Consider the following 56,450-nt stretch of genomic DNA (forward strand, 5'->3'; position numbering starts at 1 on the left):
GTTAGAAATTGCTCCGTGAATAATTCAGGTTTGAGCAAAGTCTTTATGGAATCCATAATTTGTTCGTAAGTAATATCTTTCGCATAAGAAAACTGCTTGCGATACTTGTCCCACATTGTTTTGAGTTCCGGGCTTTCTTCGATGTTGTAAAGAATAGAAGGAACATCTGCAATCTGTTCTGTAGTGCCACGATGCTTGGCAGTTGCACTTAACGCATCAGCAAATACCGCATTATCGAATTTCTGCGTTGTGGTCAGTATATAGGTATCGTAAAAATCTCTGGGACGAGTATTGAACACGCCACGGCGTAAAATAGTTTCAACCTTTTCGGCCATGACGGTTTCAATGTTGTATGCCCACAGCTCATAAGATTTCTCATCATCGAAAATTTCAGAGAAGTTGTACTGCACCGCATGGGGTGTAATAGCATCACCGGTGGACACATCAATGCTAAGTGGAGTCAGCAGAGTATCAAACTTGGCGTTCAGCATGACACGGTATCCGCCGTAAATATCATCTTCACGGATGGGCGAAATTGTGCCAATCTCGAATACAACGCCGTCATCGAATGCGATGTCACAAACATCTTCCAACGCACTGCGAATTGCTTCCGGTGTAAGGGGCAGATTTTTAAGAGTAGTGTCCATATCCATGGTTGCGCGGTTGTCGAGTCCGACAATGGCGGCTACCAACATACCGCCCTTTAATACAAACTTCTCTTTGTATTCGGAAGCGGAAAGGCGGACAAGCAGACGCTCAAACATATAGTTCTGCAGAATGACCTGTGCAGGGATATTCTTCTGTTTTGCGATATTGCGAATTTTCGCCTTCAAACTCATTGCTTTACTCACAGAAGCACCTCCAAATATTGACGCAACACTTTTTCAACACGCATCTGTTTTGCATATGTATTCAGTTGGTTTAGGTTTTTCTTCGGGCTTGCGGCGTACATTTTAAGTGCCGCTAAAAATGTTTCAGTTCCCAATTTGTTGCGGCTGCGAATTACATCACAAATGGTGCGTTCAAGATCGTATGCAGGAACATCATTTCCAGCAGGTGTTCTCAGCGTTGTTTTGCCAAGTTCAAACAATTCAGGCTTGATATAATACACTTTGCATTCAGATTTAATTGCCGCAGAAGGAATACAACCAGACGGTGCAGTAACCGTATGCTCAAATGGAGTACGGTCAGAAATTCCGTGAAGGTAAAGAGCTGTTTCGTGAGAAAAAATGATTCTTTCTGAACGGTTACTGATTGCCAATAATTCATCCTGCATATCATCGGGAAGAATGTACTGGCCTTTTACAATACGATGGATTTTATCTTCTTTGCACAACTTATAAAGCATCGCCTTGGAGATGCCGCGTTGCGCTGCTATTTTCGTTTCAATAATTCCGCCATGCGTTTTTGCAATAGCGGTGAGTTCAGTCATGTAATCCATACACTCACCTCGGTTATAATAACTCAATAACATTATGCTCATAATTACGATTAAAGTCAATATCTTGTTGGAAACATTCAAAAAATATTTACAATTAAATTACGACTGAAGTAAACGACAATCTAAAGCAAGACATTTACCATACACCAAAAATCGAACAACAACAGAGGGAAACGGACAGACCGCCTATATAAAGCCGCAGAACTATGAGATTTCGAAAACCCGAAAATACAAAAAAGACATCAGCAGAAGAGAAAACATGGAGTATCACGCAGACAGAGACAGCTATATCTGTCGGAATGGAAGGGAACTGACTGTTACAAATGAACGCAGAAGTAAAACAGCCAGCGGATATGTCAGTGTAAAAACTTATTACAGAAGTCCAGACTGTACCGGCTGTCCTTATAAAACGGAATGTATCAAGGGAAACAACTGCAAAACACCTATGGAAAAACGTAATAAAGTGCTGATGGTCTCGAAGACGATGAGTCAAAAACGTGCAGAAGATCTGGAACGGATCACAAGTGAGTATGGAACGATGCTCCGTATGAATCGCAGTATTCAGGCAGAAGGTTCTTTTGCTGACGTAAAAGAGGACATGAATTTTCGAAGATATCTGTATCGTGGAAAGGCAAATGCACTGGCAGAGAGCATCCTTCTGGCGATGGGACGAAATATCAATAAGCTCCATTGCAAGATTCAGACCGGAAGAACGGGAAGTTATCTTTTTCCATTAAAAAGGGCATAGATTTTGATAGTTGAAAACAAAACAGCCTGAAATAAGGCATGCCGAAAGGGATGCCTGGGAATGAACTGCGTTTATAAAGAATGGCATCGAAAACGTGACCGATTTCGATGCCATTTGGGCATAAAGCAGGGCTGCCGCCCAGCAAAAAATATTTGCTAATGCGACAGCCCCTTCTTTTCGATGCTTTTCATTCAGCAGGCAATGAAATAGAACAGTGCCATAACGTAAGCATATGACTTAATAATTTTCTTCGCGAACTTCAAAGTAGCTCTGCGGATGGCTGCAGACCGGACATACCTGCGGTGCCTTTGTTCCGATCACGATATGCCCACAGTTGCGGCACTCCCATACCTTTACTTCACTCTTTTCGAATACAGAAGCTGTCTCCACATTTTTAAGAAGGGCACGGTAGCGCTCCTCATGGTGCTTCTCGATCTCGCCTACCATACGGAATTTTGCTGCGAGAGCATGGAAACCTTCCTCATCGGCGGTCTTCGCAAAATCCTCGTACATATCGGTCCACTCGTAGTTTTCACCGGCTGCAGCGGCTGCAAGATTCGCAGCGGTATCGCTGATTCCATCTAACTCCTTGAACCACATCTTCGCGTGCTCTTTCTCGTTGTCAGCTGTCTTTAAGAATAAAGCCGCGATCTGCTCGTATCCCTCCTTCTTTGCTACGGATGCAAAGTAGGTATATTTGTTTCTCGCCTGGGATTCACCGGAGAATGCTGCCTCGAGGTTCTTTTCTGTTTTTGTTCCTGCGTATCTGCTCATAGTGTTGAACTCCTTTCTGATTCTTGTTTTCTTATTGTTTTCCCTTCTTTTTGCAAAATGATTCTTTCTGTTCCTGTAATTTACCGTTTCTGTCTGACGGTCGTCTTTTTTGTTGTATATCGTCTTGTCTGTTGCGTATCGTCTTGTTTATGGTTGTATTCTAACATACTTTGTTTTAAATGTCAATAATAGTAATTATTATTGTTTTGCAGGATTTATTTACTTTTGCTCCAAACAGTTTTTCACGACCTTCTGTCAAAAACGCCAAAAATACGCCCGGCACATTTGGAGCTTCCATTGTAGAAAAAGAATGTGCCTGGCACATTCTTGCGCCTCGCGCGGTCGCGTGCGGCAATCTACATCTTCGCGCAAGTGAGCATCTTTAGCACGTTAATTCCTTTTATGTAGCAGGGAATTCCCCGGCATTTCCTGCTGCATAAAAAGACTGCTGATCCACATATCAACCGATATGAACCCGCAGTCTTTCTCATATATTTTTATCTGTTTTTTCTTCCCTTAGTCCGCGAATAACGGTGTGGAAAGGTATCTGTCGCCGGTATCCGGAAGCAGTGCCACGATCGTCTTTCCTGCGTTTTCCGGTCTCTTCGCAAGTTCGATCGCTGCCCAGATCGCCGCACCGGAGGAAATTCCCACGAGGACTCCTTCCTTCTTTCCAACTAACTTTCCTGCCGCGAACGCGTCATCATTCTCCACAGCGATGATCTCATCATAAACCTTTGTGTCGAGAACATCCGGAACAAATCCGGCTCCGATTCCCTGGATCTTGTGGGAGCCTGCCTTGCCCTGGCTCAGTACCGGGGAGCTTGCCGGTTCCACCGCAACGACCTTCACGTCCGGATTCTGCTTCTTTAAATATCTTCCGGTTCCGGTGATGGTTCCGCCGGTGCCGACACCAGCGACAAAAATATCAACCTTGCCGTCCGTATCTTCCCAGATCTCCGGCCCGGTTGTTCTCTCATGAACTTCCGGATTCGCCGGGTTTACAAACTGTCCCGGAATAAAGCTTCCCGGAATCTCCTCTGCGAGCTCCTCCGCCTTTGCGATCGCGCCCTTCATTCCCTTTGCGCCCTCAGTGAGCACAAGCTCCGCGCCGTAGGCTTTCATAAGCTGGCGCCTCTCCACACTCATGGTCTCAGGCATAACGATAATGATCCGGTAACCGCGGGCAGCCGCAACCGACGCAAGACCGATTCCTGTGTTTCCGGAAGTCGGCTCGATGATCGTAGAACCAGTCTTTAAGATTCCCTTCGCCTCAGCGTCATCGATCATCGCCTTCGCGATCCTGTCCTTTACCGATCCGGCCGGATTGAAATATTCCAGCTTCGCAAGGATCTTCGCGTTAAGTCCCTCGGATTTTTCAATCTGTGTAAGCTCTAAGAGCGGAGTCTTTCCGATCAGCTGGTCTGCGGATGTATATATGTTTGCCATAAGTTATTACCCACCTTTAATATATGTTAATAGGATTATATGGCGATATCATCTGTTTGTCAAGTCTCATTCCGGATATCATGTTAGAAAATTTCTATCATATATCACAACACCTTTATCCTTTTCACTGTCTTTATTTCCCTTAAACCTTGTATTATAATAGGAATAATGTTAAACTTACATTACGATCAAAAATATTCAGCAACACGCAGCAGCATGGGAGGATACAGATTATGATGGTTTCAACAAAAGGCCGCTACGCTCTCCGCGTCCTGATCGATCTTGCGGAGCACCAGACAGACGGCTATATTCCATTAAAAGATACAGCAGCGAGACAGGAAATCTCTGAAAAATACCTCGAGGGCATCATCAAAATCCTCGTAAAGGCAAAACTCTTAGAGGGGGTCCGCGGTAAAGGCGGCGGATATCGCCTCACAAAAGCACCGGAACAGTACACAGTCGGCAGCATTCTTCGCCTCACTGAAAACTCCATGGCTCCGGTAGCCTGCTTAGAGCCCGGCAGCACCGACTGTCCCAGAATGGGAAGCTGTAAAACTCTCCCTCTCTGGCAGGGTCTCGACAAAGTCGTCAACGAATACTTGGACGGCGTCACCATCGCCGACCTCGTGCAGAATGGTCAGCCCGGGGATGACTATGTAATATAAGAACTTTTCCTTCGCACAGCCACGACCAGCTGCCGGTCTGCCTCCAGGCTCAGACCGGCAGCGTACTCTCTCCAAAATCGCCGCTCCCGTCCCAAAAACAAAGGACAGCCTTGCGGCTGCCCTTCATCCATTTCCATATCCAATTCCATTCCCGGAAATATCGTCCCTAATTCCAGAAGTCCACCTTCTCCTTCAGTCCAATATGCTCCGCCTTAAACACCGGATTCTTTCCGGCCTTTTTCTGCTCTGTATAATCCTCAAGACACCGCAGGACCGGCTTCAGGAGAATAACGATCACCGGCACATTGATCAGCGCCATGAAGCCCATCAGCACATCCGCTGTATCCCAGACAATACCAAGCTTCATCGTAGCGCCGACGCACACAACCACCGCAGCAACGATCCTCATGCACCACTTTGCCCCATTAGATGGAGTCATGCCGCAAAGATACGCAAGCCCTGTCTCCGCATAATAGAAGTTTCCAAGCAGAGTCGTAAATGCAAACAGGAACAGGGAAACTGTAATAAACACAACACCAAACTTGCCGAGTGTGCTGTTCATAGCCGCCTGCACATAGGCCATTCCGGCCATATCCGCATCCGGCTCCACACCGGAGCAGAGCAGCAGCATCGCAGTCGCTGTACAGATCATACAGGTATCAAGGAATACAGAAAGCACCTGAACAAGTCCCTGCTTTACCGGATGGGAAACACCCGCGGAACCAGCCGCACACGCAGCAGCGCCGACACCGGCTTCGTTAGAGAAAAGACCTCTCTTGATACCAAGCATGACCGCAGACCCCGTAAATCCGCCGAAAATTGCTTTCACATCAAACGCGTTGCGGAAGATCTCTGCGAACACTCCTGGGAGAAGTGTGATATGGGTCACGATCACGAACACAGCAACCGCAATGTAGAAGAATCCCATGAACGGAACGATCTTTTCCGTGATCCCTGCGATCTGTTTTCCACCGCCGCTGATGCAGACGAAGAATAACACTGCAAGCACGCCGCCGATGATCCATTTTGCAAGGTTTTCATTCTGGGAGTATGCCGGAATGACACGGAATGCATCTGCGATATTGAAGGATGCAACCAGATTGAAGCCGACCATGTAGGTCAGGATCATGAACACTGCAAACAGGATTCCGAGCCAGTGTTTTCCAGTTGCCTGATCGATGTAGTAGGACGGACCGCCGTAGCAGCCGCCGTCATCGGAACGGCGCTTGTAGATCTGAGCCAGAGTTCCCTCCACGAAAGCAGTAGACATTCCCAGAAGCGCTGTAAGCCACATCCAGAATAATGATCCGAGACCGCCGAGACAGATTGCTGTGGATACGCCTGCGATGTTTCCGGTTCCCACACGGGATGCCGTCGAAACCATGAGTGCCTGAAAAGACGAGATCGCCTTGTCATCCTCACTCGGTGCGAGAACGACCCGCAAAGATTCCTTTAAATAGCGGAACTGAACAAACTTTGTGCGGACCGTAAAGTAGATTCCGCCTGCAACAAGTAAAATGATCAGGATGTATGTGTAAAGATAATTACTGAGATTCCCGATCAGTGCCCCATACAAATCGTACATGTGTTGTTACCCCTCTTTTTTCTTTTTTTGTTACCCCAAAATTTTACTGTAAGTTACCCGTATTTACAATCATTTTTCCAGAAAATTTTGCTATGACCGCTTATTTCATTATACCTCCCCTTCCTAATTTTTTTTCTAAAGAAGAAAGTTTCCGTCTGCCCTTTTTCCTCTGGGTTCCCGTATCACTTTCATACTTTCATCGTAACCTGATGAACTGTTACCCTTCATCAAAAAACTGCTCAGTCCTTCTTCGCAAAAATATGCAATTTCATCTGTGAGGAAAGGAACTGCAGGATTTTTCTCCCAGCAATGCTGTTTCCCTTTGCGTCCAGGGACGGACCATAGATTCCGATCCCCATCTTTCCGTCAACAACAGAGAGCAGCCCGCCGCCGACACCGCTCTTCGACGGGATCCCCACGCGGACCGCAAATTCCCCGGACCCGTCATACATGCCGCAGGTCAGCATGATCGTCTTCACGACTCTCACGGTATCGGAATTCAGCAGCCGCTTTCCGGATGGATCCACTCCGTCATTCGCGAGCAGAAGTCCCAATCCCGCAAGGCTTTCCGCCGTGACGCTCAGCGAGCACATTTTCACATAGAAATCCAGCGCTTCCTCCACATTTCCATTGATCACGCCCTTGCTCTCTAAAAGATAGGCGATGGCGCGGTTTCTCGCCACCGTTGACATCTCTGAACCGTAGACTTTCTCATCCAGAACGATCCCGTCATCCTGACAGAAACATCTCGCCAGCTTCAGCATCTCCTCAAACGATACCTTCGGCTCAATAAAGCTCGCCACTGCGATTGCTCCAGAATTGATCATCGGATTGTATGGATGGCTGTTAGATCCCTCAAGCTTGATCAGGGAGTTGAAGGCGTCCCCCGACGGTTCCATCCCCACATTCTCAAACACCATGTCAAACCCGCAGACCTCAAGGGCTACCGCAAGGCTGATAACCTTCGAAATACTCTGGATGCTGAACCGATCCTTCGTGTCCCCGCAGGAGAACCGGCTTCCATCCCGGCAGAAGATGCTGATTCCGAGCTTATTCTTGTCCGCTCTTCCAAGCTCCGGAATGTACGTCGCAACCTCCCCCTCTTTGATGTATGGGCGTCCCGTTTCCAGCGCCTCATTGATCAGATCCTGAAACATAACTTTTGTTTACTCCTTTCCTATATGACCTTTCACTCCTGCTGCCGCACTTTCCATACTTCGCAGGAAACTCCTGTCAGCACATTTTCCGTGCTTTTTTCTTATTTTAAACGTCCTGTCCCCTCTCAAGCCGCTCTCTTACTTCCTTCAAAAACTCTTCCCCGATCCCGGAGATCGGCACATCCGCAAGTGTCACATACCCGAATTCCAGCTTCACCTCGCACCCCGGAATCGGCACGGAAACTGCCCGGAAATCCGACAGCTGCTTGTCGAAGTCATGGATTCCGATGCTGTAAAAATCCGTCTGTGAGATCAGGTTCATGAGCGTCGCACGCCCTGTCACATAAATCTCCTTCTTCTTTCCCGTACTTCCCCCATCCTCATTTGGTCCGAGGATATTGGAGAGAATATCGTCATACAGCCCCATATAGCGGATAAATCCGTAATTCGCAAGATTCTCCCTCGTCATCGGCTTCTTCTCCCGGACGAGCGGATGATCCTTTGAGATCACGATCTGCGGTTCCACATAGGAGAGGAACCGATATGTAAGACCTTTTGCCGCCGCCATCACCTGGATCTCCTCATGTCTCTGGCTGTCGAAATGGAAAATTCCGATGTCGGCCCGCCCGGAGACCACATCCTCGATGACATCCTCCAACTGCCCCTCATACAGGCGGTGGGTGAATTCCGGCTGATCCTGGTAACGTCTCACGATAGTGATAAAACTCTCCATCACATGGGAGAACTTTGTCATGGACACCGCCAGGGGCTCTGTCTTCTCCATCTCTTTTAAAGGCCGCAGGTGCATTTCTTCCATTTCCTTTAAGATCCGCACCGACCGCTCCAAAAACTCATTTCCTTCGGGAGTCAGCGTCACGCCCTGACGGCTCCTGTTTAAGAGCGGCGCTCCAACGGTCTCCTCCAGGTCATGAATGATCTTTCCAAGATGGGATTGGGAAACATAGAGCATCTGGGCCGCCTTGTTGATGGAACCAAGTCTCGCCACCTTGATGAAGTATTCCAGATGTTTCAGATTGATATCATAGCTCATGTTCTTCCCTCCCTCATTTTTCTATCTCTCTTCCCACGCATCACTGCTGAAAAGAATTTCTGAAAGCCGCACATTCCCGCGGCTTTTCTTGTATATAATGTATCATTTTTTGCCATATCTTTCCACTTCTTTGTTATTCTTTATCAAACTAAGGTTATTTCTCACAGAAAAAACCTTATACATCAAAAGCGGAGTGCCGTCACCTGGACAACACTCCGAAACCATACTTTCATATCTTAATTCACACGGGATGACAGACCTCAGCTCCCGATCATAATGCTGATGATCTCATCATTCGTCTCCTTCATTCCCTCTTTTGCGAGACGTCCCACGTTGCGGATCGTCGCCTCGATCCCGGCCGTCACGATTCCGTCACCGTCATCAAAGTTCTGACCACGCTTTGCCATATAGTAGCCGATGATCCCCGCGTCCACCGCCTCAGCGATCTTTGCCGCGCAGGACGCTTTCGCGCCGTCACAGACCATACCGGAGATAATGGCTACCGCATTGATCACGGTGTGGACCACCTCATCATAGGACGCTCCGGAGAGATACGCGATCCCCGCTCCGGACCCCGCACCCGCGCTGACTGCACCGCAGTAGGCGGAAAGTCTTCCGATGGGCGTCTTCTGGTGGATCGTCGTGAGATCTGAGAGTGCCATCGCCCGGTACATGGTATCTTCATCGACTCCCAGCTCCGTTGCGTATACGATGACCGGAACAGAAGCCGTGATTCCCTGATTTCCACTGCCGGAGTTGATGATAACCGGAAGCTCACATCCGTTCATTCGTGCGTCGGATCCGGCTGCCGCCATGGCTCTCGCCCGTGTACGGACATCATTTCCGTTCATATCGAGAAGAAGTGCGCCGATGTTGGATCCATACTGCCCACGCATTCCCTCTCTGGCGATTGCCATATTGTAAGTTTTCTGGCGCTCCAGAACCTCTCTGATATCGTTCACATCCACTGTATGGATAAAGTCCCAGATATGCTCCATATCGAGCAGTGAGCGGTCCGTAAGACCTTCCTCCTCCTCACCATTCACCGGAGTATCCCTGATGACTTCTCCGTTCTTTTCAATATGTACCACATTCGTGTGATAATTTGCGATGCGGACCATGCTGGTATCTGTTCCGCGTGTCAGTGTCACAATGATATCAAAGGTGATTCCGTTATCAATGTGCTCCACTTCCACCGGGGTCGTCTGAAGGAATTCCTTCATCGCCGTGATCTGCTCTTTTGTGACAGACGCTATGACCTCAAGTTCCTTTTTCGGATCACCTGCAACGATTCCTGCCGCCGCCGCCGCCGGAATTCCCTTTAAATGATCCGTATTCGGGACGATCACGGATTTTACGTTCTTGATCATGCTGCCGCTGGCTCCTACCTTCACCTTCTCCGGGAGTCCGCCGAGCACTTCCCTCGCGACTGCCGCGCAGTAAGCGATGGCGATCGGCTCCGTACATCCCATCGCCGGCTTCAGTTCCTCTTCCAGAATACTCACATATGCCTGATATCTGATATCGCTTTTCTCCATTGTATCCGTCCTTTCTCCGTTCTTTTCTGCCGATCGGATCACTTTTTCCGCCTGCCATTCATGACTCCGAGTCTCACATCCTGAAAATTCGCATTCTATCCTGCTATTTTCTTGCAATTTCTATATTCTTAGCGTATCATAAGAAGTGCTAAAAGTAAAATTGAACGTTTTAAACAGATCGTTTATAAATTTTTATAGGGCAGAAAGGAATCCGCCATGGAACTTCGAGAGATCCGCACGTTTCTACAGATCGCGCAAAAGCAAAGTTTTTCAAAAGCCGCCGAGGCGTTAGGTTATTCCCAGGCCGCCGTCACGGTCCAGATCAAGCAGTTAGAGGAGGAACTCGGCATCCATCTCTTTGACCGTCTCGGAAAAAAGACGGTTCTGACTCATCACGGGGAGATCTTTTACCGCTATGCCGTGACGATCCTTGGCACCGTCGCCGACGCGAAAAACGCGGTCTCCGCCTCCACAGAGCTCTCCGGTGACCTCACTATCGGAACCATTGAATCCATCTGTGAGTCCATCTTTCCGGATCTTTTAAAGAAATTCCATCAGCTTTACCCGAACGTCTCCGTGAGCATCGTTCTGGACTCCCCGGATGTTCTTTTGGACCGCATGAACAAGAACTCTATCGATTTGGTCTATCTCCTCGACCAGCCCATTGACGACAAGCGTTTTATAAAAGTTCTGGAAGCGCCGGAAAATATCTCCTTTGTCTCTTCCTCCGTCCACACGCTGGCAAAAAATGATCCCACAGACCTTGCCTCGGTCATCAGCCACCCGTTCCTCCTGACCGAAAAAAATGCCAGCTACCGGTTCGTTCTTGACCGGTGTCTGGCATCTCTCGGAAAGGAGATCAAGCCTTTCCTGGAAATAGGAAACACTGAATTCATTATCAATATGTTGAAGCAGAACGCCGGGATCTCATTTCTCCCGGAGTTTGCCGTAAGGCATGAAGTGGAATCCGGCATCCTCTCGATCCTGCCGGTAAAGGATTTTCACATGGAACTCTACCGGCAGGTCCTCTATCACAAAGACAAATGGCACACCGGTGAGATGGACGCCTTTATCGAGCTTGCGAAGGAGACTTTCCGGACTTCGCCCGGTTCAGACGAACACCCTCAAGAATGATAAGGAAGGTTAACATAACAAGCATCGCCGCGCTCACTCCGATGGTCAGCCTGTAATCTCCCGTTATATCATAAAAGGTTCCAAACCACATGTTGAAGGGCGCTCCCAGAAGCGTTCCCACCATGGTGGAGTAGGCGTACGCCGTGCTGTATGTCTCGCCCTTCCAGAAGATCCTGCAGAATAATGGCATCATGACCGAGGAAAGCGGCAATGTCACACCGAAGAACAGGGAACCCGCCATCACAGTCTTCGGGGAGCCCAGGAACAGCAGCACATGACCAAAGAACGCCAGCGCAATGGAAAATTCGAAGGTCTTTATGATCCCAAGGCTGTCGCTGACCTTTCCGAGGATCAGCTTGCTGGACATGTTTCCGAGAAGGGATATACTCGTCATCATGGCCGCCGCCTGCAGCGTCAGGCCGGCTGCGATCCCACAGGGCGTCAGGAAGGAATTCAGGTACGCGCACGACACACTGGTCCAGTATGCACCCACGGCAATATAAAATTCCGGCTGACGCAGCAATTCTTTTAACGTAATCCCGTTTTCCCCGGATGCAGGCGCTGATACGTCTGATACTGCCCTTTGCTCCACATCCTCTGCCCCGTAAGGCAGAAGTCCCATCTCTTCCGGCTTGTAGCGGAGAATGAACAGGGAGATCGGGAGGACAAGCGCGGTACTGACGATTCCAACCGCCACATAGCTCACCCTCCATCCGAATGCCGGGATCGCCATTCCAAGAAAGCTGCTGCCGATCATGCCGACGAGACCGGAGAACGCCGCGGAGATTCCCACCGCCATTCCGGTCTTTTTCTTAAACCAGTTTCCAAGAATGATCGGCGCCGGGATCATGCAGACGAAGGACGAGGCAATTCCCTGAATGATGCCTGTCAAATGCCACTGCCACAGTTCATGGAAGGTACCCATGAGGGCCGCGCAGCCTCCGTATATGACAGCTGCAATGCTGATCACGATCCGCACATCATGTTTCCGAAAGCTTGTCGCCACAAATGGCAGCGCCAAAGCAGAACTGATGCAGTAGAGCATCCGGTACATCGTAAGTTTTCCCAGCTCAAATCCCAGCTCTTTGCAGATCGGGGAGTAAAAGACACCGGCACAGTTGTTGATGAGTCCCAGAGTCGCCCCCTGCAGGATGCAGCAGCCCGCAAGGATGAACCAGGCATAGTGCAGTCTGTTTTTCTTTTGTTCCATTGTTATTTCTGCCTTTCCCCAGCTTTTTTCTTTTCCGCATATCGCCGGTATCCGGCTGTCCGCCCCGAAAACTTCCGGCCACATATCCACCCGGTTCCATCTCCGTCACTCACTCTTATGGCAGGCGCCTGGCCTCTGCGGGCATGCTGAATAAATCTGCGGAATATTCTTTATTCCTTAAGGTTATATTGTAGCATTTTTTCTCTCATTTTCCCATATTTTTTTCATCTTTTTGCCATAAAGAACTTGCAGGATAAATCTTAAGTACTTATAATAGAAAACACGGTAACTGTTCATTACATCGAAACAGTACCGCAGTAAAAAGACATTACCGCCCGACCCCGGCGGCAAAAAATACAATGCCGGTCAGACGGCAGAATGGAGGAATTTCCAATGGCAAAGAAAGAGATCGACTGGTCCAATATCGGATTCGGTTACATCAAAACTGATTACAGATATGTATCCAACTTCAAAGATGGTTCCTGGGATGAGGGAACTCTTACAACTGATGATATGATCACCTTAAACGAGTGTGCATGTGTATTCCAGTATGCACAGACCTGCTTCGAGGGCTTAAAGGCATACACAACGGAGAACGGCCACATCGTAACCTTCCGCCCGGACTTAAACGCTGAGCGTATGATGAACTCTGCAGCAAGACTTGAGATGCCGCAGTTCCCGAAGGAGCGCTTCATTGACGCGATCACAAAGCTGGTTGCGGCAAACGCTGATTTCGTTCCGCCGTACGGTTCCGGCGCAACTCTTTACATCCGTCCGTATATGTTCGGTACAAACCCGGTAATCGGTGTGAAACCGGCATCCGAGTACCAGTTCCGTGCTTTCTGTACACCGGTCGGCCCGTACTTCAAGGGCGGCGCTAAGCCGATCACAATCCGTGTCACAGACTTCGACCGCGCAGCACCTCACGGAACAGGCCACGTAAAGGCCGGCTTAAACTACGCAATGAGCTTACATGCCATCGTTGATGCTCACAAACAGGGCTATGATGAGAACATGTATCTCGACGCTGCTACAAGAACCTATGTTGAGGAGACAGGCGGAGCAAACTTCATCTTCGTTACAAAAGACGGCACAGTCGTAACACCGAAGTCCGACTCTATCCTTCCGTCCATCACACGCCGCTCCATCCTCTACGTTGCTGAGCATTACCTCGGCTTAAAGACAGAGGAGCGTCCGGTTCCGTTTACAGAAGTAAAAGATTTCGCTGAGTGCGGTCTCTGCGGTACCGCTGCTGTTATCTCCCCGGTCGGCAAGATCGTAGACCACGGCAACGAGATCTGCTTCCCGAGCGGAATGGAGAAGATGGGTCCGGTGATCCAGAAGCTCTACGACACATTAACAGGCATCCAGATGGGCCATATCGAGGCACCGGAAGGCTGGATCCATGTGATCAAATAATTAACCGTGTGAATTGTATCAGAGCAGGATTCCTTTGGGGGAGTCCTGCTCTTTTTTCTTTATAATTCTTTTATACCGGACTCCCTTGCTTTTCCAAAAGCACCATGTTAAGATACATTTAAGCAAGGTTTCTAATGAATTCTATTATCTAATATCATCTAAGCCGGATTCGGCATCTGAAGACTCTTTGCTAAAACACCAAAATCATCTGGCAGGGAGTCGAAAGAAGCACTTTCCTGCCTAATCTCAGGAAAGGAAGGTCTGGTATGAAACAACAGAATCATTATGCTTATGATATTCCGGCGGAGTATGCGGATATCATTGATCCTTCGAAAGTAAATCTCAGTGATTTTGCCTTATTTCTGGCGGTCATGAAGCGCAAAAAGGCACATGAATGCGTGCTGAGTATTATTTTAGGGGAGCCTGATCTAAAGCTGAATCAGGTTCATGTGGAGGAAGTTGTACTTAACGCAAAAGGAGAACGGGGCATCCGGCTGGATGCATGGGCGGTATCTGAGGATTCCCGGCATTTTGCGACGGAAATGCAGAATGACTCAGACATCGATGATGTGCGAAAGCGATCAAGGTTTTATCAGGGACTTTTGGACAGTCCGATACTGAAGTCCGGAAGGAAAACAAAATACCGCCATCTGCCTTCAACGATCGTGACATTTATCACTCAGAAGGATATTTTCGGGAAAGACCGCGCAATGTATACGTTTACTGAGCGGTGTCATGAGTTTCCCGAGATGGAGTTAGAAGATGGAACTAAGAAAATATTTTTAAATATGACCAGCAAGAATGGACGGGATGAGCTTGTGAGTTTTCTTCAGTACTGTAAGAATTCTACGCTTGATAATCCGGAGATCACGATATTGGACGAACGATTGAAAACACTCGATGCGATAGTAGCTGAGGTTAAGCAAAATGAAGAATGGGAGGTCGCACGTATGAGTATTTTATCTACTGGAATTGAAATTGGTGAGAAGAAGGGAATCGAAATTGGACAGAAAAAAGGAATATTAGCAATGATTCGCATGGGAAGAGAATTCCATTTAAGCGATGATACTATTCTGGAACAAATATGTAAAAATTTTGATCTGGATCAGATCACTGCGAAAGAATACATTGATTCTTTTGGGAAATAATTATCCATATTCATCAAAAAGATCCGGGAGACCATCCATACATGATGGGATCCCGGATCTCTTTAATTTTTCTTTATTTATGCCGCATGGAATCTTCCATCCCGCCTGCAGATCTCCTCAAACTCCTTAAGCTTCTGCTTTGCCTCCGGACTTAAGTCATCCGGAACCTGTATTCTTACGACGGCGTACTGGTCACCGTGGAGTGACGGGTCTTTTAAGGAGACGATACCTTTGCCGCGGAGACGGATCTTTGTACCGGAGCGGGTTCCGGCTTTGATTTTGCAGACCACATCGCCATATAACGTGTGGACAAGAGTCTCACCGCCGAAGACGGCCGTGGTGAACGGAACTTCCACATCGCTGTAGACATCCATGCCCTTTCTCGTCCAGCCCGGCTTCTCACCGACTGCGATCTTGAGAAGCAGGTCGCCCGCGGCACCACCGCCGGTTCCCGGCATTCCTTTACCTGCAAGCCGGATGCTCTTTCCGGTCTCGATGCCTGCCGGGATCTTTACCTTCAGGGTCTGCGGTCTGCTGCCAGGCTGGTTCGGGTTCTGGATCGTGATGGTCTTTTCGCAGCCATGAACGGCCTCATCGAAGGTTATCTGGACCTCCGCATTTAAGTCGTTGCCGCGGTCAGAAAATCCAGAACCGGAAAATCCATTTCCGCCGCCAAAGCCATGGAAGCCGGAACCGCCAAAGCCAGCGCTGCCAGCTCTTCCTTTGCCGCCAAACATATTTCCAAACAGATCACCGAAGATATCATCCCCGTCACCGCCCTCAAAATGGAATTCATGATATGTTCCATCTCCGGAGCGGAAGGATCCAGACCGGTATGCTCCGCCGGCACCGTTTCCGAAGCCGCCGAACCCGCCAAAACCACCGGCACCTGCTCCGGCGCCCTGTCCGTAACCTGCCGTCTCATCAAAGGCAGCATGTCCGAACTGGTCGTAAAGCTTCTTCTTCTTTGGATCACTCAAAACGTCGTAAGCCTCATTTACATCCTTAAACATCTGCTCCGCCGTCTTATCGCCAGGATTGGAGTCCGGATGATACTTCTTTGCCAATTTTCTATATGCACGTTTAATTGCCGCAGCATCCGCGTCTCTCGAGATGCCCAGCACATCATAATAATCTCTCTTTGTCGATGACATATTCACCACCTCACTGTTCTATATGTAATGTAACATATCAAATATTCAATGTCAAGGGAGGTATGTGAATTTTTTGTGATATTTAAAGATCCCGCCGAAACCTTCCTCTGTACAATATCTGTACGTCCTGGCTTTTGGCGGGATCTTTATTTTTCAATATTTGCTTTACTGTTCTGATTATTCCTACTTTTCAAAAATCTGCCGGAATTCCTTTACCTGGGTCCGACCGATGGGCAATGCCTCAGCATCATAGTACTTCATCTTCACACAATATCCGTTATTGTAGCTCACCTGCATCTCCTTCACATAATCCAGATTGATCAGGTAGCTCTTGTGGATCCGGAAGAACCGGCTCTTTTTCAGGTGGGTCTCATAATTGTTCAATGACTCGTTCTGCAGATAGAAGGATCCGTCCTTCATATGGATCTTGCAGGAACGCTTTTCCGTCTCGATGAACACGATATCCGCCACGTCAACAACCTGAAAGCTGGAGCCCACGTTCACCATGATCTTCCCGATTTCATATCCGGGACCGGCGGCCTTTTCCTTTATGTGTTCATGGACCCGCTCCATCGCCCGTTTGACGCGCTCATAGTCAAAGGGTTTTAAGAGATAATCCACCGCCCCGATCTCAAAGGCCTTTACCGCGTATTCCTGGAACGCAGTGGCAAAGATGATCAGCGTGTCCGGCTGCTTTCTCTTTATCATGGATGCCAGCGTAGTGCCGTTCATTCCACCCAGATTAATATCCACAAAACACACATCAAAGGTCTCATTTTCCAGCATTGCAAGAAATTCTTCGCTTCCGTCGGCCTCCGCGATCTCCGCCTCCGGCTCACACTGTTCCACCAGATATTTAAGTTCGCTTCTTGCCGGGCGCTCATCGTCAACTACTGCTATTCTCATACCTCATGCCTCCCATGTTCTGTCAAAAACGCCGCTGTTCCAAACAGCAGGCTGCTGTCATCTGTTCTTTCAGAAGATCGTCAGCCTGGCGTTTTCTCCTGCTGCGCGCTTCCAGCCGCGCTGTCCGGAATGTTCATCCGCACGTCCGTCCCTTCTTCACTTGTCACGATCTGGAGTCCGTAGGACTTTCCGTATAAGGAGATCAGTCTCTGCTGCACGTTCATCATTCCGATTCCTGTGTGTTCCACTTTTTCCCCGCCGTACAGGCTCTGGACGATCCGGTAGTCCATTCCCGGTCCGTTGTCGATCACGTCGATCCTCGTGGACCGTTCCTCCCGTTTTACGTTTACGATGACCTTTCCGACTCCTTTTTCCCTCTGCATTGCCCCGTGATGGACCGCATTCTCCACGATGGGCTGTAAGATCAGGTTCGGCACGCAGCTTCGCAGCGCCTCCGGATCCGCATTGATCTCGATCGAGAGACGTTTTTCAAACCGCGCCTCCTCAAGCATCGTATAGGCTTTTACATGCTCAAGTTCCGTGTCAAGAGTTACCATATAATCGGTATCCTCCAGCATGCTGCGGAAATAGGAGCTCAGTGCCAGCAAGAGCTCCCTCGCCTTCTCCGGCTTTTCCCGGCAGAAGTAGGAGATCGTATTTAAAGAATTGAACAGGAAGTGCGGATTGATCTGGGACTGCAGGGTCCGAAGCTCCGCTTTTCTCAGCTCTTCCTTCTGTTTCTCCATCTCCGAGAGCTTGATCTGCATCGCGAAGTGATTCGCCAGTCCCGTGACAAATTCAATATCCGCCCGATAGGAATAGGCATTTTTCTTCACCAGCATCACAAGCGCCAGAACCTTTCCCTCATCGAGGAGGATCGGTGCGGAGATGATCACATTCTCCTTATAAAGAGGATAAAATCCGTCCTCCGGTAAAGGCACGCGGCTGATCCTCGTTGTCTTGAAGGTCTTTGTTGCAGATAAAAGTCTCGGATAATTGTTCTCTGTGAGAACGATACTGGAAAATGCCCCGCTCCTTGCCAGAAATTTCATGTCATCGATCAGTGCCGCGCCCTGACAGTGGTACTCTTCCATAATAATGTCGATGATCTTTCCCGCCGTCTTCCGGTCCTTCTCCACAGAGCCAAGATACGGGGTACACCGCTCGGCGGTTCTCATTGCGAGGGAGACCTTGGACGCAACCTTCAAGTCCTCCGTGTTGAAGATCGATTTAAAAACATTAAAGAAGATCACCATGCCGACGGAATTGATGATCACCATCGGAACGATCACGATCTTTACGATCTCAACGGCCGCATCAAACGGTCGGGTGAGCAGCAGGATCAGAACAATATGGATCATCTCGGAAATGAACGTGACTCCAAGCAGAAATGTATTCGAGTACTGGCGGTTTTCCTTCTTCTTCCAGCCGATAAAGGAACCGATGATCCCGTGGATGATTGCGGAGAGCACACAGGCCACCGTGGAGATCCGCTCAGGGAAGATCAGATACCGGTGAGCCGCCGCAATCGCTGTCGTGATAAAGCCGGAGACAGGACCGCCCAGAAATCCGGCGGACAGGACACCGAGAAGCACCTTTTCCCAGAGCCTCTGCCAGACGCTCTCTCCTCTTCCTTCCTCACTTCCGCCCTCTTCATTTAATAGAAGTCTCTGGACAAAGTCCATCTTCGTCATCATGAAGGCGAGCACTACCAATAGGCAGATGTTAAAGCAGATACTGTAAATAACATCAAGCAGCATGTTGTTTCCTCCTGTCTCTGACGATCCCTGTTTTTCTATATCTGTCCGCAGTGGTTATTGCAATCTGCGCGCAGCATGGATCACAACTGTCCGACGCCTGACCCGGTGTGTTCTAACAGACACATATAGAAAAACAGGGACCGCCGCAGTAAATTTTCTGCAGCAGTCCCTGTGTGTTCACCGGTTATCTATGAAGGTCTACGCTGCCGCCGGTGCACTCTTCTTTGCAGCTGCTTTCTGGAATACGAATACAACTGCGCAGATCACGATACCAGCGATATCTGTCACAAGACCGCTGTCGATCAGGAGATAAGCGCCAATGAGGCTGGCAATTCTCAATACGATGTTGACCTTTGTGAACAGGTAACCTTCGACTGCTGTACTGATTAAGAATACACCAACTGCAGCAGTTACTGCAACCTGAATCGCTTTTGCAAGCGGAGTATCAAGCAGCAGAAGGTCTGTATTGTATACAAACATGTACGGAAGAATGAATCCTGCAAGTGCAAGCTTTACGGATGCCCATCCTGTCTTCATCGGACTTCCGCCTGCGATACCTGCTGCCGCAAAGGCTGCAAGGGCAACCGGCGGTGTCAGGTTTGCGAACATTGCGAAGTAGAAACAGAACATGTGGGCAACCAGGGCCGGGATACCAAGCTGTACCAGAGCCGGAGCTGCGATCGTGGAGGTAATGATATAGGACGGGATACTCGGAAGACCCATACCTAAGATCATGCAGGTGATCATTGTGAATACCAATGTGAACATCAGGCTCTTTCCTCCGATGCTGATGATGGTATTTGCCATATTCAGGGCGAAACCTGTGATCGAGCAGGAACCAACGATAATACCAACGCAGGCGCAGGCGATCGCTACGGATACGGTAGACTTCGCGCTCGCTACCATCGCATCAAGAATATCCTGGAAGGTCATTCTCGTATTTTTTCTGCACTGCGCCACGATGATCGTGAATACGATCGTATAGAACGCAGCCATGATAACCGTCTTTCCGGAGAAGAACAGCATGTAAACGAGGAAGATGATCGGGAGTGCCAGATGACCGTACTCCTTCATGACCTGGGACATCTTCGGAAGCTGATCCTTCGGGGTTCCCTGCATTCCCATCTTCTCAGCCCTCATCTGGATCTGGAACAGGATGCCCATGTAGTAGATAACTGCCGGGATGATCGCGGATAAAAGAAGTTCGTTGTACTTCATGCCAAGAGTATCTGCCATGATAAATGCGGCAGCACCCATAACCGGCGGCATCAGCTGTCCGCCGACAGAACCGGTCGCAACAACGGCACCTGCGAACTCGTCGTCATAGCCGGATTTTTTCATAAGCGGGATCGTGAAGGAACCGGTCGTAACAACGACGGCTACGGCTGCACCGTTGATCATTCCGAGAAGACCGGAAGCAACGACTGCTACCTTTGCCGGACCGCCCTTTGTGCCGCCCGCGATGGCGTTCGCGAAGTCGTTGAAGAACTGACCCATACCACACTTGTTCATGACTTCACCGAAGGCGATGAAGAGGAAGATGTAGGTGGACGCGACATTGACTGACGATCCGTAAATACCTTCCGTGTTCGAGAAGAAGTGGCTCATTAACTTCTGCCATGTGTATCCTCTGTGGAGGAAAATGCCCGGGACATCGATCGGGATGAGTCCCTGCTTTGTCCCCATTAAGCTGTAGATCATAAAGATAATGGAGATGATCGGGAGAGCCATGCCGCAGACACGTCTCGTTGCCTCAAGAACGACCAGGGTTAAGAGTGTACCGATCACGACATCCATCATGTCCGGCTTTCCGGCACGGTTGATGATGTTTACATAATCTACGCACATATAGATCGGAACTGCGGCTGACAATGCGATAAATACATAATCATACCACGCGATCACTTTGCGGCTCGCTTTTTTCGTAGCCGGATAAAGCATGAAGGCAAGAATCAGGATCATGCCGACATGGATGGAACGATGCTTTAATGTTTCCGGCATGTAAAGACCGGATGCGAAAACCAGATGATATAAGGTAACGATGATCGCGAATACCCGGTAAGCTTTCTTTAATACCGGGGATCCGAACTTTCTCGTCTTGCTCTCTTTATCAAACTGCTCGAGGAGTTTCTGTTTTTCTTCCTCGCTCATCTCTGCTTCCGCTGTACTGGGGATGATGTTTTTCTCTTTTTCGCTCATACAGATTTCCCTTCCCTTCGTTGTCAGAGCTGTTGTCGATGTTGCTTCAGCAGTTTCCTTTTCTTATTTTTCGAAACCATTCCGGATCCTCAGCACCATTTTTACGTGATGCGGCATGTCAGAGCCCTGAATCAGGAGCTCGCCATTCACCTTGATGTTCTTCAGGGCTGTCTGGGAATTGATCCAGTTGAACTGCGGAAAGACGCTTTCGATCTCATCCATGTAGACGAGTCCGTCTTCGTAGCGGTATTTGCAGTCCATCTCTGCCGGAATTCCGGCACCGAAGCCCGCGACCGCGATGGTGTGGAGAATGAAGCTTCCGTCTTTCTGTATCTCGTAATACTCGTACCATGGAATATGCTCAAAGGAATGTTCCCACTGGAAGGAAAGCTCGTCACCGGTCTTTACCGGAATCTCCCGGTAAACATTTCCGGTTTCAAGCTCTTCGATCACCAGAATTTTTTTCTGCTGCCGTGCGAACACGGCAGCAGAGATTGCTGTGATTACCAGAAGAACCGGAATCAGGATTTTTAATTTAGTTCTCAGGAGTCTCATAACCGTGATCCTGCCACCACTTCGCAGCACCGTCATGAAGCGGGATCTTTACATCGTCAACACCGAAGGAAACATCGATGTTCTTGTCTGCTGTGTTGTGGGATGCCTTGATGGTAGCGATTCCATCGTCAGAGAAGATACAGTCAAGCATATCGTAGACCATGTCATCGGATACGTCCTTATTTACAAGCATGATATTGTAAACGAATACGCTCTCCACGTCCTCTTTGTTGTTGTATGTATTGGCCGGGATCGTGCTTGCGGAGAAGAACGGATACTTCTCGATCAGGTTATCTCTGCCTTCGCCGTCGATCGGAACGATCACCATATCATAGCTGAATGCCAGCTCGCTGACGGTTGCGTTCGGAAGACCGGAGGTAACGAATGCCGCGTCGCACTGGCCGTTCTTCATCTGGTCGATCGCTTCGCCGTAGGATAAGTAGTCAACATCACTATCCTCATATGTCATGCCGTATGCTTCATAGATCATTCTCGCATTTAACTCAACACCGGAGTTCGGAGCACCGATACCGACTCTCTTGCCCTTTAAGTCCTCAACGCTCTTGATGCCTGTGCTTGCCACGGTTACAAGCTGTACATAGTTCGGCCAGAGTCTCATCATGGCTCTCAGATCCGGCTCTGCCTTCTCAAACGCACCAAAGCCCTCATACGCCTGTACGACGGAGTCCTGCATTGCGATCGCAAGCTCTGCCTCACCGTTTAAGATCAGGTTGATGTTCTCAACGGAAGCGCCGGTTGCCTGTGCGGATGTCTTATATCCTGCGTTTCCTAATGCGGTTGCGAATGCGCCGCCGATCGGGTAGTAGATACCACTCGTAGGACCGGTTGCGACTGTGACAAACTCAGAACCTCTGTCAACGTTCACGGACGTGCTGCCTGCCTCTGCGCCGGAGCCATCCGCCGCTTTCTCTGTTACGGCTGCCGCCGTTGTGTCAGCCGCTGCTGTTGTAGATTTACTGCCGGAACTGCTGCCGCATCCTGCAAGAGCTGCTGTCATTGTGAGTGCCATAGCTGCTGCTGTGATTCTTTTCACTAATCTCATACTGTTTACCTCTCCTTCTTTTTGTTTACCCGTAATTGTCCGGTCCCACCCGGATCATTACATACCCACTTTTTAAATGCTTCATATTCTTTATAAATATTTCACATTTCATGTCTAAATTTTAACGTAAACGTAATTTCGATTCAATGGGGTTCGTGCAAACTGCACAAAATCGTGTATGAATGGTAAAAACTGATGTGTGAAATGCAGGAATAAGACCGTTTTCCTGTAAATCTATATGATATTATTTTAACAATTCTTTGCACGCCTTTGCGATTGATCGATGAGTTTGCTTGATCGGCGGGAATTGATCGTTCCTGTTAATGTATTACTTTAAATTTTTAAACTTTAACGCGCGTAAGTGTTGACTTTTTTCTCTCCTGTCTTTATACTATGGACATAGCTGATCACGCTTCGCAGGCTTTGCCGATTTGGAATGCAAAGCACCGGCATTCTTTCTGCGAGATGTGCGTTATATAACGCATGACCGGATATTACATCAATCATATAGAAACAGGGGAGTAACCACTTATGGGAGCAATTGTAAAAGTAAGAAATGTAAAATTGGGAGACGGAATGCCGAAGATCTGCATTCCGGTTACCGATACAAATCTCGATGACCTGAAAAAATCTGTAAACCTGATCAGGAATACTCCGTTTGACCTGATCGAATGGCGTGCGGACTTCTACACCGGTATGGAAGATCCCGAAGTCCGGATCAAGGCAATGACCTTATTCCGAAATGCTTTAGGAAATATTCCAGTGCTCTTCACGATCCGTACCAGCGTGGAAGGCGGAATGATGGAGATCGATACGGAGACCTACACAAAGACGATCCTCGCCGTGATCGACAGCGGTCTCATCGACCTCGTGGACGTGGAACTCTCCCGCGGGGAAGAGACGATGAAAACGATCGTTGCGGCAGCCCACCGGGTCGGTGTAAAGGTCGTCGCTTCCCGCCACGACTTTACCGCAACGCCGGATAAGAACATCATCATAAGCAATCTCTGCCTGATGCAGTCCCTGGGCGCTGATATCGTGAAATTCGCGGTGATGCCGCAGTGTGAGCGGGATGTCCTGACACTGCTTGACGCAACGTTGACCATGAAGGAGGAGCACAGTGATACCCCGGTGATCACCATGTCCATGAGCCCCACCGGCGTCATCAGCCGTATCTGCGGTCAGCTCGTCGGCTCCTGCGTGACCTTCGGAACCGCAGGAAAGGCATCTGCGCCGGGACAGATTCCGGCGAACCTGTTAAGCACGTTCCTGCAAACGCTGGAATAAATGACTGTTCACACGGATATGAGCTCCTTCACAACGATACCCCCCTGTGTCCAGCTCCCCTCTGCTCACTTTCTGTTAAATCCCTATAAGCTCTAAATACCTTTACCATAAATTGTTACCGTTTAATGCGAGATCATATTCTCCGCAAAGATCCCATACCCCCTCGTCGGATCGTTGATAAACACATGGGTCACAGCCCCGATAAGTTTTCCGTCCTGGATAATTGGTGAACCGCTCATACCTTGAACAATGCCGCTTGTCAAATTTAAAAGTTCCTCATCTACAACACGGAGAACCAGGCCTTTATTTTTCTGAATGCTGCCGTAATCCACCTTCTGAATTTCGATCTCATAATCTTTTACTTCCCCGGACACATTGCTTCGGATGTACGCAGTTCCCTTGTGAGTATCCTGTCGGAAGCCGACGGGAATCGCATCGGTTTTTATTGAATCCAGAAAATGGTTGTTTACGGTTCCGTAGATTCCCTCTGCCGTATTCTCCTTCACTTCCCCCAGTTTTGTTCCTTTTCCGTAATAGATCACTCCTGACATGACTCCCGGCTTTCCGGTCTGGCCTTTTTCGATCCCGAGGATCTGGGTCTCGTAGAGTTCCCCACCTTCAATATCCACCAGTTCCCCGGTATCACTGTCACTGATTCCATGCCCAAGAGCACCAAAATTTCCGTTCATATCCACATAAGTCATGGTTCCGATTCCCTGAGTATCATCCCTGACCCAGGCACCAAGCTTATAGCTTCCGTCTTCCGCAAGAACCGGTGTCATATCGACCTCAATCCTGCGACCATCACGCCGGATTCCGAGCGCCAGCGTCTTTCCGTCTGACGCGCTCACCGCGTCCACCAGATCATTTTTATCTTCCAGATCTTCTCCGTCCACCGTCTGGATATAGTCTCCGGACTTTAAAAGCCCATAAGCAGGTTCCACAACGTTTCCCGTATCATTTGTGACCTGCCCCGTCCCAATCACCATAACGCCCTTTGATTTTAAATAGATTCCCACCGGCATTCCACAGGGGATCGCATAAGATCCATCCACTACCTCCACCTGAATGTCTTTCATCCGGATAAGTCCCAGGAACTTCATTCCAACCCGGTAGCTTCCCTCATTTTTCCCATACATAGAGACTGAATCCGGGCGTTCGATCCGGATCATTCCTTGCGGGATTTCTGAAGCATTCTTCAGGACAACCTCCTCGCTGTCACTCTCAAAGGTCACTCCGGGAGGAAGAGCGAAATGAAAGACTTCTTCCTCATTGACCACCAGATTCAGCCGATCCGGCACTGCATACCGGATATAGACCCAGGAAAATCCGATTGTGAAGACGAGAGAAATCCAGAATATCCAGATCAGGATCCGTCGAAACGATTCTTTTTTCATCATGGCAGCTCCTCCTTTATTCATTCTTTATCTGCAACGCCGCTGTCGCGCCTGCACTGCAGTTTTCCGAAGCTGCCGCTTCCCTTTTATCGTTTCCACTTTATCAGACAGTCATTCCCATCCGTCACAGAAACCGTTATAAAAAAAGGAGAGGCAGCTTTTTTGCTCCTCTCCTATTATGTGATGCTTTCTTATTTTCACCCTGTCAGTTTTTTCTCATTCTGCCGATTCATCCCGCTGTTTGAAGTACAGCTCTGTGATTCTTTGTCTCCTCTGCCAGACGTTTCATCTCCGCGGCATTTTCCCGTACTTTTTCCGTAATCTCAGCTCCGCCTAAGAGTCTTGCGAGTTCATCCACCTCATCCTTCTCTGTTAGTTTTCTGATTTTCGTCGCAGTCACACCATTCTCCACAGATTTTTTTATTTCAAAGTGCGTATCCGCCATTGCCGCAATCTGTGGAAGGTGGGTAATACAGAGTACCTGATGCTTTTTTCCGATATAGGACAGGCGCTCCGATACCTTCTGGGCAGTCCGTCCACTGATACCGGTATCGATCTCATCGAAGATCAGAGTTGGAATATCGTCCGTGTCCGCAAGGACCGTCTTGATCGCCAGCATAATTCTTGAAAGCTCACCGCCGGAAGCAACTTCCCCCAGCGGCCTTGGCGGAATACTTCCCGGATTTGTAGAGATCAAAAATTCTACCTCGTCGGAGCCGGCTGCCGTAAAGTGATCGGTCCGGTGTACATCTACCCGAAATTCCACATGAAGGAAGTTCAGGTCCTCAAGCTCCTCCGTGATCCGGTTCTCCAGAATCTTTGCTGCTTTTTCTCTCTCCTTCGAGAGCCGTCCGCAGAGAAGTCCCAGAACCCGCTTCTGCTCCTCAAACTCGGCTTTTGCGGTAAACGCCAGCTCCTCATAGTTTTCCAGTTCCTCAAGCCGTTTTTTCTTTTCTTCCAGACTCTTTAAGACAGCTTCCTCGCTGTTTCCGTATTTTGCCATAATTCCACGGACAAGATCCAGACGTTCTTCCGTCTTTTTAAAATCTTCCCCTGAAAACTCCATCTCATCCATATAGTCCGAGATCGACCTGCAGATATCCGATAAAATACTTTCCGCGTCAGAAAGACCCGCAGCGATCCCGGACAGCCTTTCATCGTAGGATGCCACACTTTCCATCTCACGGTACGCACGCCCGATCGCGTCCCCATCTACCGCCTGATAAGCTCCCTGTAAGCTTTCCATAATTTTTTGACTATGGGAAAATTTACGGAATTTCGCCGCAAGTTCTTCCTCTTCGCCCGGTTTTAATGCAGAATCCTCAATCTCATCGATCTCGAATCTCACGAAATCAAGTTCCCGCTTCCGGCTTTCCTCATCCAAAGAGAATCCGTCAAGCTTTCCCTTTAATTCCAGATATCTCCGGTAACTCTCTGCCACATTTCTTTTTAAGCTTCCCGTCTCTCTCCAGGAATATTCATCAAGGATCTCCAGATGCTTCTGTTTATGAAGCAATGACTGGTGTTCATGCTGTCCATGGATATCGAGAAGCTTTCCGGTCACGGCTTTTAAGCGCGCCGTCGTCACTGTCTCGTCATTGATCCGGCTGATGCTTCTCGTCTGGGTGATCTTTTTTGAGATGATCAAAAGACCATCTTCATCCGGATACACATCCGTTTTCTTTAATTCTTCCCGTTTTTTCTCGTCATCAACCGAAAAAATAAGCTCAATATACGCATACTCTTCCCCACATCTGATCATATCCCTTGACGCTTTCGCGCCCAGCGCCAGGGCAACAGAGCCAATGATAATCGACTTTCCGGCTCCGGTCTCACCGGTCAGGATATTTAAACCGTTTCCAAACTCCACGTCAGCCTGCTCAATCAGAGCAAGATTTTTAACATGTAAACCAACAAGCATCCTGTTCCCTCGCTTTCCCTCTATGAAAATAAAACATTTGTTCGATTTGGTAAAACGAGTATAGCACACATATGTTCGATTGTCCAGTGTTTTTCGAACAGTTGTTCTCTTTTTTCCGTTCTGTTTCCTAAAAAAATCCCTGCACAGCAAAACCAGGTAATTATCCCGTTTCTGCTCTGCAGGGCTCAATATTTCTGCAATATTCTGCCTTAAACCAAAAGGTCCAAAGCCTATTTTCCTTCGTAACTGTTCAGTAAACAGTTACGCGCAAAAATCCATCCCAAATCGGCTGTGCCGATAGGATTTTTGCCTTCTATTCTAAGTTTTCTTACGGTCAGCGCAGTAAATGCGCAGACCTACTGAACAGTTACTTTCCTTCAATGATCTTCTTCAGCTTATCCATCAGAATGATCGTGTCATCCACGGTCCGCACCGCGCACATGATCGTATTGTCTCCGGCCACACAGCCGACGATCTCATGAAAACCGATCACATCCAGTGCCTCAGCGACTGCCATCGCCATACCGGAAACCGTCTTGATCACAAGAATATTCTGTGCCATGTCCATGGACACATAGCAGTCCCTGAAAATACGGATATATTTCTCGCCAAAATCTTTCTGATGCTGCATGACTGCATAGCACTGGCGGCCATTTTTTCCAGGAGCTTTCGTGAGCTTCAGTTCACGGATATCCCTCGATACTGTCGCCTGTGTCACATGATATCCGGCCTTTTTCAGATACTCCGCAAGCTCCTCCTGCGTCTCGATCTGATATTTTCCGATCAGCTCCACGATCTTACTGTGTCTGTCAACCTTCATGTCTGCTGCCCCTTTCTGATCTCGTCCTGTATCAGTGTCCAGTTCACTTCTTTTGAAGTGATCCGCACACCGCCCTGCGTGTCCTGCAGCGCTATTCCGCTGTAAATTCACGCGTCGTACATCTTCATCTTTAAAATATCAAGGAATGACCGGTGATCAAGCTTCACAACTCTTGTCACCGTCTCTGCCTTTGTGATCTCAATATAATCCCCATTTTCCAGCCGCACTAACGTGTCGCCGTCAAAAGCCGCCACCTGACTGCCCCGGTTTGTTGCCGGGATCTCGATCCTGATCCGGCTATCCGCTCCGAAAACGATCGTTCTCGACGTCAGCGTATGCGGGCAGATCGGTGTAAGGATCATCAGCTGTCCGTCCGGCTGGGCAATCGGTCCCCCCGCCGACAGATTGTACGCTGTGGATCCCGTAGGAGTCGCAACGATCATACCGTCAGCGCTGAATTCATTTAGGAACTGTCCGTCCACGTAAAGCTTTAGCTTTAATACCCGTGGATCTCCGTCCCTTGTCAGGACGATATCATTGAGCGCAATGCTCTCTTTCACCGGCCTTGCGTTCCGGTAAACACAGCCCTTCAACATCATGCGTTCCTGAAGTTCATAGCAGTCCTCCAAAAGCGCATCCAGAAGCTCCTTTACATCGCCTTCCCGGCCGGTCTGGGTAAGATAGCCGAGGCCGCCGAGATTGATACCGATCATCGGAAGTTTTCTCCCTGCAAGATCCCTTGCCGCCTGGATCAGGGTTCCGTCCCCGCCCAGCGTGATGACACATTCGGTATCCGCAGGTACCTCCTCCGGATCCGTGTACGGATTTCCATGTCCGGACACGCTTTTCCCCACGGAAACTCCCGCACCGTGAGCCTTCAGGTACTTTTCAATAGCCGCCTGCATATTCTTCGTATTCTCTTTGTCAGGATTTGCAACGATGTAAAATTTCTTCATAAAATTATGCCTTATTTATCCAGTGTCTCGTGTGCCTTTTCAACGATCTCGGAAGCGCCGATGGTGTCGTTCGCAAATGTACTTCCATCCGTGCAGTTTCTCAAATGGAGCAGATATTCGATATTTCCCTCCGGCCCCTTGATCGGGGAGAATTCCAGGTGCAACGCCTCAAAACCGATGCTGCCCGCAAAGGAGGCGACCATCTCAATGACCTCAAGATGGACGGATTTTTCGCGGACAACGCCCTTCTTTCCGACCTTCTCACGCCCTGCCTCAAACTGCGGCTTAATTAAGCATACGACCTCTCCGTCCGGCTCCATGAGCGCCTTCACCGGCCCCAGGACCTTCGTCAAAGAAATAAAGGAGACGTCAATGGATACAAACTGGATCCTGTCCGGGATCTCCTCCGGAGTCACATAACGGATATTTGTCTTTTCCATGCAGACCACGCGCTCATCATTTCTGAGCTTCCACGCCAGCTGTCCATGCCCCACATCCACAGAATAAACCTTCACTGCCCCGTTCTGAAGCATGCAGTCCGTAAATCCGCCCGTGGACGCTCCAACGTCCATACAGATCTTTCCCTCTAATGTCACGCCGAAATGTGTCATGGCCTTCTCCAGTTTCAGGCCGCCGCGGCTCACATATTTTAATGTGGTTCCGCGCACCTCCACGTTCGCTGTCTCGTCGAACATGGATCCCGCCTTGTCTTCCTTCTGTCCATCCACATAGACGATGCCGGACATGATGACCGCCTTCGCCTTCTCTCTGGACTCCGCCAGATTTCTCTTTACCAGCAGAACATCCAACCGTTCTTTCATTGGCTTTGCTCCTTATCTCTTCTCGTTTAAAAATTCCGTCTCAATGCGTCTGATCACGGAATCGCTGTTGATTCCAAGCATCTCCCTGAGCACGGAAACATTTCCATGTTCTACATAGGCATCCGGAAGCGCGATCTGGATCACGCGGATCTCCGGGTGTTTTTCATGGATATATTTTGTGACATACATGCCCATGCCGCCGCGGAGAACATTCTCTTCCATGGTGACGATCAGTTTATGCGTCTTGCAGAGACGATCGATCATATCCGTATCGAGCGGCTTTACAAATCTCGCGTTCACTAAGGTACAGGGCTGTCCTTTTTCCTTTAATTTTTCCCGGACATGTTCGCCGGTGCTCACCATGCTGCCGAGGGCAAAAAGTGCGATCTCTGACTCCTCGTAGAGCATCTCCGCCTTTCCATATTCGACAGGAGCGCGGAATTCTTCCAGTCCGCGGTACGCCTGTCCTCTCGGATAACGGATGGCAAGGGGCGCATCAAAATTCACGCCGAACTCCAGCATGTCCTGAAGCTCCCAGCAGTTTTTCGGTGCCATGATGTTCATTCCTGGCACAAGACTTAAGAAGGAAATATCAAAAATTCCCTGATGCGTCTCCCCGTCGCTTCCCACAAGACCTGCCCGGTCGATGGCAAACAGGACCGGAAGATCCTGAATACAGACGTCGTGAAGCACCTGGTCATAGCCACGCTGTAAAAAGGAAGAATATACCGCAACTACAGGCTTTAGTCCCGCTGCCGCCATGCCTGCCGCCGATGTCACCTCATGGGCCTCCGCGATTCCCACATCAAAGAACCGTTTTGGGAATTCCTTCGCAAACTTCGTGAGTCCCGTTCCATCCGGCATGGCTGCCGTCAGAGCCACGATTCTTTTATTCTTTCCGGCGAGTTCGCAGATCTTCTCTGAGAATACATCCGTGTAGCTCGGAAACTCCTTTTTCTTTAAAGGATTTCCGGTCTTGATATCGAATGGTTCCACACCGTGGAATCGCGCCGGATTTTCTTCCGCCGGCTTGTAGCCTTTTCCCTTTTTCGTGATAACATGAACTAAGACCGCATGCTGGACGCGCTTCGCTTCCTTAAATACACGGATCATTTCCTGAACGTTATGGCCGTCCACAGGCCCCAGATACGTGATCCCCATGTCCTCAAATAACATTCCCGGAACAAGGAACTGTTTGATCCCGTTCTTTAACTGGTACAGACCGTATGCCAGCGGTCTTCCAATCACAGGGATCGCGGAAAGTGTCCGTTCCACTCGGAGCTTTAGCTCCGCATATCCTTCTTTTGTGCGGACACTGCTGAGATATTTCGACATTCCGCCCACGTTCCTGGAAATGGACATCTCATTGTCATTCAGAACAATAATAAAATTTTTTCTGATCTGGGCCGCGTTGTTCAATGCCTCATATGCCATTCCGCCGGTCAGGGCACCGTCTCCGATGACCGAGACCACCGAATAATCTTCCTCTGTGATCTCTCTCGCCTGGGCGAGACCAAGACCCGCAGAGATGGAGGTGGAGCTGTGTCCTGTGTCGAAGGCATCGTAAGGGCTTTCCTTTCTCTTCGGGAATCCGCTCATTCCGCCAAACTGGCGCAGGTCATCAAAACCAGCTTTTCTTCCGCTTAAAAGCTTGTGGGTGTAGGCCTGATGGCCCACGTCCCAGACGATTTTATCCTTCGGAAGGTCGAACGCCAGATGCAGGGCCATCGTAAGTTCCACAACCCCAAGGTTTGAAGCGAGATGGCCGCCTGTTTTACTTATTTTTTCGATCAGGAACTGGCGGATCTCCCGCGCAAGCTCCGGATACTGGTCTTCTTTCAGTTTTTTGATGTCCGAAGACTGTTTTATATGATCAAGCAGCATGTTTCCAGACTACTCCCTTACATATTTTATATAGTGATTAGTTTCTCCTATTCACGAGCATTTCAATAATATTGTACAGAAATTCATTTTTTCCCGGCAGCCCCGCAAGTCTTCCTGCTGCCCGGTCAGAAATTTCCTTTACATCCCGTTTTGCCTTTTCAAGGCCTTCTAAGGTCACATAAGTGGTCTTTTCGTTCTTTTCATCGCTCAGAACCGGCTTTCCAAGCTCTTCCTGAGTGCTCGTCACATCGAGGATATCGTCCTGAATCTGGAACGCGAGACCGACCTCGGAGGCCATCGTTTCCACCTCTTTGATCTCTTCCACGGTCGCGCCCGCAAGGACTGCACCGATCATCATGGAGGCCTCGAGGAGAGCACCAGTCTTTAACCGGTAGATGAAATCAAGTTTTTCTCTCGGAACCGCCTTTCCGGTGAGCTCCACATCGACGGTCTGTCCGCCGATCATGCCATAGATTCCGGTCTTTTCTGCGAGGATCCCGATGGCGCGGCCGACTTTTGCCGGATCAGCGCCCATGGAAAAGGCCTTTGACGCAGTCTCGAACGCGTAGATCATCAGCGCGTCACCCGCCAGTACTGCCATGTCATAGCCGTAGGCTTTCCAGGTGGTGAGTTTTCCGCGGCGGTATTCGTCGTTATCCATGCACGGCAGATCGTCATGGATCAGGGACGAGGTGTGGATCATCTCCATGGCCGCCATGAACGGCTCGATCTCCGGACCGTTTCCGCCGAACAGACGGTACACTTCCCGCATGAGAAGCGGTCTTAAGCGCTTTCCACCTGCTTTTACACTGTAATTCATTGCCTCAAAGATCGTCCTCTGGTGTCCGGTCTCCTCCGGCAAATATGAATATACGACTGTCTCAGTCTCCTTGACCGCCTGACTGAACCTTTCCTTAAAATTGTCCGCCATTTTCCTTTTCCTCCGTTTGATCTCCACTCAAAACAAGGATCTTTTTTTCAATCGTCTCAATTTTTTCGTTACAGCTCTTTACAAGCTTCATGCCCTCTTCATAATCAGCGAAAGCGTCCTCCAGAGATCCGTCTCCCTTTTCCAGCTTTCCGATGATCCGGTCGAGAGCCGCAAATGTCTCCTCGACATTCATCTGTTTTCTTGTCTCGTCATCCATATGATTCCTCACTGTGGCAGCATATCCTGCCGTATCGTTCTATTTTCCTACTTGAATTATTGTTTAATTATTCGTGAAAATTGGTGCGATAGATAATATTCTGTGGTGGATTCCTACCGATACTTCTCAACATGATCTACAACAGCCCCGATTCGACCGTCCTTCACCCGGACCGTGATCCGTTTTCCGGCTTCCGCCTGTTCCACAGTCTCCAGACGTTTGCCATCCCCGTCCGTGATAAATCCGAATCCGCCGCTGATCTTCTTTAACGGGGACAGTCCCCACAGACGTTCACTCTTCACCGCAAGATTTCTCTTATCAGCCGCAAGCCGGTCCGCCATGGATCTTCTGAGCAGTGTCTCCGCATTCTGCAGATCACGTCTCGTCTCCTGCTGCCGCTCTGCGATCAGACGTAAAAGTGTATCTTCCGCGTCCGCCAGCCGTTTTTTCTTCTCATTCAGCTGGCTCTTCGGGTCATAAAACCGCAATGTCAGCTCATCATGCTTTAACCTGCTTTTAGCCCGCTCAAGACTTGTACCCATCTCCTTCATCAGGCGCTGTTTTCTCGCATTCAGATCCATCCGGAACTGGAAATAATCAAATACCGCAAGCTCTGCCGCCGCTGACGGAGTCGGTGCCCGAAGATCTGCCGCGTAATCCGCGATCGTCACATCGGTCTCGTGACCGACTGCGGAGATCACCGGCGTATTGCATGCGAAGATCGCTCTGGCGACTTCCTCCTCGTTGAAGGCCCAAAGGTCTTCGATCGAACCGCCGCCGCGCCCGACAATCAGGACATCCAGTCCCATCGCATCAAGCGTCCGGATTCCTTTTACGATGCTGTCCTTTGCGCCGTCTCCCTGAACCAGGGCCGGGTAGAGGATCAGCTGGACATATGGATTCCGTCTGTGGGAGATATTCATGATATCCCGGATCGCAGCTCCCGTGGGCGCTGTGACGATTCCCACGGTCTTTGCGAACCGCGGGATCGGCCGCTTATACTGCGGGTCAAACATCCCCATCTCTTCCAGCTCTTTTAAGAGTTTTTCAAATCTCAGATACAGGTCTCCGCGCCCGGAAAGTTCGATTTCTGACGCGTAGAGCTGGTATTTTCCGTCCCGCTCGTAGACATCCACAGTTCCTTTTACAACAACCTGCTGTCCCTCGGCAAGCTTAAAGTTGAGGCCGCGGCGCTGGCTTGCAAACATGACAGCCTGAAGTGTTCCGCCGCCGTCTTTCAGCGTGAAATAGATATGTCCGGAACTGTGATACTTACAGTTGGAAACTTCCCCCTTCACCGACAGGCGGCGAAGAAGGAAGTCCTGTGCAAACATATTTTTGATGTATGAATTTACCTGTGCAACAGAGTAAACACCTGCCATCGTTTAATTGCCTTTCTGGATCAGTTTTGCAAGGATACCGTTTACAAATGCCGGAGCTTCATCTCCGCCGAATTTCTTTGCGAGTTCAACCGCTTCGTTGATGGCAACCTTCTCCGGGATCTCCTCATCATATTTCATCTCGAACACTGCAAGACGTAAAATCGTAAGCTCAACTTTACCCATACGTCTTGTTCTCCAGCCTTCCGCGATCTCGTTGATCTTTTCATCGATCTCCGGGATCAGTTCCATGATCTTCTCGACGCGTTTTTCGAGATATGCGCGATCCTCTTCTTTCTCAAACGGATCATGAAGGATCTCATCTTTTCCGTCTTCGCCGGTCACATCCTCCTTCGGCGCTTCAAAATATCTCTCTAACTGCTCTTCCTTCTCCTCTGCCGGGTAAAAATCCTGGCAGAACAGCATTTTAAAACAATGTTCTCTGGCTTCCCTTCTGGTCACTTTTCTACCTCCGTTTATCTGAACGGGCCGACGGGCTTTTCCGTCAGTCCGTGCTGCTCTGATTATCAATCTCTGAACTGCTCTTTTGCAGCCATGCTTCCGAAAAAGCTGCCTTTTGCAGCTTCTGCAGATGTGAGCGCAGAACAGAGTACTCCTAATTTAGGATTATACGTAACTATTCAGTACCTTCATAGTTACGTGCAAAAATCCATTCCAGATCAGCTTCGCTGATGGGATTTTTGCCTTCCAGCCTATGTTTTCTTACGGTCAGCGCAGCAAGTGCGCAGACCTACTGAACAGTTACGATTATACATGAAAATGTATATTTTCACAAGTCCTTATGTGAGAGATGTTTCTTTTATCCTTGTGGTATGGTATACTCTTTCTGATCCCTTCAGAATTCCAAACTTACCTCAGAAAGGAAAATAATACAATGAACAAAGTAAAATACCTTCCGCTCATCATCCTGTGCATGCTATTAACCGGATGCGGCAATAAAAATAATATTTCGAAGGAAGTCCCCACAGAAACAGCCGTACATACTTCCGAAGTCGAATTAAAAACGGCAGTGGAAACAGAGTCAGAAAGCACCTCTGAATCTGACACGAAAACAGTGGCAGAAGAAAGCTCTGAAACCGATATGAAAACAGAAACCAGCCCTGCTGCCAATACTGACACCGAAAATACGGCTTCTGAGACAAAATACATTACCATCGACCTGTCCACAGCCAGGGAGACACATCCCACCGGTGATGCCGCCGCTCCTTTTGATTTAAAAATCGTATCCGAAGAAGAAAACGGTATCGATTTTGCAAACGAATGGTACGACAGGAAAGGATTATCCCTCCCAATGATCGGCACCGACTGGAACAGCTTTTATGATGACAACTACCAGTACCTCTGGTCCGGCGAAGAGCTTTATATTTTTGAGAACGGTACCGGAAACTGCCTGTATGTCTTAACCTATCCCACCGACAAATGGTACATCAACGGAAATAATGCCTGTCTGAGGGACGGAATCTTCTACGGAGCCAGCGTGACAAACGGCTACGCCCAGCCGGATACCTGTTTCATGTTCGCCTATGATCTGGAAAATAACAAACTCCTCTGGAGAAGCGCTGACCAGACCTGTAATTCCATGAACTTTATCGTAAAAAACAATGTGATCATCTGCGGATACGGCTTCACCTCCGAGGACGACTACCTCTATCAGCTCGATCTCCACACCGGCGAGGTTCTCTCCCGACTGACCCTAAAAAAACAGCCTGATCTCCTCGTATACCAGGATAATACACTTTACGTCCATACCTACAGCTATAACTACACAATCGAGATAAAATAAGTTCGCCAAAAAGGGCAGGACTCCAGGTTTCCCGGGAATCCTGCCCTTACGCAGTCACAATCTTTACTTTTCTTCCAGGCTGACCCCGGCAATCTTAATATTCACATCAAGCACCGTAAGCCCCGTCATGTTCTCGATCGCGTTCTTAACCTTCTCCTGCACCTTCTCGCAGACGTCCGGAATACTATATCCATATTTCAGATTCAGAGCCATATTCACGCTTACATGCTCCTCCGTAACTTCCACCTTAACGCCTTTGGAAAGGTTCTTCATTCCAAGCTTTCCAACCAGCTCGTTCGTAATATTTCCCGCCATGGAATCCACTCCGTCAACCTCAGTTGCTGCCAGGCCGGCAATAATTGCCACGACTTCATCCGCAATCTGGACTTCTCCAATTTTGTCCTTTTCATAAACCTTATGACTGCTTCTCTCTGTTTCCGCTGCCACAACAATTACCTCCTGTATATCAAAGATACAGTTATTATACCATTTTCTCCTCTCTTTGCATAGTTCTTTTTATCACACTTTGCGCCTGCCGCCAGAGATACCGGGAACCATACCACTTTACGCCAATATTCCGGCACCATCGTCCTTATCACTCATCCACATCCAGCAGCGTGATCACGATCCCGTCCGCCCCGATCTCCGTCTTCCTCTTCACGATATCCTCGATCTGCGCCCGCTCTTGATCCGAGAGCGATGCCGCGTTCACCACGACGTCCACCTTCCCGTCCGTGATGCTGACCACCGGGTCCACAAAGCCTTTTGCCTTTAAAAGCGTCTCCGCCGCGTTCTCCTTTTCCGAGATCTCCGTCATCCCGATGAGGTTCTGGATCGCCGTCTGCTTCTCCTCCTCCGAGATCTGGTCACTGTTGATGATCTGCATCAGAGTTTCCTTATTCTTTGCCCGGATCTGCTCCCTGCCAAGTTGGACGCCAGCTATGTACTCGGAGATCCCTGTTCCGCCGGTGAGCACCGCCTCGCCCGGATTCTCGATTCCCGCAGCCGCTGTCTCCTGCCCGGAAACTTCTGCACCAGCAGATTCCGCACTCTCAGGCATCGCCGCCACCTCATTTCCATCGGGCAGAAGTTCCTCTCCATCCCCGTCAAGACTCGCAATTTCCTTGAGCTTTCCATCATCCACCCCATTCTTCGCCTGATTCTCCGCCAGAATGTCCGAATCGGAAATATCCATCATCCCCGCCTCGTACACCTCTGCCCCCGCCACTTCCTTCTTCGACGAGTAATTCAGGTATCCCGCTGCCGCGATCATGACCGCCAGCGTCGTGATAATGATCTGATTTCTTCTGAAGATCCGTTTCATCGCAAAACTCCTTCTTTCCCATACTTTCATACTTCCATTCTATGATTCCAGGCTTGAAATATACCGCTGTAATTCTCTCCTCTGTAAAAAACAGAACCCATTTTTGCCGATACTCTGCAATCCACTGCCTTTATTTCACCGCCCGCTTCATCACCTTGATCTTATTCGCCGGAAGTCCTAAAAGCGCCTCCATCGCCTCCGAGATCTCCGCCCGGATCACCGCACTTCCGCCGCCGTCCGCGCTGATGACTACACCGGAGATCTCCGGTTTCACTTCCTTCTCCATCACCGGTGACTGGCTCTTCCCGTCAAGCACCGTGCTCTCTGACTGGTTCTCCTCCCTTATGACCCGTGAACTCCCGGAGCTGCTCCCACTCTCCTCCGTCACTGAGGACGTGCTGCTCTTATCCACATGCCAGATCCTCTCCTCCGAAGATTTCAACACCACCATCACATCCGCCTCCCCGACGCCATCCACACTCTTTAATAGTTCCCGGATCCGCTGCTCCAACTTCTCCTCGTAAGAACCACTCTCCTCCTTCGCTGCAGCTTCCTCCCCGGCATCTTCCAACGCAGTGCTCTCATCGTCCCCGCTGACATCCGCAACCACCTCCACCGTTCCAGCTCTCAATCCGGAATCCGTTGTCTTCCCATTCGGCAGTGAGATCACAAACAGCAGCAGCCCGGAACAGAATAGAAAAATCACCTTCTCCTTATTCCCTTTCAACATCGACCTCAATGTCCCGTTCTTCCACTCCATAATAAGCTCCTATCTTCCTTCTGACCGAAGCGATCTCCGCTCCTGCCTGATTCTGCTCTCCCCGGACCACTAACTTCACATGGCTGAGATTCCCGGCATCCGCCACCCGGGCCGATACGCTCACGCATTCCAGACCATCACTCTCTGCCATAGTCCGGATATCAGACTCCACCGCCGCCCGGTACCGCTCATAAAATCCTGCGATCCGCCTCTCATCCACGGCTCCAAGTTCCTCCTTCAGCGTCCGCACATCGTCCTCAAAGATGATCTTCTCAAACATGCCCGCTATCGCTGTCTCCATCCCCGTGATCCGTGCAAGCGGCCCAAAAGCCAGCAGGATCATAACCGCCCCGGCAAACAGCCGCAAGTACTTTTCGTATTTCGGATCCGGCAGAAGATTCATGACCATGGTCACGAAGATCATGTAAAAAACGATGTCTTTTACCCAGTTTTCAATCGCTTTCATGCCGCTCCTCCACTTCTCCGCTGCTGTTCACATTTTGCACAGCCACCTTGATAATATGCAGTGTGACAATAACTCATCCCGCATAGTACACCGCATTCGTAGAATAACTGATCACTGCGATGGTCACCGCAAACAACGCCAGCGAATACCCGACGATTTCGAGTAACATCCCATGCCCCACGGCATTCTGCGCCATACATGCAGCCAGCCGCTTATCACATACAGGCTGCATCACAGCCGCTGCCAGATAGTAGAGCGCCATGAGCACCGCCAGCTTCACCATAGGTACCGACGCCAGAAAGATCAGGACCGCCACCGCCGCGGCACCCGCCGTGTTCTTTATGAGAACCGCCGATCCCATCAGAAGATTTGACATTGCCCCAGCCCCTGCGCCGATTCCCGGAACCGCCTCGATGGTCCGCACGACCGCCGCGTTTTTCATGGCATCCGCCTGGGGCAGAACCAGCCCCTGGATCAGGTGAAATCCCACAACGATACCGAACATGGTCTTCACGGTCCACCCCACGACTTTTCCCAGGAACTCCGTCATCACCGAGAACATTTCTTCCCGGAACAGATTTCCCACCAGGGAGAGCACCATGTAGAGCTTCATGATCGGCAAAAGGAATCCCGAAACCACCGCCTGGATCACGCCAATGGCCCCCAGCGTGAATCCGCAGACCGATGCCGATGTCACCGCCCCACCCGCCATAGTCACTGCAAGGAAATATGCCGGGAGCAGAACCTTCATGAACCCTAAGATATCCCCTGTGGTCTCCTCTGCGATGCGAATACTGGCAAAAAAGCTCGCCGCCAGGAATGTCTGCACGCAGATACAGATCACGTAGGCCCCCGTCTCCGACAGCTGGCTGGAACCGAAAATTCCGAAAAAGCCGGAACATGCCGCCCCGCACAGGGACAAGATCAGGATTTCCGCTAAAAACGAGGTGTTTGTCCGGATCTCCGAGAACAGTGCGGAGACGATCCTATCCTTTCCATATAAGAAGACGTTCTCCGCATCACCTTTCCGGATCATGTCCATCAAGTCCCGGAATGTAAGTCCCGCTGTATCATCACCGCCGATCTGGTCTAAATACTCCTGGATTTCTGTAACGTCAATATCTGCTATCTCATCATCCTGCTGCGGTTCCGCTCTCTGCCCGAAATCCACTGTTTCCGCTGTTGGCATCGGAATTGTCCACAATCCAGCCTGCCGCCCTGTTTTCTGTCTGAAACCGGTCTGCTCTGCGGCAAAAGCTGTAACCTCACTCTGTCTGATTCCCCAGAATATCCCCATAACAAGCCCCAGCATCAGAAATACATTTCTCTTCCATCTCATTCCATAAACACCTTCAATGTCTCCACCAGCGACAGCACCACCGGCGCGCTCACCGCGAGGATCGCCAGCTTCCCAACCATCTCCACCTGGTTCCCCACCGCAGAGTATCCGGCATCCTTGCAGATCCCCGACGTGAACTCTGCGATATATGTGATTCCCGCCATCTTGAATAACGCCGCCAGATACACATGCCGGATCCTGATCCCGTTTCCTATCTCCCGCAGGGTGTCCAAAAGCACACCCAGTCTTGCCAGGCCAAGAAATCCGACTCCGATGGATGCCGCCAGAACCAGGTACACCGCGTACTCTGGCTTCAGCGGTTTTAACTGCGCCGCAAGCAAAACTGCCGTAAGCCCCAGAAGTGCCGCCTGAACTACCGCCATAACTCTCCCTCCTTTCACAGCGAAAACAGATTTTTAATTGTCTCAAACAGATCATAGATATACGGCACGATCCAAAACAGCACCAGAATCAATCCTGCGAGACTCGTGAGAAATGCCTGGTCCTCGCGCCCGCTGTGCTTCAACACCTGACACATCACCGACACCAGGATCCCCACCGCCGCGATCTTAAATATCAGATTTACCCCCATAGTCTCCCCCTTACGCAAAGAGTACCAGAATAAAAAGTCCTGCCGCCATTCCGAGAGACCGGTAAAGCTTCGTCCGGCTCTCCATCTCCTTCTTTAAGAACGCCAGGGAGTCATCCGCCTGTTCCAGATAGAACAGGATCGTCCGCTCCTGGGTCTTTTTGTCCGCGTAACCGAGATTTTCCCCCAGTACCTGGAGTGCTTCAAGATCCTGTTTTCTTAAAGGAAGGTCGTCCGGAAATTTTTCCATCTCTTCCTTCCATATCTCAGCAAACGCCTTCCCAGCTTCTTCCTCCATCCGCTTTTCCACCCGTAGGAAAAAGAGTCCTGCCTCCGCCGCCATCCCGGAATTCCCGTCTGAAAACCGGCTGCCGATCTCCTTTAGCGCCTCCGGCAGCGTCTCGTTGGAGTATAGGATCCGCGCCTTCAGATAGACCGCCATCTGCCGGAAGATTCCAAGCATCTTTACCCGCATCTCCCACTCCCCCGCCAGCAGAAAACCTCCAGCTACCGCCGCTGCCGCCATGCACAAGAGTCCTAAATATTTCATGTCTCATCCCCCGCCCACTCACGATCTATGTCTTGTTTAAACCTTAACTTCCTTTATCCATTCGCTGAAAATTCACATCATAAATTCCCACTATCGTTCCCGGTCCCGGAACTCCGGAAAGAACCACATACCGGGAAAACACCTTCTCTTCCGCCAGTTCCCGCCACGCCGGCCGCTTCATGATATCCCCAACATCTGCACCATGGACCGTCGCCAGGATCCTGCACCCGCAGTTCATCCCATACTTCATCGCCAGGATCTCGCCTTCCCCTCCTGCCTCGTCCACCGCCAGCACCTGGGGTGACATGGAGCGCAGCATCATGAGCATTCCCTCAGACTTAGGGCACCCGTCCATCACGTCGGTCCTGGGCCCCAGGTCACACTGGGCAACTCCTCCAAAACACGCTGCGATCTCCGAACGCTCGTCCACCACGGACACATTCTTCCCCGCTCCCCATGTTCCCCCGCATGAAAGTTCCCGGATCAGGTCCCTCAAAAGTGTTGTCTTTCCTGCTCCCGGCGGGGAGATCAAAAGCGTGTCCAGAAATGTTTCCCCATCCATCAGGTACGGCAGCACGTTTTTTGCGCAGCCCTTTACCTCATGGGCAACACGGATATTTAAAGATGAGAGATCCCGGACCGTCCTCACATGTCCGTCCTCCACCACCGCTTTCCCTGCGATTCCCACACGGTGTCCCCCGCAGATCGTGAGGAATCCCTGGCTGATCTCCCGCTCGTAGGCGTACAGCGAATGTCTGGAACAGGTCTCCAGAATCCCGCGGATCAGCTCCTGGTCTGCAAGAACTACGCTCCGGTCTTCTCTTATCTCCAGCGACCCCATCTTTTTCTTTCCATAACTTTCCGTCTTTCCACAGGTCCCATCCGAAAAAAGGAGGTTTTCCCCGCTTTCCAGCAGTATCATCACCGGTTTTTCCGTCCGGATTCTGATCTCCCGAATCGTTTTCCCGTCTGGAACCGCCTGTTTCAGCAGTCTTTCAAAAGTTTCCGTATTCATCCCGCGCTCCTTTCTCCCCGTGTTCTGCCTGTCCGCCTTTCCCGGAATTGATACAATATATGAACACCCCGGATTTTTATGATATTTCTCGGAAAATAAAAAAGCACATCCACCCAGTCAGTTTCACCTGACCGGACAGATATGCTTTCTAATTCCATTATTTCAAATACCGGCTGTTAATCCCCGTAAACCCTGATAATTCCGGACACCTCACGAAGCACGGACATGCCCTTCACGATCATCAGCGCGTCGTTGAAATGGCGCTCCAGAACGGAATCCGTGATCACAACAAGCTCTGCAACACCGTCCCTCGCGCGTTTCTGAACGACCTGGGCGATGCTGACATCGTTGTTTCCGAGAACGCCCGCAATATTTGCGAGGGCGCCCGGCTTATCCGCGACCTGAAGACGGAGGAAATATCTCGATCTCGTCTCCTCGATCGGCTTCACCGGATAATTCTTGTACGCCACGCCGCCATTCCAGCCACAGTTGTCGTGAACGATATTTCTCATGACGATGATGATATCACCCATAACGGCGCTGGCCGTCGGCATCTTTCCCGCACCGCGTCCCATGAACATCGCGTCATCGCAGGCCTCGCCGTGTACAAACACCGCGTTGAAGGAGTCGCGGACCGTCGCAAGCGGATGCTGCTCCGGGATCAGCATCGGGTGGACCTTGACCTCGATTTTTCCGTCCACCAGCTTTGTAACGCCGAGAAGCTTGATCACATAGCCGAATTCCTTCGCGTAGCGGATATCATCGGAGGTGATCTTCGTGATCCCTTCCATATAGACATCGCTGAAGGTCACCTTGGAGTTGAACGCCAGGGAGGACATGATCGCGATCTTTCGTCCCGCGTCGTAGCCTTCCACGTCCGCCGTCGGATCCGCCTCCGCATATCCAAGCTCTGTGGCCTTTGCCAGCGCTTCCTTGTAATCCATCCCCTCTTCCGACATCTTTGTCAGAATGTAGTTCGTGGTTCCGTTAACGATTCCCATGATCTCCGTCAGCATGCTGCCCGCGAGGCTCTGCTTTAAGGGACGGATGATCGGGATCGCGCCTGCGACTGCCGCCTCAAACTGGATATCGCAGCCGCTGTTTTCCGCCAGTGACAGGATCTCCTGTCCATGCTCCGCGAGCACGTCCTTGTTGGCGGTGACCACCTGTTTTCCGGCTTCCAGGGCCTGCACGATATAGGTTCTCGCCGGTTCCACGCCGCCCATGAGCTCGATCACAAGCTGGATCTCCTCATCTTCCAGGATCTCCTGCCAGTTGTCCGTCATGATCTCCTTCGGGATCCCCGGGCGGTCCTTCTTTGTGTTCCGCACCAGAACCTTCTTAATTTCCAGGCTGGCACCGGTCTTCTGGAACATCTCATCCTTTAACATCTCGGCGAGGGCATACACGCCGCTTCCAACCGTTCCAGCGCCGAGAAGCGCCGCCTTGATCACATTTCTCTCTCCCATGGTTCGTATCTCCTCTATCCCCGGCATAGCCGCATTAGTAACTGCAGACATCCGTCAGTCTTCTCTTTTATTCTTCCATGACCGCGAGCCATGGACATTTGTCTTTTTCAAAGTGACGTAATTATACTACACTACGTTAAAAAATGCAAGTAACTATTCAGTACCTTCATAGTTACTTGCAAAAATCCATTCCAGATCGGCTACGCCGATGGGATTTTTGCCTTCCCGCTTATGTTATCTTACGGTCAGCGCAGCAAGTGCGCAGACCTGCTGAACAGTTATAAATGCAATTAAAAAACACACCATAGATCTCTCCATGATGTGTTTTGCTACTGTGCTTTATCTCCTCACGTATCCACCGGCACATGGTCCCAGTCTGCCTTCTCCCCGGCTCCCACGAGCCAGTTTAACGCTTTATGGCGCTCAAAGACCACACCTCCGTCCATTCCCGCAGGCGCGGGAAGATCCCGCATCCTCGTATCGGTGCATGCCCAGTCCAGGCAGAAGATCATATCGCAGGCATCGAGAAGTTCCTTCGCGCTCCTCGGCTTCGCCGCCTCCAGGATCTCCCTCATGGAGTGAAAGGCTGTCAGAAGCTGCGCCGCCTCCGCCACTGCGCAGAAGTGATCCGGGAAATCTAACGGCCCGTCGATCAGTCCCAGCGCCCACTCCATCACATACAGATTCTCGTACTGCCAGGAATAGGATATCTTCTCTGATTCTTTCGGATCCTCGTTGTGCAGGTAATTCCACTCCTTCAGGGAGAAGAAATCATCCGCCCCGAACTCGTTGATCCGCTTCTGGATGAATTCCAATGCCTCTTTCTGGCTCATCTTTTTCGCCAGCATGGCCTCAGAAAATACCGCCACCAGCATGAGCGCCACCGCTCTCGCCGCGATCTCATATGGTGTCCGGCAGTCTGCCTCCGCCTCCGTCTCCAAAAGCGGGTAAAATACCGGAACATACACGCCCCGCGCCTCAAACTCTCTCCGGTTCTTCTCCCTGCGGTTCAACTGTTCCGTCTCGATCTCATTTCCCGGAACATAGCCCACCGCTTTATATGGCAGAAACCGCTCCATCTCACTGTTTCCGTTTCCGTCCAGGATCAGCTTCTCCATGCCGGACGCATCCAGGCAGTAAAATCCCCTTTTTTCTCCCCTGAACGCCATGACTGCACGAAGATCGGAAAGAACACGAAACAGTGTCTGCTCCATATTTCTCTTCGCGGCCTCCTCTGCCTCTGTCAGGAATTCGGACTCTTCCCCCTCGAACACATAGTCCACCGAAACGATACTCTCGGTTCCTTCCAGCTGATAGAGAAGATTCGTTTTCACATCCACCACCGCGGTCTCGACCCTGGAAAAGTGGCCTCTTGCCCGGTCAGACCAGCTTCGGACCAGCTCCTGCTCCTCGTCGCCCGCGCTCTCGCAGTAGATCCTGAGCGTCACATTCAGATTCCCATTGTGAAGTTCCAATCCTGTATCATGTGCGCTGCCCGGAACGTCAAAGGCGTCCCGCAGGCACTTCATGATCCGCTCCTGTGAAGATTCCTTGCAGAAAAGAAAGATCTTCCCCGCTTTCTGTTCCTCTGTCACTCGTTTTGCCTCCTTGCCAAGTCCCCATTTTTTACTTATGATATGGTTCTCCCTGGATGATCCGGTAACTCCGGTAGATCTGTTCCAGGAGAATGACCCGCATGAGCTGGTGCGGGAATGTCATCTTTGAAAAGCTCAGTTTATAGTCGGCCCGTGCCAGGACCTGGTTGGAAAGTCCTAAAGATCCGCCGATGATAAACACGATCTGGCTGATCCCCGACACACCCCATTTTTCTATTTTTGCCGCAAGTTCCTCAGAATCCAGCATGTTTCCGTTGATCGCAAGGGCAATGACAAAGCTGCCATCCTTGATGTTAGATAGAATCCGCTCGCCCTCTTTCTCCTTGATCTGCGTCTCCACCGCTTCGCTGGCCCCATCCGGCGTCTTTTCGTCCGCCACCTGGACGATCTCCAGCTTACAGTACCGGCTCAGGCGCTTGGAATATTCCGCGATGGCGTCCTGAAAGAACTTTTCCTTGATCTTTCCGACTGTGATCAATGTGACCTTCATGATTTCTGATCCCCGAATTCCAGGATCATGTCGTACCAGACTGCCCCGCCGTGGACAGACTCGGAAACGCCCATGTTTTTGTATCCAAATTTCGCGTAATAGTGGATCAGACGGTCCTTGCAGGTGAGGATCAGACCCTTTCTTCCCTTATTTTTCGCGTCTTCGATCATGTGATCCATGAGCGCCGCCGCGATTCCCTGGCAGCGGTAGTCCGGGATCACATCCAGTCCGAAAATAGACTGGTACGCGCCGTCCGGCCTGTGGCAGGCGGAATTTTCGTACATCTCGTCATAGATCGTTTTGGAATCTGTGGCGCAGCCATTGATGAAGCCTATGATCTTTCCGTCCGCTTCCGCAACAAAAAAGCACTCCGGAAATGCCGCGATGCGGGCCTTAAAAGATTCCTCTGCTGCGGCTTCCGCCGCCGGGAAGCAGATTGCTTCCACCTCGGTAACTGCCGCAAGGTCCGTCGGGCGGACTGGGCGAATTGTGTATGTCATAAAATTTTTCTCCTTTAGGTTTTAATTAATTTTGTTGGTTAGTCCGCAGTGGAGCCCTGAATTGGGGCAGGCCCCAACTCAGGGCTCGCAGGCATTCGCCCTATAAGATCAACTGTCCGACTTTCGGCTTATGTGCAAGCACAACGCCGAAAGTCAGCCTGTTGATCTTGCACTGCTCATCGCTATGCGCGGAAGAAGTAGCCTACGCCCCATTTTGTGTGTACATACTTCGGATCACTCGGGCTAGGCTCAATTTTTTCACGCAGTCTTCTCACATGCACATCCACCGTGCGGACATCCCCGCTTACCATGGCCTTGTTTCCCCATACATACTCAAGCAGGGACTCACGGCTGTAGACCTTATTCGGATTTGTGACAAGAAGTTCCAGCAGGTCGAATTCCTTCGCGGTCAGGTTGATCTCCTTATCTTTAATGAAGACTCTGCGGCTCTCCCTGTCAAGCTTTAAGTCGCCCTCTGTGACTACGCTGGATTTCTGGCGTTTCGCGGCGCCGCTCTTCTTATTGTTTCTGCGGATGATCGCCTTGATCCGCGCTTTTACTTCCAGGATATTGAACGGTTTCGTGATATAATCGTCAGCGCCGTACTCCAGTCCCAGGATCTTATCCATATCATCGCCTTTTGCCGTCAGCATGATGATCGGCATCTCGGAAAACTCACGGATCGTCTGGCAGACCTCAAATCCATCGTGTCCCGGAAGCATGACATCCAAAAGAACCACGTCATACTCCCGTTCTTTTGCCCTCTCGATCGCCTCATCGCCGTCGTAAGCACAGTCCACCTCATATCCATCCTGTTCCAGACTGAAGCGGATTCCCTTCACGATCAGTTTTTCATCATCAACTACCAGAACTCTTGCCATTTCTCTCCTCCACGTTATGCTGTAATGCGCAGGTCCTCTCCTGCTGCTTTTCTAATGTCTATGACCTGATTTCCGCCTCCTGTGTTTTTAAATGTCACAATCAGCATGAATTATACGTTTTTTGTAACTGTTCAGTAGGTCTGCGCACTTGCTGCGCTGACCGTAAGAAAACATAGGCTGGAAGGCAAAAATCCCATCAGCGAAGCTGATCTGGAATGGATTTTTGCACGTAACTATGAAGGCACTGAATAGTTACCGTTTTTCCATCTTTTCACACCGTAATATTATCCTTTATCTTCTGAAACCCGGCCTCTTTGATACCGGATATCTTCATGATATCCTCGATTTTCTTAAAGCCACCGCTCTTTTCGCGGTAGCGGATAATATCCTCGGCTTTCGCCTCCCCGATGCCCTTTAAGGTCATCAGCTCCTCTTTTGTCGCCGTGTTCAGGTTCACAAGCCCGGAACCGGAAGTTCCGCCCTGACCGGCGTTTCCTACTGCAGACCCGCTGCCCGCCGGAAGCGACGCGGCCTCTTCCTTATTGTAGATCGTGATCTGCATGCCATCAGAAACTTTTGAGGCGAGATTTACACTCTCCCTCGCCGCGTTCTCCGTAAATCCCCCGGCGGCATCCACTGCCTCGTAGATCCGGCTGTCCTCCGAAAGCTCATACACACCTGGGGCTGCCACCTCTCCGCAGATATACACATAAACTCCGGATTTTTCAGAGTTTTCCACATATTCCTGCGTCTCCACGGTACTTTCTCCCTGTACACTGCCATTTTCATCCCTGAATGGTTCCTGAAGCTCCTGTTTTTCGGTACTGCTTCCAGAATCCCCCTGCGGCAGGCCGTCGCTTTTTGCAGAGCCGTTTTTCTCCCAGCTGATGTTCCCATCCGCATCCAGTGATCCGCTCATAACGACCGCTCCGGATTCATCCAGCTTCTGGATTCCACTCCGGCTTCTTGTCATCCCAAACACAAGTCCGGCTGCGATCAAGAAAGCCGCGGCCGTCAAAATTTTTTTATTATCTTCTTTCATACATTTCCTCCTGAACATTTTCAGGGGGATCGTTCTGCCTGTCTCTATTTTACCGAATCAGTCCTGTAAAAACAAGGGCATTTTTGTTATGTACGCTCTCCATTATAACCTCAGTCCGATTTTTTCTCAAGCCTCGCATTCTCCTTCTCGCACCGAGCATACTCGATGCCAAATCAACCGTTCTCTGGCTTTCTCCCGCCAGATATTTCACGCTCCGCCCACCTGCTTTCATTGCAATTTCTTTAAAATTATGCTATATTTGGCAAAAAGCGTGCAAAGACCGTTTCACCCGCTCTGACAGCGAAAACAGCACGTTCAATTTAATCATACTTAAGGGGAATTACTGCTATGGAATTACATCTGATGCACTTTCTGATCGTCTGCCCGCTGGTATTTCTCGCCGGTTTCGTCGACGCGGTTGCCGGAGGCGGAGGACTGATCTCACTCCCGGCTTACATGATCGCCGGTCTTCCAGTCCATTTTGCCATCGGAACAAACAAATTAAGCTCCGGAATGGGAACCACACTGGCAACAGCTCGCTTTGCGAAAAACGGTTATATTGCCTGGAAGAACGCGCTTCTCTGTATCGTTACAGCTCTCATCGGTTCCTCTCTCGGTGCAAAACTTGCTCTGCAGTTAGACGATTATTATTTTAAGCGCCTGATTCTCGTGATCCTGCCCTGTACCGCCCTCTATCTCACATTTGGAAAACCGTTCGTGGGAGAAAAAGAGTCTTTCCCGGTCCGCAAGATGATTCTTTTCAGCGCTCTGATCGCCTTCATCATCGGCATCTACGACGGCTTTTACGGTCCCGGAACCGGAACATTTCTGCTGCTTCTCCTCACTGGAATTGCCCACATGGGACTGAAGGAAGCCAACGGGATCACAAAAGCCATCAACCTGACAACGAACCTGACAGCCCTGGCGGTCTACCTCATGAACGGAAAAGTAATTTTCCTTCTTGGCCTCATTGCCGGTATCTTCAGCATCGCCGGAAATTATCTCGGAACACGCTGTTTCGACAAGGGCGGCGCAAAGTTTGTAAAACCCTTGATGATGGTGGTTCTGGTGATCTTCTTTATAAAGACATTGAGCGAGATTCTCGGTGCCTGATACATATCTGCAAAATCCGATCCGGCAGAACGAAAATACGGAGATCCGCTGGGCCCCACTTACGAAATGCTTCGAAAAAGAAAGACTCCGGAACAGATCATGGAGTCCGCGTCGAGGACCATCCGGGACCTCAGCGACCGGCTCACAGTGGATGGGTTTAAAGAATGGTACGAAAAAAGACAGAAATGAAACCTCACATTTCTGTCTTTTCTATATATAACCTTGTTCGTAACTATTCAGTACCTTCATAGTTACGTGCAAAAATCCATTCCAGATCAGCTTCGCTGATGGGATTTTTGCCTTCCAGCCTATGTTTTCTTACGGTCAGCGCAGCAAGTGCGCAGACCTACTGAACAGTTACCCTTGTTCTTTCTCTTAGTTTTCCTTCATATACTCCGGTGTCACATCTCTTCCAAGGCCTTTCAGCATTTTCTTATCGCTGCGGATCGTTGCGCATGCAACCGTTGTCAGCATATTGCCGGTAATTGTTGCGGATGCTCCGGAGCAGAATGCGGTCTCACCATCGTTTGTCAGCAGCGCGCGGCCTGCGCCGAGGCGGATGTTTGCCTCCGGATTGATATAGCGGAAGAATGCGATGGTGCGGAGAATATCGTCCTCAGAGATTCTCTCCAGATGTTCCAGAGGAGTTCCCGGAATCGGCATCAGGGCGTTTAACGGAATGGAATCGATTCCAAGCTCCGCAAGGCTCACTGCCATATCGAGACGGTCCTCCCATGTCTCACCCATTCCGATGATGCCGCCGGAACATGCGCACATACCCTCTGCCTTGATCATCTTTAGGGTGTTGATCTTCATGTCGTATGTATGAGTCGTGCAGATGTTCGGGAAGTTTCTTCTGGATGTCTCGATGTTGTGGTGGTAGCTTGTGACACCTGCTTCATGGAGACGGTGAAGCTGTTCCGCGGTCACAAAGCCCATGGACGCGCAGAGGTCGATCTTGCATTCCTTTTTCATAGTCTCGTAGGCGTGGATCGCTTTATCGAACTCCTCCCCCGTCAATGCTCTTCCTGATGTAACGATGGAGAAACGGTCAACGCCCTCTTCCTCATGGACGTGACACATCTTTACGATCTCTTCTTCCGGAAGGAAATCATAGATCTCGCAGCTTGTGTGGTGGTGTGCAGACTGCGCGCAGTACTTGCAGTCCTCTGGACATCGTCCACTCCGTCCGTTGATGATGGAACAGAGATCAACCTTATCTCCCACACATGCCTTGCGGATCCGGTCTGCGCCCTCGCAGAGTTCCTTCAGATCGCATGTCAGAAAGAAATTTAAGTCATCCTCTCTTGTAATTCTTCTTCCGTCGATAATTTCCTGTGCCAGTGTCAGTGCGTCCATAGTATTCTCCTTATTTTTCTGATTTTTATGTGCAATCGCCGTTTTCGTCATCCGGGCTTTGATCTCTGGTCCTGGTCCGTCTTCCGGATTTTTTCTCTGAATTCTCATGTTACGATTGTAAACTTTTGCTCTACGTTATAGTTCACAATTATATAAAAAAACGCCGTGAAAGTCAACCATTTTCCGTTTATCAGTTAACTTTCAAGGTTTTATAATTTTAATACCACTACCAAAAAAGGTCCTTCGATACCGGAATTTATATTCCAGTGCCGAAGAACCTTTTTCATCAACTATTTTCCTGATCGTTCAATAAGCTTCCAATCTTATTTTAACTCGTCCGGGATCCACCATAATCCGTCGTTGTTCTCTTCCATGTACTGCTTGAACTCGTCAGAATGATAAGCGTCCACAATTGCCTTTGCCCACTCTGCGTCCTTGTTCTCTTCCTTCACAACGACCTGAAGTACCAGGTGATCCTGGATATCCTCTGTTGCGAGGGCTGTGGACGGGTCGATGCCTGCGTTGTATACAACGCTGCCGGTAATTGCCACATAGTCAAAGTCCTGGATCGCTGCCGGGATCGTTAAGCTCTTCATCTCTGTGAACTCGATGTTATGCGGATTTTCAACAATGTCATCCTGGGTAACTGCGGACGGATCCACATCATCGGCAAGCTTGATCCAGCCGATCTTCTGAAGCATCAGATAGCATCTTGCGGTGTTGGAGGCATCGTTCGGAACTGCAACCTTCGCACCGTCCGGGATCTCATCAACAGATGTGTATTTTGCAGAATATACGCCAGCCGGTACAGTCGGGATCGGGCTGATCGGCACAAGATCCGCATTGTAGTTTGCGTTGAAGTTCTCAGCGTATGCGGTGTGCTGCTCCACGTTGACATCAACATCGCCGTCGTTTAATCCGATGTCAGCTGTCTGAAGATCAGAGAAGTCCACGCCCTTTACGGTGTATCCCTCTTTTTCAAGAATCGGAACGATGGCAGCCTCAAAGAGCTCTGTGTACGGCCCCTGGGATTTTCCGTAAACGATCTCTTTCTTGTCCTCCGTATCAACCGCTGCCGCTGTGCTGTCTGCACTCTCTGCAGCCTGCGCCGCTGTTGTCTGCGCGGTGTTGCTCTTTCCGCATGCCGCAAGGCTTAACACTGCTGCTCCCATAAGTACTCCCGCAATTGCTTTTCTCATAATTTTTTCTCTCCTCTTATTTAAAATTTATTTATGCTGTCTTAATTTACCAGAAATCGTATTTCCGAGAATCTGTAAAAGCTGTACCAGAACCACCAGGATCACAACTGTGAGGATCATGAGCGGTGTGTTCATCTTTTCATAACCGTATGTCAATGCCAGATCTCCGACTCCGCCGCCACCGACATATCCGGCCATTGCAGACGCTCCAAGAAGTCCGATGGTTCCCGTTGTCAGTGCAAGCACCATGGAACCTAATGTCTCTGGAACCAGGAAATATCGGATGACCTGCCATGTTGTCGCGCCCATGGCCTCTGCCGCCTCCAGGATTCCCGGATCGATCTCAAGCAGGCTGTTCTCCATCAGCCTCGCAAGGTACGGACTTATATAAACTACTAACGGCACCAACGCTGCCGTACTTCCGATGGTCGTTCCGACAATAGCGCGGGTGATCGGCATGATCGTTACAAGAAGAATAACAAAGGGGATACTGCGCACCACGTTGATGTAGACGCTGACGATCATATATAACGGTCGGTTCTCCACCAATCCGCCTTTTCTGCAAAGCACCAGGATCAGTGCCAGGATCATTCCGATGATCGTTCCGATGAGAAGTGACCATCCAACCATGTAAAGAGTCTGTCCGCCGTTCAACAGCAGACGCTCCACCGTGACCTTAAAGATCTTTGTTTTCATGAGTTCTTCCATCTTACTCCACCTCCAGTCGTTCTCTTAAGACGCCGTTCTTGTCGATCTCCGCTTCCGCCTTATCGATGCTCTCATCATCGCCGATGAGCTGTAAGATGAAGACGCACATGACGCTGTCCTCCAGCTCCTGTACCGCCGCGCCGAGGATGTTGACCACGACACCCTTTGTCTTGCAGATATCGGAGATTACCGGGCGCTTCACGCTGGAACCGATAAATTTCAGACGGTCCACACGGAAGTTTTCTTTCTGTTCCTTCACGAGGCTTATGATGCTGTCCGGGATCTGGTCCCGGATAACCGTCTGGACGAACCGCTTTGTCACCGGCATCTTCGGGGATCCAAAGACCTCCAGAACGCTGCCGGATTCCACGATCTTTCCGCTCTCCATGACCGCTACCTTGTTGCAGATCATCTGGACGACCTGCATCTGATGGGTGATGAGAAGGATCGTGACACCCATTTTACGGTTGATCTTCTTTAAAAGCTTTAAAATCGATTCCGTTGTCTGCGGGTCCAGGGCGCTTGTAGCCTCGTCGCAGAGAAGAAGTTCCGGGTCGGTGGTCAGCGCTCTCGCGATTCCCACACGCTGTTTCTGTCCTCCGGAGAGCTGACTGATGTAGGTGTCTTTCTTGTCCTCCAGCTCAACGATCTTTAATACTTCCTTAACCTTCTTGTCGATCTCCACCTTCGGAGTCTTTGCAAGGATCAGCGGAAGCGCAATATTGTGGTACACCGTCTTGGATTCCAGCAGGTTGAACTGCTGGAATACCATTCCGATCTTTCTTCTCAGCGCCCGAAGTTCCGGCTTCTTCAATGTGGAAAGCTCCTTTCCACAGACAGTGACTTTTCCGCTGTCCGCCGTCTCAAGACCGTTTACCAGGCGGATCAGTGTGGACTTTCCGGCTCCGGAAAACCCTATGATACCGCAGATATCACCCTTTTCCACATGGATACTCACGTCGTCCAACGCGTGGACGGTTCCGTATTTTCCTGAAAAGGTTTTGCTTACATGTTCGATCTGGATCAATGTTTCTTCCTCCCCATCTGAGAAGCGCGATTTTAGGACTTCTCAAGTTTTCGCGGTCTCTATGATTCGCCGCGTAAATAAAAAGCCCGGAAGTGTAAACACTTCCGGGCGCATTTTCTGGCATTAACAGGAAACTATTTTCTGTATACAGGTACATGACCGCACAGCAAAGCTCCTGGCCGTAAAAAACGCCCGGAAATACACATACAACAGCAACAACACATATTGTTCATGTTATTTCTTCCCGCATTTCCCATACCTGTATCTCCTTTCCAACCGCCTGCTATCCTGCAGTCCAATGTTTCCTCATCGTCTGAACTCCCTGTTCGAATCCGATGGCGCTATAATAACCCCTATTTCCTAGTTTGTCAATATGATTTTATTTATTTTAAATCATATATTTAATTTTTTTAAACTTCTTGCATGATCGTTTTAAAATTTTCATATCACTGCTATTCCGAATCAACACGCTTCTCCCATGCCTATATATTTTCCCCGCGCTGCAAAATTCCTCATAGTTTCGAAAATTTTTATAATTTTATATACCAGACTACCTTGCTATCCCGCATATCCTGTGATACGATATCCACACAAAATCGTAAACTATTCAGTACCTTCATAGTTACGCGCAAAATTTATTCCAGATCAGCTTCGCTGACGGGATTTTTGCCTTCCAGCCTATGTTTTCTTATGGTCAGCGCAGCAAGTGCGCAGACCTGCTGAACAGTTACACATAATCCTATAAAAGCATATTCTCTAAGTTTCTATCCGGACTACGATCCGTCTTTTCACATTTCGGAACTTCATTGCTTTTATATCCTTTACCTATTTTCAATCAATTTAAAAGCAGGAGAATCCGAGATGCATTGGAAGATGGCTGATCATGTTGTCCACTTTGCATGTTCTGACTCCTGCGCAAAGGAGGTATGAACTTGAGCACAATTCCAAGTGCGGACATCAGTGACAAAAAGTTCTTTTCCGACGATGAGCGCTACGCTGACCTGATCAATGGACTCATCTGCCAGGGCAGACCGGTTGTCCGAAAAGAAGACCTGCAGGATCTGGACACCCAGACCGGGATCTGGAACGATCCGGCAATCCACAAATCAAAGAACCGTCGACGTGTAAAGCTTCGTGATCTGGTTAAAAAAGCATCCTTTGGCGTAAATTTTCTTGTCATCGGTATTGAAAACCAGCAGACCATCGATTACTCACTGCCGCTTCGCTGTATGACCTATGAAGCCGGTGAATATGAGCGCCAGGCCGCAATGATACGCCGCGCAGTTCGAAATGCCGACATCAAACAGAATCCTGGAGAATATCTTTACAGTTTTTCCAAAGAGAGTCATCTCCATCCTTCAATCATCATCGTTCTCTACTATGGCGAGCTTCCCTGGGATGGATCCGTCGACCTTCACGGAATGATCGATTTTTCCGGGATTCCGGAAGAATTTCATCCTTTGATTCAGAATTACCGGATTCATCTTGTGGATGTCCGGCATTTACAGAATACCGATGTTTTTAAGACGGATATCAGGCAGGTATTTGATTTTATCCGGTATTCTGATGATAAGACGTATCTAAAAAAGTTGTTGAATACATCAGAATATCAAATGTTAGATAAAGATGCATATGAAATGATTGCCACTCATACGAGTATGTCGACTTTACTAGAACCCCGTATGATGCAGACAAGAGGAGGAAAGATAAATATGTGCAAAGCGATAGATATTTGGTTAGCAGAAAGGGAAGCAAAGGGTATATCCCAGGGTCTCTCCCAGGGCCTCTCTCAGGGCCTCTCTCAGGGTATATCCCAAGGCAATGATGAAACTAGCTATAAAATGCTCATGAAAATCATTGTCTCGCGCTTCGGCAAAAAGGCAGGAGAACTCGCCTCACCCACAATTAGATACCTCACCTCTGACGAGCGCATAGATCTCGTAGAAACGGCTGCCACCACAGATACCTTCGCCCATTTTCAAGACGCCCTGCGCCGCGCTACCACCGAAACACAACGATCCCCGCAATCGCCAGCGCCGCACCAATAAGCTTCCGCCACTCAAATGCTGCTTTCTCGACGCCGAAAAGCCCAAATACCTCAGCAATATAGGAGACTAATATCTGGGTCACAACAATGAGCAGCGTCGCCTTAGCCGGTCCCAGACCGTCCATGCTTTTTATCACGGTCCAGGTGATGAACGCGCCCATGACACCGCCGAGAAGCATATATTTCCGGTCGATGGAGAACATCCCCCAGATCTCCCCACGCCCGGTAAAAAAGTAGAGAACCACACATGTCAGAAACGCCGTCAGCTGCACCCATCCTGCCGCCGCCCAGATACTGCTCTGCTTCGTCACCTCCGTATTAAAGATCCCCTGCAGGCTCATAAGCGCCCCAGAAAGCAATGCCACCAAAATTCCCCACATAAAAAACCTCCTGAAACCATGTTTCCCTTAGGATTCCATAGTCAGGAGGTTTTTATACGGCCTGACTATTCCATATTTTCTTCTGAATACGAACATATTTTTAATTTCTTTTTTATCTCCCAAAGGTAATATTGCGGCATCATTGACAGCACCGCACGCCTTGTGCATATTGCGAAGCTAAACGGCCGTCTTTGCGGAGCAAA

54 protein-coding genes are annotated in these 56,450 nt (G+C 49.7%); 9 read left to right on the top strand and 45 right to left on the bottom strand.

From position 1 onward, the window contains the following. On the bottom strand, positions 1-851 hold an 851-nt coding region (locus DW677_RS12995; RefSeq protein WP_242990660.1), incomplete at its 3' end, for a nucleotidyl transferase AbiEii/AbiGii toxin family protein. Next, the gene (locus DW677_RS13000) at positions 848-1,441 is read right to left on the bottom strand and encodes a hypothetical protein (RefSeq protein WP_015553720.1); all 594 of its coding nucleotides are present in this window, start codon (positions 1,439-1,441) and stop codon (positions 848-850) included. The genes DW677_RS12995 and DW677_RS13000, both read right to left, overlap by 4 nt. 259 nt (positions 1,442-1,700) lie before the next feature. On the opposite strand from DW677_RS13000, the gene DW677_RS13005 reads away from it, so the two are divergent. Beyond that, the gene (locus tag DW677_RS13005) at positions 1,701-2,189 is read left to right on the top strand and encodes a transposase (protein WP_347473194.1); all 489 of its coding nucleotides are present in this window, start codon (positions 1,701-1,703) and stop codon (positions 2,187-2,189) included. 237 nt (positions 2,190-2,426) lie between these two features. Here the strand turns inward: DW677_RS13005 and rbr are convergent, their stop codons facing one another. Both rbr and cysK read right to left on the bottom strand, forming a co-directional pair. Continuing rightward, positions 2,427-2,963 carry a rubrerythrin gene (rbr, locus tag DW677_RS13010; RefSeq protein WP_015553723.1) on the bottom strand — a complete coding sequence of 179 codons (537 nt, stop codon included), beginning with the start codon at positions 2,961-2,963 and terminating at the stop codon, positions 2,427-2,429. 516 nt (positions 2,964-3,479) lie between these two features. Continuing rightward, positions 3,480-4,412: a cysteine synthase A gene (gene cysK, locus DW677_RS13015; RefSeq protein ID WP_015553724.1), complete on the bottom strand. Its 933-nt coding sequence runs from the start codon at positions 4,410-4,412 to the stop codon at positions 3,480-3,482. Between the two features lie 233 nt (positions 4,413-4,645). Between cysK and DW677_RS13020 the strand changes: the two genes are divergently transcribed. Continuing rightward, on the top strand, positions 4,646-5,077 hold the full coding sequence (locus DW677_RS13020) for an Rrf2 family transcriptional regulator (RefSeq protein WP_015553725.1): 432 nt from the start codon (positions 4,646-4,648) through the stop codon (positions 5,075-5,077). Positions 5,078-5,243: 166 nt separating this feature from the next. Here the strand turns inward: DW677_RS13020 and DW677_RS13025 are convergent, their stop codons facing one another. From DW677_RS13025 to DW677_RS13040, 4 genes are all read right to left on the bottom strand, one after another. Next, on the bottom strand, positions 5,244-6,662 hold the full coding sequence (locus DW677_RS13025; RefSeq protein ID WP_117484389.1) for an alanine/glycine:cation symporter family protein: 1,419 nt from the start codon (positions 6,660-6,662) through the stop codon (positions 5,244-5,246). Positions 6,663-6,901: 239 nt separating this feature from the next. Beyond that, positions 6,902-7,819, bottom strand: coding sequence for a glutaminase A (gene glsA, locus DW677_RS13030; RefSeq protein WP_015553728.1), 918 nt, complete (start codon positions 7,817-7,819; stop codon positions 6,902-6,904). 106 nt (positions 7,820-7,925) lie between these two features. Beyond that, positions 7,926-8,870: a LysR family transcriptional regulator gene (locus DW677_RS13035; protein ID WP_117470338.1), complete on the bottom strand. Its 945-nt coding sequence runs from the start codon at positions 8,868-8,870 to the stop codon at positions 7,926-7,928. 260 nt (positions 8,871-9,130) lie between these two features. Further along, the gene (locus tag DW677_RS13040) at positions 9,131-10,408 is read right to left on the bottom strand and encodes an L-serine ammonia-lyase, iron-sulfur-dependent, subunit alpha (RefSeq protein ID WP_117484435.1); all 1,278 of its coding nucleotides are present in this window, start codon (positions 10,406-10,408) and stop codon (positions 9,131-9,133) included. Positions 10,409-10,624: 216 nt separating this feature from the next. On the opposite strand from DW677_RS13040, the gene DW677_RS13045 reads away from it, so the two are divergent. After that, positions 10,625-11,542, top strand: coding sequence for a LysR family transcriptional regulator (locus DW677_RS13045; RefSeq protein WP_117484392.1), 918 nt, complete (start codon positions 10,625-10,627; stop codon positions 11,540-11,542). On the opposite strand, the gene DW677_RS13050 is transcribed toward DW677_RS13045, so the two are convergent. Then, the gene (locus DW677_RS13050; protein WP_165860037.1) at positions 11,478-12,752 is read right to left on the bottom strand and encodes an MFS transporter; all 1,275 of its coding nucleotides are present in this window, start codon (positions 12,750-12,752) and stop codon (positions 11,478-11,480) included. The genes DW677_RS13045 and DW677_RS13050 overlap by 65 nt on opposite strands. Positions 12,753-13,145: 393 nt before the next feature. Between DW677_RS13050 and DW677_RS13055 the strand changes: the two genes are divergently transcribed. Beyond that, the gene (locus DW677_RS13055; protein ID WP_117470335.1) at positions 13,146-14,171 is read left to right on the top strand and encodes a branched-chain amino acid aminotransferase; all 1,026 of its coding nucleotides are present in this window, start codon (positions 13,146-13,148) and stop codon (positions 14,169-14,171) included. Between the two features lie 266 nt (positions 14,172-14,437). Further along, a complete protein-coding gene (locus DW677_RS13060) occupies positions 14,438-15,319 on the top strand; it encodes an Rpn family recombination-promoting nuclease/putative transposase (protein WP_015553733.1) in 882 nt (293 codons plus the stop codon). A gap of 77 nt (positions 15,320-15,396) precedes the next feature. On the opposite strand, the gene DW677_RS13065 is transcribed toward DW677_RS13060, so the two are convergent. The 6 genes from DW677_RS13065 to DW677_RS13090 form a co-directional block, all read right to left on the bottom strand. Next, complete coding sequence (locus DW677_RS13065) at positions 15,397-16,473, bottom strand: DnaJ C-terminal domain-containing protein (protein ID WP_117552709.1); 1,077 nt, start codon at positions 16,471-16,473, stop codon at positions 15,397-15,399. A gap of 183 nt (positions 16,474-16,656) precedes the next feature. Further along, positions 16,657-17,379: a LytTR family DNA-binding domain-containing protein gene (locus DW677_RS13070; RefSeq protein ID WP_117503217.1), complete on the bottom strand. Its 723-nt coding sequence runs from the start codon at positions 17,377-17,379 to the stop codon at positions 16,657-16,659. 80 nt (positions 17,380-17,459) lie between these two features. Then, complete coding sequence (locus DW677_RS13075) at positions 17,460-19,139, bottom strand: LytS/YhcK type 5TM receptor domain-containing protein (protein ID WP_181968360.1); 1,680 nt, start codon at positions 19,137-19,139, stop codon at positions 17,460-17,462. A gap of 198 nt (positions 19,140-19,337) precedes the next feature. After that, positions 19,338-21,338, bottom strand: coding sequence for a TRAP transporter permease (locus DW677_RS13080; RefSeq protein ID WP_117484399.1), 2,001 nt, complete (start codon positions 21,336-21,338; stop codon positions 19,338-19,340). A gap of 63 nt (positions 21,339-21,401) precedes the next feature. Next, positions 21,402-21,893 carry a DUF1850 domain-containing protein gene (locus tag DW677_RS13085; protein WP_117567550.1) on the bottom strand — a complete coding sequence of 164 codons (492 nt, stop codon included), beginning with the start codon at positions 21,891-21,893 and terminating at the stop codon, positions 21,402-21,404. Continuing rightward, positions 21,874-22,956: a TAXI family TRAP transporter solute-binding subunit gene (locus DW677_RS13090; RefSeq protein ID WP_242992173.1), complete on the bottom strand. Its 1,083-nt coding sequence runs from the start codon at positions 22,954-22,956 to the stop codon at positions 21,874-21,876. Before DW677_RS13090 ends, DW677_RS13085 begins: the two co-directional genes overlap by 20 nt. 531 nt (positions 22,957-23,487) lie before the next feature. On the opposite strand from DW677_RS13090, the gene aroD reads away from it, so the two are divergent. Beyond that, positions 23,488-24,243 carry a type I 3-dehydroquinate dehydratase gene (gene aroD / locus DW677_RS13095; protein ID WP_117567551.1) on the top strand — a complete coding sequence of 252 codons (756 nt, stop codon included), beginning with the start codon at positions 23,488-23,490 and terminating at the stop codon, positions 24,241-24,243. A gap of 122 nt (positions 24,244-24,365) precedes the next feature. Here the strand turns inward: aroD and spoIVB are convergent, their stop codons facing one another. The 10 genes from spoIVB to nusB form a co-directional block, all read right to left on the bottom strand. Beyond that, positions 24,366-25,643 (bottom strand): SpoIVB peptidase, encoded by a 1,278-nt coding sequence (gene spoIVB, locus DW677_RS13100; protein ID WP_117567552.1) that lies wholly within the window; start codon positions 25,641-25,643, stop codon positions 24,366-24,368. Positions 25,644-25,869: 226 nt separating this feature from the next. Then, a complete protein-coding gene (recN, locus tag DW677_RS13105; RefSeq protein ID WP_117567553.1) occupies positions 25,870-27,561 on the bottom strand; it encodes a DNA repair protein RecN in 1,692 nt (563 codons plus the stop codon). Positions 27,562-27,928: 367 nt separating this feature from the next. Then, positions 27,929-28,381 carry an arginine repressor gene (gene argR, locus DW677_RS13110; RefSeq protein ID WP_021905435.1) on the bottom strand — a complete coding sequence of 151 codons (453 nt, stop codon included), beginning with the start codon at positions 28,379-28,381 and terminating at the stop codon, positions 27,929-27,931. 107 nt (positions 28,382-28,488) lie between these two features. Further along, positions 28,489-29,337: an NAD(+)/NADH kinase gene (locus tag DW677_RS13115; protein WP_117567554.1), complete on the bottom strand. Its 849-nt coding sequence runs from the start codon at positions 29,335-29,337 to the stop codon at positions 28,489-28,491. Between the two features lie 11 nt (positions 29,338-29,348). Then, the gene (locus DW677_RS13120; RefSeq protein WP_015553744.1) at positions 29,349-30,158 is read right to left on the bottom strand and encodes a TlyA family RNA methyltransferase; all 810 of its coding nucleotides are present in this window, start codon (positions 30,156-30,158) and stop codon (positions 29,349-29,351) included. 12 nt (positions 30,159-30,170) lie between these two features. Further along, on the bottom strand, positions 30,171-32,042 hold the full coding sequence (gene dxs / locus DW677_RS13125; protein WP_117567555.1) for a 1-deoxy-D-xylulose-5-phosphate synthase: 1,872 nt from the start codon (positions 32,040-32,042) through the stop codon (positions 30,171-30,173). 37 nt (positions 32,043-32,079) lie between these two features. Beyond that, complete coding sequence (locus tag DW677_RS13130) at positions 32,080-32,973, bottom strand: polyprenyl synthetase family protein (protein WP_117503209.1); 894 nt, start codon at positions 32,971-32,973, stop codon at positions 32,080-32,082. Further along, positions 32,957-33,190, bottom strand: a complete 234-nt coding sequence (xseB, locus tag DW677_RS13135; RefSeq protein WP_015553747.1) for an exodeoxyribonuclease VII small subunit — start codon at positions 33,188-33,190, stop codon at positions 32,957-32,959. The genes DW677_RS13130 and xseB overlap by 17 nt, the downstream gene beginning before the upstream one ends. 113 nt (positions 33,191-33,303) lie before the next feature. Further along, on the bottom strand, positions 33,304-34,572 hold the full coding sequence (gene xseA / locus DW677_RS13140; protein WP_117470210.1) for an exodeoxyribonuclease VII large subunit: 1,269 nt from the start codon (positions 34,570-34,572) through the stop codon (positions 33,304-33,306). Positions 34,573-34,575: 3 nt separating this feature from the next. After that, positions 34,576-35,031, bottom strand: coding sequence for a transcription antitermination factor NusB (nusB, locus tag DW677_RS13145; RefSeq protein ID WP_021905440.1), 456 nt, complete (start codon positions 35,029-35,031; stop codon positions 34,576-34,578). A 433-nt stretch (positions 35,032-35,464) separates the two neighbouring features. Between nusB and DW677_RS13150 the strand changes: the two genes are divergently transcribed. After that, a complete protein-coding gene (locus DW677_RS13150; RefSeq protein WP_117567556.1) occupies positions 35,465-36,373 on the top strand; it encodes a hypothetical protein in 909 nt (302 codons plus the stop codon). A gap of 63 nt (positions 36,374-36,436) precedes the next feature. On the opposite strand, the gene DW677_RS13155 is transcribed toward DW677_RS13150, so the two are convergent. From DW677_RS13155 to DW677_RS13225, 15 genes are all read right to left on the bottom strand, one after another. After that, on the bottom strand, positions 36,437-36,820 hold the full coding sequence (locus DW677_RS13155) for an Asp23/Gls24 family envelope stress response protein (protein WP_117470208.1): 384 nt from the start codon (positions 36,818-36,820) through the stop codon (positions 36,437-36,439). 148 nt (positions 36,821-36,968) lie between these two features. Beyond that, positions 36,969-37,697 carry a SpoIIIAH-like family protein gene (locus tag DW677_RS13160; RefSeq protein WP_015553751.1) on the bottom strand — a complete coding sequence of 243 codons (729 nt, stop codon included), beginning with the start codon at positions 37,695-37,697 and terminating at the stop codon, positions 36,969-36,971. A 130-nt stretch (positions 37,698-37,827) separates the two neighbouring features. Next, the gene (locus DW677_RS13165; RefSeq protein WP_117503226.1) at positions 37,828-38,457 is read right to left on the bottom strand and encodes a stage III sporulation protein AG; all 630 of its coding nucleotides are present in this window, start codon (positions 38,455-38,457) and stop codon (positions 37,828-37,830) included. Then, positions 38,411-38,923: a stage III sporulation protein AF gene (locus tag DW677_RS13170; RefSeq protein WP_117470206.1), complete on the bottom strand. Its 513-nt coding sequence runs from the start codon at positions 38,921-38,923 to the stop codon at positions 38,411-38,413. The genes DW677_RS13165 and DW677_RS13170 overlap by 47 nt, the downstream gene beginning before the upstream one ends. Before the next feature lie 73 nt (positions 38,924-38,996). Beyond that, positions 38,997-40,262, bottom strand: coding sequence for a stage III sporulation protein AE (locus DW677_RS13175; RefSeq protein ID WP_117470205.1), 1,266 nt, complete (start codon positions 40,260-40,262; stop codon positions 38,997-38,999). Continuing rightward, the gene (locus DW677_RS13180) at positions 40,259-40,645 is read right to left on the bottom strand and encodes a SpoIIIAC/SpoIIIAD family protein (RefSeq protein WP_117567557.1); all 387 of its coding nucleotides are present in this window, start codon (positions 40,643-40,645) and stop codon (positions 40,259-40,261) included. Before DW677_RS13180 ends, DW677_RS13175 begins: the two co-directional genes overlap by 4 nt. A 14-nt stretch (positions 40,646-40,659) precedes the next feature. After that, positions 40,660-40,854, bottom strand: coding sequence for a stage III sporulation protein AC (gene spoIIIAC / locus DW677_RS13185; RefSeq protein WP_015553756.1), 195 nt, complete (start codon positions 40,852-40,854; stop codon positions 40,660-40,662). A 10-nt stretch (positions 40,855-40,864) separates the two neighbouring features. After that, positions 40,865-41,401: a stage III sporulation protein AB gene (locus tag DW677_RS13190; RefSeq protein WP_117484412.1), complete on the bottom strand. Its 537-nt coding sequence runs from the start codon at positions 41,399-41,401 to the stop codon at positions 40,865-40,867. Positions 41,402-41,444: 43 nt separating this feature from the next. After that, positions 41,445-42,416 carry a stage III sporulation protein AA gene (spoIIIAA, locus tag DW677_RS13195; RefSeq protein WP_117567558.1) on the bottom strand — a complete coding sequence of 324 codons (972 nt, stop codon included), beginning with the start codon at positions 42,414-42,416 and terminating at the stop codon, positions 41,445-41,447. A gap of 176 nt (positions 42,417-42,592) precedes the next feature. Further along, the gene (locus DW677_RS13200; protein WP_117470202.1) at positions 42,593-43,885 is read right to left on the bottom strand and encodes a homoserine dehydrogenase; all 1,293 of its coding nucleotides are present in this window, start codon (positions 43,883-43,885) and stop codon (positions 42,593-42,595) included. Between the two features lie 347 nt (positions 43,886-44,232). Further along, complete coding sequence (locus DW677_RS13205) at positions 44,233-45,480, bottom strand: DUF4272 domain-containing protein (RefSeq protein WP_117567559.1); 1,248 nt, start codon at positions 45,478-45,480, stop codon at positions 44,233-44,235. 31 nt (positions 45,481-45,511) lie between these two features. Continuing rightward, positions 45,512-45,991 (bottom strand): 23S rRNA (pseudouridine(1915)-N(3))-methyltransferase RlmH, encoded by a 480-nt coding sequence (gene rlmH / locus DW677_RS13210; RefSeq protein ID WP_117567560.1) that lies wholly within the window; start codon positions 45,989-45,991, stop codon positions 45,512-45,514. Beyond that, positions 45,988-46,491 carry a GNAT family N-acetyltransferase gene (locus tag DW677_RS13215; RefSeq protein ID WP_021905451.1) on the bottom strand — a complete coding sequence of 168 codons (504 nt, stop codon included), beginning with the start codon at positions 46,489-46,491 and terminating at the stop codon, positions 45,988-45,990. Before DW677_RS13215 ends, rlmH begins: the two co-directional genes overlap by 4 nt. A gap of 182 nt (positions 46,492-46,673) precedes the next feature. Beyond that, positions 46,674-47,372 carry a response regulator transcription factor gene (locus tag DW677_RS13220; protein WP_015553762.1) on the bottom strand — a complete coding sequence of 233 codons (699 nt, stop codon included), beginning with the start codon at positions 47,370-47,372 and terminating at the stop codon, positions 46,674-46,676. A 271-nt stretch (positions 47,373-47,643) separates the two neighbouring features. Further along, positions 47,644-48,414 (bottom strand): helix-hairpin-helix domain-containing protein, encoded by a 771-nt coding sequence (locus DW677_RS13225; RefSeq protein ID WP_242992174.1) that lies wholly within the window; start codon positions 48,412-48,414, stop codon positions 47,644-47,646. Positions 48,415-48,762: 348 nt separating this feature from the next. Here DW677_RS13225 and DW677_RS13230 point away from each other — a divergent pair, with 348 nt between their 5' ends. Continuing rightward, the gene (locus DW677_RS13230; protein ID WP_015553764.1) at positions 48,763-49,527 is read left to right on the top strand and encodes a TSUP family transporter; all 765 of its coding nucleotides are present in this window, start codon (positions 48,763-48,765) and stop codon (positions 49,525-49,527) included. Between the two features lie 375 nt (positions 49,528-49,902). Here DW677_RS13230 and bioB read toward each other — a convergent pair whose 3' ends face one another. The 4 genes from bioB to DW677_RS13250 all read right to left on the bottom strand — a co-directional run bounded on the left by bioB (position 49,903) and on the right by DW677_RS13250 (position 53,820). Next, positions 49,903-50,886, bottom strand: a complete 984-nt coding sequence (bioB, locus tag DW677_RS13235; RefSeq protein WP_117470227.1) for a biotin synthase BioB — start codon at positions 50,884-50,886, stop codon at positions 49,903-49,905. Positions 50,887-51,209: 323 nt separating this feature from the next. Beyond that, on the bottom strand, positions 51,210-52,085 hold the full coding sequence (locus tag DW677_RS13240) for a MetQ/NlpA family ABC transporter substrate-binding protein (RefSeq protein WP_117567561.1): 876 nt from the start codon (positions 52,083-52,085) through the stop codon (positions 51,210-51,212). A 27-nt stretch (positions 52,086-52,112) separates the two neighbouring features. Further along, complete coding sequence (locus tag DW677_RS13245) at positions 52,113-52,793, bottom strand: methionine ABC transporter permease (protein ID WP_015553767.1); 681 nt, start codon at positions 52,791-52,793, stop codon at positions 52,113-52,115. Between the two features lies 1 nt (position 52,794). Further along, a complete protein-coding gene (locus DW677_RS13250; protein WP_021905458.1) occupies positions 52,795-53,820 on the bottom strand; it encodes an ATP-binding cassette domain-containing protein in 1,026 nt (341 codons plus the stop codon). A gap of 932 nt (positions 53,821-54,752) precedes the next feature. Here DW677_RS13250 and DW677_RS13255 point away from each other — a divergent pair. After that, a complete protein-coding gene (locus tag DW677_RS13255) occupies positions 54,753-55,868 on the top strand; it encodes a hypothetical protein (protein ID WP_117567562.1) in 1,116 nt (371 codons plus the stop codon). Here DW677_RS13255 and DW677_RS13260 read toward each other — a convergent pair. Next, positions 55,819-56,247 (bottom strand): DMT family transporter, encoded by a 429-nt coding sequence (locus tag DW677_RS13260; protein ID WP_015553770.1) that lies wholly within the window; start codon positions 56,245-56,247, stop codon positions 55,819-55,821. The genes DW677_RS13255 and DW677_RS13260 overlap by 50 nt on opposite strands. Between the last annotated feature and the right edge of the window lie 203 nt (positions 56,248-56,450).

It is taken from the genome of Clostridium sp. AM25-23AC (assembly GCF_003435125.1).
Lineage (GTDB): Bacteria > Bacillota > Clostridia > Lachnospirales > Lachnospiraceae > Pilosibacter > Pilosibacter fragilis.

Coding starts and splice junctions, on each gene's coding strand:
- DW677_RS13055 (WP_117470335.1), top strand. CDS start 13,146: ATGGCAAAGAAAGAGATCGACTGGTCCAATATCGGATTCGGTTACATC.
- DW677_RS13060 (WP_015553733.1), top strand. CDS start 14,438: ATGAAACAACAGAATCATTATGCTTATGATATTCCGGCGGAGTATGCG.
- DW677_RS13225 (WP_242992174.1), bottom strand. CDS start 48,414: ATGAAAGAAGATAATAAAAAAATTTTGACGGCCGCGGCTTTCTTGATC.
- rbr (WP_015553723.1), bottom strand. CDS start 2,963: ATGAGCAGATACGCAGGAACAAAAACAGAAAAGAACCTCGAGGCAGCA.
- recN (WP_117567553.1), bottom strand. CDS start 27,561: ATGCTTGTTGGTTTACATGTTAAAAATCTTGCTCTGATTGAGCAGGCT.
- DW677_RS13130 (WP_117503209.1), bottom strand. CDS start 32,973: ATGGCGGACAATTTTAAGGAAAGGTTCAGTCAGGCGGTCAAGGAGACT.
- aroD (WP_117567551.1), top strand. CDS start 23,488: ATGGGAGCAATTGTAAAAGTAAGAAATGTAAAATTGGGAGACGGAATG.
- rlmH (WP_117567560.1), bottom strand. CDS start 45,991: ATGAAGGTCACATTGATCACAGTCGGAAAGATCAAGGAAAAGTTCTTT.
- DW677_RS13170 (WP_117470206.1), bottom strand. CDS start 38,923: ATGAAAGCGATTGAAAACTGGGTAAAAGACATCGTTTTTTACATGATC.
- DW677_RS13260 (WP_015553770.1), bottom strand. CDS start 56,247: ATGTGGGGAATTTTGGTGGCATTGCTTTCTGGGGCGCTTATGAGCCTG.
- DW677_RS13160 (WP_015553751.1), bottom strand. CDS start 37,697: ATGAAACGGATCTTCAGAAGAAATCAGATCATTATCACGACGCTGGCG.
- DW677_RS13150 (WP_117567556.1), top strand. CDS start 35,465: ATGAACAAAGTAAAATACCTTCCGCTCATCATCCTGTGCATGCTATTA.
- spoIIIAA (WP_117567558.1), bottom strand. CDS start 42,416: ATGAATACGGAAACTTTTGAAAGACTGCTGAAACAGGCGGTTCCAGAC.
- bioB (WP_117470227.1), bottom strand. CDS start 50,886: ATGGACGCACTGACACTGGCACAGGAAATTATCGACGGAAGAAGAATT.
- DW677_RS13000 (WP_015553720.1), bottom strand. CDS start 1,441: ATGGATTACATGACTGAACTCACCGCTATTGCAAAAACGCATGGCGGA.
- DW677_RS13230 (WP_015553764.1), top strand. CDS start 48,763: ATGGAATTACATCTGATGCACTTTCTGATCGTCTGCCCGCTGGTATTT.
- DW677_RS13080 (WP_117484399.1), bottom strand. CDS start 21,338: ATGAGCGAAAAAGAGAAAAACATCATCCCCAGTACAGCGGAAGCAGAG.
- DW677_RS13175 (WP_117470205.1), bottom strand. CDS start 40,262: ATGAGATGGAAGAGAAATGTATTTCTGATGCTGGGGCTTGTTATGGGG.
- DW677_RS13005 (WP_347473194.1), top strand. CDS start 1,701: ATGGAGTATCACGCAGACAGAGACAGCTATATCTGTCGGAATGGAAGG.
- DW677_RS13050 (WP_165860037.1), bottom strand. CDS start 12,752: ATGGAACAAAAGAAAAACAGACTGCACTATGCCTGGTTCATCCTTGCG.
- DW677_RS13035 (WP_117470338.1), bottom strand. CDS start 8,870: ATGAGCTATGATATCAATCTGAAACATCTGGAATACTTCATCAAGGTG.
- cysK (WP_015553724.1), bottom strand. CDS start 4,412: ATGGCAAACATATATACATCCGCAGACCAGCTGATCGGAAAGACTCCG.
- DW677_RS13020 (WP_015553725.1), top strand. CDS start 4,646: ATGATGGTTTCAACAAAAGGCCGCTACGCTCTCCGCGTCCTGATCGAT.
- DW677_RS13220 (WP_015553762.1), bottom strand. CDS start 47,372: ATGGCAAGAGTTCTGGTAGTTGATGATGAAAAACTGATCGTGAAGGGA.
- DW677_RS13165 (WP_117503226.1), bottom strand. CDS start 38,457: ATGGAGTGGAAGAACGGGACATTGAGGTCGATGTTGAAAGGGAATAAG.
- spoIIIAC (WP_015553756.1), bottom strand. CDS start 40,854: ATGGGGGTAAATCTGATATTTAAGATCGCGGCGGTGGGGATCCTGGTG.
- DW677_RS13215 (WP_021905451.1), bottom strand. CDS start 46,491: ATGACATACACAATTCGCCCAGTCCGCCCGACGGACCTTGCGGCAGTT.
- DW677_RS13240 (WP_117567561.1), bottom strand. CDS start 52,085: ATGAGAAAAGCAATTGCGGGAGTACTTATGGGAGCAGCAGTGTTAAGC.
- DW677_RS13075 (WP_181968360.1), bottom strand. CDS start 19,139: ATGCTGCTTGATGTTATTTACAGTATCTGCTTTAACATCTGCCTATTG.
- DW677_RS13045 (WP_117484392.1), top strand. CDS start 10,625: ATGGAACTTCGAGAGATCCGCACGTTTCTACAGATCGCGCAAAAGCAA.
- DW677_RS13180 (WP_117567557.1), bottom strand. CDS start 40,645: ATGGCGGTAGTTCAGGCGGCACTTCTGGGGCTTACGGCAGTTTTGCTT.
- DW677_RS13070 (WP_117503217.1), bottom strand. CDS start 17,379: ATGAGAATAGCAGTAGTTGACGATGAGCGCCCGGCAAGAAGCGAACTT.
- DW677_RS13200 (WP_117470202.1), bottom strand. CDS start 43,885: ATGGGAGAGAGAAATGTGATCAAGGCGGCGCTTCTCGGCGCTGGAACG.
- glsA (WP_015553728.1), bottom strand. CDS start 7,819: ATGTTTCAGGATCTGATCAATGAGGCGCTGGAAACGGGACGCCCATAC.
- DW677_RS13120 (WP_015553744.1), bottom strand. CDS start 30,158: ATGAAAGAACGGTTGGATGTTCTGCTGGTAAAGAGAAATCTGGCGGAG.
- DW677_RS13040 (WP_117484435.1), bottom strand. CDS start 10,408: ATGGAGAAAAGCGATATCAGATATCAGGCATATGTGAGTATTCTGGAA.
- dxs (WP_117567555.1), bottom strand. CDS start 32,042: ATGCTGCTTGATCATATAAAACAGTCTTCGGACATCAAAAAACTGAAA.
- spoIVB (WP_117567552.1), bottom strand. CDS start 25,643: ATGATGAAAAAAGAATCGTTTCGACGGATCCTGATCTGGATATTCTGG.
- xseA (WP_117470210.1), bottom strand. CDS start 34,572: ATGGCAGGTGTTTACTCTGTTGCACAGGTAAATTCATACATCAAAAAT.
- DW677_RS13090 (WP_242992173.1), bottom strand. CDS start 22,956: ATGAGATTAGTGAAAAGAATCACAGCAGCAGCTATGGCACTCACAATG.
- DW677_RS13190 (WP_117484412.1), bottom strand. CDS start 41,401: ATGAAATATTTAGGACTCTTGTGCATGGCGGCAGCGGCGGTAGCTGGA.
- DW677_RS13025 (WP_117484389.1), bottom strand. CDS start 6,662: ATGTACGATTTGTATGGGGCACTGATCGGGAATCTCAGTAATTATCTT.
- xseB (WP_015553747.1), bottom strand. CDS start 33,190: ATGGATGACGAGACAAGAAAACAGATGAATGTCGAGGAGACATTTGCG.
- DW677_RS13245 (WP_015553767.1), bottom strand. CDS start 52,793: ATGGAAGAACTCATGAAAACAAAGATCTTTAAGGTCACGGTGGAGCGT.
- argR (WP_021905435.1), bottom strand. CDS start 28,381: ATGAAGGTTGACAGACACAGTAAGATCGTGGAGCTGATCGGAAAATAT.
- DW677_RS13085 (WP_117567550.1), bottom strand. CDS start 21,893: ATGAGACTCCTGAGAACTAAATTAAAAATCCTGATTCCGGTTCTTCTG.
- DW677_RS13115 (WP_117567554.1), bottom strand. CDS start 29,337: ATGAAGAAATTTTACATCGTTGCAAATCCTGACAAAGAGAATACGAAG.
- DW677_RS13065 (WP_117552709.1), bottom strand. CDS start 16,473: ATGTCATCGACAAAGAGAGATTATTATGATGTGCTGGGCATCTCGAGA.